This is a genomic window from Streptomyces sp. NPDC006997 (assembly GCF_040635175.1).
Classification (GTDB): Bacteria; Actinomycetota; Actinomycetes; order Streptomycetales; family Streptomycetaceae; genus Streptomyces.
Map to the genome: position 1 here is coordinate 1 of NZ_JBEYHH010000047.1, position 45,691 is coordinate 45,691.

General features: G+C 73.7%; 38 protein-coding genes and 1 pseudogene. 22 read left to right on the plus strand and 17 right to left on the minus strand.

What is annotated here, in order from left to right; all coding sequences use genetic code 11:
* Window positions 1-796: NmrA family transcriptional regulator (locus ABZ659_RS31925; RefSeq protein ID WP_360227064.1), on the plus strand; the 796-nt coding region annotated here is incomplete at its 5' end.
* Window positions 797-825: 29 nt separating this feature from the next.
* Here the strand turns inward: ABZ659_RS31925 and ABZ659_RS31930 are convergent.
* Window positions 826-1,941, minus strand: coding sequence for a YihY/virulence factor BrkB family protein (locus ABZ659_RS31930; protein ID WP_360227166.1), 1,116 nt, complete (start codon window positions 1,939-1,941; stop codon window positions 826-828).
* Between the two features lie 249 nt (window positions 1,942-2,190).
* Between ABZ659_RS31930 and ABZ659_RS31935 the strand changes: the two genes are divergently transcribed.
* From ABZ659_RS31935 to ABZ659_RS32005, 15 genes are all read left to right on the plus strand, one after another.
* Window positions 2,191-3,825: an acyl-CoA dehydrogenase family protein gene (locus ABZ659_RS31935; RefSeq protein ID WP_360227067.1), complete on the plus strand. Its 1,635-nt coding sequence runs from the start codon at window positions 2,191-2,193 to the stop codon at window positions 3,823-3,825.
* A 294-nt stretch (window positions 3,826-4,119) separates the two neighbouring features.
* Window positions 4,120-5,403 (plus strand): GAF domain-containing protein, encoded by a 1,284-nt coding sequence (locus tag ABZ659_RS31940; protein WP_360227070.1) that lies wholly within the window; start codon window positions 4,120-4,122, stop codon window positions 5,401-5,403.
* Between the two features lie 172 nt (window positions 5,404-5,575).
* A complete protein-coding gene (locus ABZ659_RS31945; protein ID WP_360227073.1) occupies window positions 5,576-6,877 on the plus strand; it encodes a hypothetical protein in 1,302 nt (433 codons plus the stop codon).
* A gap of 59 nt (window positions 6,878-6,936) precedes the next feature.
* Window positions 6,937-7,509 carry a GNAT family N-acetyltransferase gene (locus ABZ659_RS31950; protein WP_360227076.1) on the plus strand — a complete coding sequence of 191 codons (573 nt, stop codon included), beginning with the start codon at window positions 6,937-6,939 and terminating at the stop codon, window positions 7,507-7,509.
* 127 nt (window positions 7,510-7,636) lie between these two features.
* Window positions 7,637-7,720, plus strand: a complete 84-nt coding sequence (locus tag ABZ659_RS31955) for a putative leader peptide (protein ID WP_311318337.1) — start codon at window positions 7,637-7,639, stop codon at window positions 7,718-7,720.
* A gap of 129 nt (window positions 7,721-7,849) precedes the next feature.
* Window positions 7,850-9,547, plus strand: a complete 1,698-nt coding sequence (locus ABZ659_RS31960) for a nitrite/sulfite reductase (RefSeq protein WP_360227079.1) — start codon at window positions 7,850-7,852, stop codon at window positions 9,545-9,547.
* Window positions 9,544-9,726 carry a hypothetical protein gene (locus ABZ659_RS31965; protein ID WP_360227082.1) on the plus strand — a complete coding sequence of 61 codons (183 nt, stop codon included), beginning with the start codon at window positions 9,544-9,546 and terminating at the stop codon, window positions 9,724-9,726. Before ABZ659_RS31960 ends, ABZ659_RS31965 begins: the two co-directional genes overlap by 4 nt.
* On the plus strand, window positions 9,723-10,436 hold the full coding sequence (locus tag ABZ659_RS31970) for a phosphoadenylyl-sulfate reductase (RefSeq protein ID WP_360227085.1): 714 nt from the start codon (window positions 9,723-9,725) through the stop codon (window positions 10,434-10,436). The genes ABZ659_RS31965 and ABZ659_RS31970 overlap by 4 nt, the downstream gene beginning before the upstream one ends.
* 65 nt (window positions 10,437-10,501) lie before the next feature.
* On the plus strand, window positions 10,502-11,038 hold the full coding sequence (gene cysC / locus ABZ659_RS31975; RefSeq protein ID WP_360227088.1) for an adenylyl-sulfate kinase: 537 nt from the start codon (window positions 10,502-10,504) through the stop codon (window positions 11,036-11,038).
* Complete coding sequence (gene cysD, locus ABZ659_RS31980; protein ID WP_360227090.1) at window positions 11,035-11,976, plus strand: sulfate adenylyltransferase subunit CysD; 942 nt, start codon at window positions 11,035-11,037, stop codon at window positions 11,974-11,976. Before cysC ends, cysD begins: the two co-directional genes overlap by 4 nt.
* A gap of 11 nt (window positions 11,977-11,987) precedes the next feature.
* Window positions 11,988-13,322: a GTP-binding protein gene (locus tag ABZ659_RS31985; protein ID WP_360227171.1), complete on the plus strand. Its 1,335-nt coding sequence runs from the start codon at window positions 11,988-11,990 to the stop codon at window positions 13,320-13,322.
* Between the two features lie 211 nt (window positions 13,323-13,533).
* The gene (locus tag ABZ659_RS31990) at window positions 13,534-14,646 is read left to right on the plus strand and encodes an aliphatic sulfonate ABC transporter substrate-binding protein (RefSeq protein ID WP_360227093.1); all 1,113 of its coding nucleotides are present in this window, start codon (window positions 13,534-13,536) and stop codon (window positions 14,644-14,646) included.
* Window positions 14,647-14,682: 36 nt separating this feature from the next.
* The gene (locus ABZ659_RS31995; protein WP_360227096.1) at window positions 14,683-15,471 is read left to right on the plus strand and encodes an ABC transporter ATP-binding protein; all 789 of its coding nucleotides are present in this window, start codon (window positions 14,683-14,685) and stop codon (window positions 15,469-15,471) included.
* Entirely contained in the window at window positions 15,458-16,348 is an 891-nt protein-coding gene (locus ABZ659_RS32000; protein WP_360227099.1) for an ABC transporter permease, read from the plus strand. The genes ABZ659_RS31995 and ABZ659_RS32000 overlap by 14 nt, the downstream gene beginning before the upstream one ends.
* Before the next feature lie 8 nt (window positions 16,349-16,356).
* Complete coding sequence (locus ABZ659_RS32005; RefSeq protein WP_360227102.1) at window positions 16,357-17,106, plus strand: sirohydrochlorin chelatase; 750 nt, start codon at window positions 16,357-16,359, stop codon at window positions 17,104-17,106.
* 11 nt (window positions 17,107-17,117) lie between these two features.
* Here ABZ659_RS32005 and ABZ659_RS32010 read toward each other — a convergent pair whose 3' ends face one another.
* A complete protein-coding gene (locus ABZ659_RS32010) occupies window positions 17,118-17,666 on the minus strand; it encodes a DUF1697 domain-containing protein (RefSeq protein ID WP_360227105.1) in 549 nt (182 codons plus the stop codon).
* Between the two features lie 286 nt (window positions 17,667-17,952).
* On the opposite strand from ABZ659_RS32010, the gene ABZ659_RS32015 reads away from it, so the two are divergent.
* On the plus strand, window positions 17,953-20,229 hold the full coding sequence (locus ABZ659_RS32015) for an MMPL family transporter (RefSeq protein ID WP_360227108.1): 2,277 nt from the start codon (window positions 17,953-17,955) through the stop codon (window positions 20,227-20,229).
* 132 nt (window positions 20,230-20,361) lie between these two features.
* Here ABZ659_RS32015 and mgt read toward each other — a convergent pair whose 3' ends face one another.
* On the minus strand, window positions 20,362-21,576 hold the full coding sequence (gene mgt, locus ABZ659_RS32020; protein ID WP_360227111.1) for a macrolide-inactivating glycosyltransferase: 1,215 nt from the start codon (window positions 21,574-21,576) through the stop codon (window positions 20,362-20,364).
* Between the two features lie 119 nt (window positions 21,577-21,695).
* Here mgt and ABZ659_RS32025 point away from each other — a divergent pair, with 119 nt between their 5' ends.
* Window positions 21,696-22,571, plus strand: a complete 876-nt coding sequence (locus ABZ659_RS32025) for an aminoglycoside phosphotransferase family protein (protein ID WP_360227114.1) — start codon at window positions 21,696-21,698, stop codon at window positions 22,569-22,571.
* Between the two features lie 12 nt (window positions 22,572-22,583).
* Here the strand turns inward: ABZ659_RS32025 and ABZ659_RS32030 are convergent, their stop codons facing one another.
* The 4 genes from ABZ659_RS32030 to ABZ659_RS32045 form a co-directional block, all read right to left on the minus strand.
* Window positions 22,584-23,306: a 3'-5' exonuclease gene (locus ABZ659_RS32030; RefSeq protein WP_360227117.1), complete on the minus strand. Its 723-nt coding sequence runs from the start codon at window positions 23,304-23,306 to the stop codon at window positions 22,584-22,586.
* A 107-nt stretch (window positions 23,307-23,413) separates the two neighbouring features.
* Complete coding sequence (locus ABZ659_RS32035; RefSeq protein ID WP_360227120.1) at window positions 23,414-24,661, minus strand: SAV2148 family HEPN domain-containing protein; 1,248 nt, start codon at window positions 24,659-24,661, stop codon at window positions 23,414-23,416.
* A 104-nt stretch (window positions 24,662-24,765) separates the two neighbouring features.
* On the minus strand, window positions 24,766-26,112 hold the full coding sequence (locus ABZ659_RS32040) for a copper amine oxidase (RefSeq protein ID WP_360227123.1): 1,347 nt from the start codon (window positions 26,110-26,112) through the stop codon (window positions 24,766-24,768).
* A 59-nt stretch (window positions 26,113-26,171) separates the two neighbouring features.
* Complete coding sequence (locus ABZ659_RS32045; RefSeq protein ID WP_360227126.1) at window positions 26,172-26,990, minus strand: Tat pathway signal sequence domain protein; 819 nt, start codon at window positions 26,988-26,990, stop codon at window positions 26,172-26,174.
* Between the two features lie 182 nt (window positions 26,991-27,172).
* Between ABZ659_RS32045 and glgX the strand changes: the two genes are divergently transcribed.
* The 3 genes from glgX to ABZ659_RS32060 all read left to right on the plus strand — a co-directional run bounded on the left by glgX (window position 27,173) and on the right by ABZ659_RS32060 (window position 33,183).
* Window positions 27,173-29,311 (plus strand): glycogen debranching protein GlgX, encoded by a 2,139-nt coding sequence (gene glgX, locus ABZ659_RS32050; RefSeq protein WP_360227129.1) that lies wholly within the window; start codon window positions 27,173-27,175, stop codon window positions 29,309-29,311.
* Between the two features lie 116 nt (window positions 29,312-29,427).
* Window positions 29,428-31,779 carry a malto-oligosyltrehalose synthase gene (gene treY, locus ABZ659_RS32055; RefSeq protein WP_360227132.1) on the plus strand — a complete coding sequence of 784 codons (2,352 nt, stop codon included), beginning with the start codon at window positions 29,428-29,430 and terminating at the stop codon, window positions 31,777-31,779.
* 153 nt (window positions 31,780-31,932) lie between these two features.
* Entirely contained in the window at window positions 31,933-33,183 is a 1,251-nt protein-coding gene (locus ABZ659_RS32060; protein WP_360227136.1) for a M14 family zinc carboxypeptidase, read from the plus strand.
* 26 nt (window positions 33,184-33,209) lie between these two features.
* On the opposite strand, the gene ABZ659_RS32065 is transcribed toward ABZ659_RS32060, so the two are convergent.
* The 3 genes from ABZ659_RS32065 to ABZ659_RS32075 all read right to left on the minus strand — a co-directional run bounded on the left by ABZ659_RS32065 (window position 33,210) and on the right by ABZ659_RS32075 (window position 35,648).
* Complete coding sequence (locus tag ABZ659_RS32065; protein ID WP_360227139.1) at window positions 33,210-33,617, minus strand: SSI family serine proteinase inhibitor; 408 nt, start codon at window positions 33,615-33,617, stop codon at window positions 33,210-33,212.
* Window positions 33,614-34,963 carry a M14 family zinc carboxypeptidase gene (locus ABZ659_RS32070; RefSeq protein WP_360227174.1) on the minus strand — a complete coding sequence of 450 codons (1,350 nt, stop codon included), beginning with the start codon at window positions 34,961-34,963 and terminating at the stop codon, window positions 33,614-33,616. The genes ABZ659_RS32065 and ABZ659_RS32070 overlap by 4 nt, the downstream gene beginning before the upstream one ends.
* A gap of 130 nt (window positions 34,964-35,093) precedes the next feature.
* Window positions 35,094-35,648 (minus strand): DUF1707 and FHA domain-containing protein, encoded by a 555-nt coding sequence (locus tag ABZ659_RS32075; protein WP_360227142.1) that lies wholly within the window; start codon window positions 35,646-35,648, stop codon window positions 35,094-35,096.
* Between the two features lie 185 nt (window positions 35,649-35,833).
* On the opposite strand from ABZ659_RS32075, the gene treZ reads away from it, so the two are divergent.
* Window positions 35,834-37,579, plus strand: a complete 1,746-nt coding sequence (gene treZ, locus ABZ659_RS32080) for a malto-oligosyltrehalose trehalohydrolase (RefSeq protein ID WP_360227145.1) — start codon at window positions 35,834-35,836, stop codon at window positions 37,577-37,579.
* Between the two features lie 6 nt (window positions 37,580-37,585).
* On the opposite strand, the gene ABZ659_RS32085 is transcribed toward treZ, so the two are convergent.
* The 7 genes and pseudogenes from ABZ659_RS32085 to ABZ659_RS32115 form a co-directional block, all read right to left on the minus strand.
* Entirely contained in the window at window positions 37,586-38,545 is a 960-nt protein-coding gene (locus tag ABZ659_RS32085; RefSeq protein WP_360227148.1) for an aminoglycoside phosphotransferase family protein, read from the minus strand.
* Between the two features lie 48 nt (window positions 38,546-38,593).
* Window positions 38,594-39,721 (minus strand): aminopeptidase P family protein, encoded by a 1,128-nt coding sequence (locus tag ABZ659_RS32090; RefSeq protein WP_360227151.1) that lies wholly within the window; start codon window positions 39,719-39,721, stop codon window positions 38,594-38,596.
* Window positions 39,722-39,866: 145 nt separating this feature from the next.
* Window positions 39,867-40,520 carry a PDZ domain-containing protein gene (locus tag ABZ659_RS32095; protein ID WP_360227154.1) on the minus strand — a complete coding sequence of 218 codons (654 nt, stop codon included), beginning with the start codon at window positions 40,518-40,520 and terminating at the stop codon, window positions 39,867-39,869.
* A 132-nt stretch (window positions 40,521-40,652) separates the two neighbouring features.
* Window positions 40,653-41,082: pseudogene (locus ABZ659_RS32100) on the minus strand (LysR substrate-binding domain-containing protein); the annotation flags it as partial.
* A 135-nt stretch (window positions 41,083-41,217) separates the two neighbouring features.
* Window positions 41,218-43,395, minus strand: a complete 2,178-nt coding sequence (cyc2, locus tag ABZ659_RS32105) for a germacradienol/geosmin synthase Cyc2 (protein ID WP_360227157.1) — start codon at window positions 43,393-43,395, stop codon at window positions 41,218-41,220.
* A gap of 94 nt (window positions 43,396-43,489) precedes the next feature.
* Window positions 43,490-44,656: a damage-control phosphatase ARMT1 family protein gene (locus tag ABZ659_RS32110; protein ID WP_360227160.1), complete on the minus strand. Its 1,167-nt coding sequence runs from the start codon at window positions 44,654-44,656 to the stop codon at window positions 43,490-43,492.
* Between the two features lie 48 nt (window positions 44,657-44,704).
* Complete coding sequence (locus tag ABZ659_RS32115; RefSeq protein ID WP_360227163.1) at window positions 44,705-45,352, minus strand: ScbR family autoregulator-binding transcription factor; 648 nt, start codon at window positions 45,350-45,352, stop codon at window positions 44,705-44,707.
* Window positions 45,353-45,691: the final 339 nt, after the last annotated feature.

The following is a 45,691-nucleotide window of genomic DNA, read 5'->3' on the forward strand; positions in this document are numbered from 1 at the left end:
TGCCGATCGGGGGGGGGGGGTCGGCGCGGCCGCGGGGGCGCCGGGGGGGCGGGTGCGGGCGCCCCCCCGCACGCGGGGGTTCGACTGGGACGCCCCGGAGAGCTGGGCGGAGACCCTGCGCGGCGCCGACGCGGCGTACCTCGTGCACCCGGCGGACGTCGGTGCCCCGGCGGCCACCGAGGCGATGGGGGCGCTCGCGCGGGAGGCCGTCTCGCTGGGGGTGCGGCGGCTGGTGCTGCTGTCGGCGCGCGGCGAGCGGGAGGCGGTGGCCACGGAGGAGGCGGTACGGGCGTCAGGGGCCGTCGTGACCGTCGTACGGGCCGCGTGGTTCGCGCAGAACCTCAGCGAGGGTCCGCTGGCGGAGGAACTGCGGTCGAGCGGGGGGCTGGTGTTCCCCGGGGGCGGGGTGCCGGAGCCGTTCGTCGACGTGCGGGACATCGCGGAGGTGGCCGTGGCCGTCCTGGCGGACGAGGACGGCGGGCGGTACGGCGGTGAGGTGGTCGAGGTGTCCGGGCCGCGTCTGCTGACGTTCGGGGAGGCGGTGGCGGAGGTCGCCCGGGCGGCGGGGCGTGGGCTGACGTACCGGGAGGTGCCCGCGCGGGAGTACGGGGAGCGGCTCGCCGGGTTCGGGGTGCCGGAGGAGGAGGCCGCGTTCCTGGTGGGCGTCTTCGAGACCCTCCTCGACGGCCGCAACGCCCGCCTCTCGGACGGCGTACGCCGGGTCCTGGGCCGGGAGCCGCGCGACTTCGCCGCGTTCGCGGCCGAGGCGGCGGGGGCGGGCGCCTGGAAGGCGTGACGCGCCCCCGGGCGCTTCCCGCGCCCGCGTCAGTCCGTCGGACCCGGCTCCCCCTCCCCCTTGGGCGTGCTCTTCGCGTGGGTGCGGAAGCGGCCCGTGACGTCCTCCGGGGGGAGGAAGCGGGACCAGCGTTCCGGGAACTCGGACGGCATGTCGGGGTCGTCCGGGTCGTCGTCGGCGTCGGCGGCCTGGCGGGCGGCTGCCGCGCGGGCGACGTACTCGGCGACCTGCGCCTCGCGGACGCGTTCGTTGGCGGCGCGGGCCGCGGCCGTCGCGGCGGCGGGCCAGACCCGGTCGATGGCCGCGTTGACGGCCGCGCCGACGAGCACGGCGAACGCGGACACGCCGATCCACAGCAGCACGGCGACGGCGGCGGCGAGGGAGCCGTAGATCGTGGCGCCCTCGACGGTGTTGGTGAGGTAGATGCGCAGCAGGAAGCTGCCCAGCACCCACATGGCGAGGGCGACGAGGGCGCCCGGCACGTCCTCGATCCACGGTGAGCGCACCGGCACCGACACGTGGTAGAGGGTCGTGAGGAAGGCGACGGACAGGACGAGGACCACGGGCCAGTACAGGACCTGCACCAGCGTCGCCGACCAGGGCAGGATCCGTACGACGGCGTCCGGCCCGGCGACCATCAGCGGCAGCGCGATCGAGCCGATCAGCAGCGCGGCGACGAACAGCGCGAACGCCACCAGGCGGGTCTTGACGATGCCGCGGACGCCGTCGAGGCCGTACATGACGGTGATGGTGTCGATGAAGACGTTCACCGCGCGGGAGCCCGACCACAGGGCGAACAGGAAGCCGATGGAGATGACGTCGGGCCGTCCGCCCTGCATCACGTCGTCGAGGATGGGCTGCGCGATCTGTCGGACGCCCTTGTCGGACAGGACGGTGCGGGACGCCTCCAGGAGGTTGTTCTCCAGGCTGCTGATGCTGTCGGTGCCGGTCCAGTCGTCGACGTAGCCGAGCAGGCCGATCAGGCTGAGCAGCAGCGGCGGCACGGACAACAGGGTGAAGAACGCGGCCTCGGCGGCCAGGCCGAGGATGCGGTACTCGACGCCGGAGTTGACGGTGTCCTTCAGGAGCAGCCAGGCGGTGCGCCGCTTGGAGACGTTCCGGTAGAGCGCGCGGGCGCGGTGCAGACGCCCCGCGGGCTGCCCGCTGAGGGCGGTCGCTCCTCCGAGGGGGGCGGTGGGGCGGTCCGTGGGCCCCGTGGGCCGCCCGGGGGGTCCGGCGGGCCGCTCAGGGGGTTGTTCTCTTGCTGGCTGCACGACCCAAAGGTATCCGTCGCGCGGCCCCTCACTCACCCCTCACCCCCGCCGGACCGGCGGGAACGGCGGGCCGACCGGTCCACAGGTGCCTTCCGCGGGCCTCGGGGTAGGTTGCGGGACATGGCACGCACCACCCACACCGTGACCAACCAGCCCCCGCCGCTCCTCGGGTACGACGTCTACAGCGCCGACCGGGCGCTGGTGGCGGCGGTGGAGCGGCACCTCGACCCGGCCGTCCGGGAGGAGGCCCGCGCCGAGCTGTCCGCCCTCGGGCGGACGTCCGGGTCGGCGCAGGCGCAGGAGTGGGGGGTGCTGGCGAACGAGAACCCGCCGAGGCTGCGCACCCACGACCGGTACGGCGGGCGGATCGACGAGGTCGAGTACCACCCGTCCTGGCACCGGCTGCTCGGCAAGGGCGTCTCCGCGGGGCTGACGTCCGCCTGGGCGCGTCCCGGCGGGCACGTGCGGCGGGCCGCGGCGTTCGTCGTGTGGACGCAGGTCGAGGCGGGCAACGGCTGCCCCCTGTCGATGACCCACGCGGCGGTGCCCGCGCTGCGCGCCGACCCGGACCTCGCCGCCGAGTGGGAACCCCGGCTGACGTCCACGGTGTACGACCGTGAGCTGCGGCCCGCCCACCTGAAGGCGGGGGCGCTGTTCGGGATGGGCATGACGGAGAAGCAGGGCGGCAGCGACGTCCGCGCCAACACGACGGCCGCGCGGCCCCTCGCCGAGGACGGCGCCTACGAGCTGACCGGGCACAAGTGGTTCTGCTCGGCGCCGATGTCGGACGGCTTCCTGGTGCTGGCGCGGGCGCCGGAGGGCCTCACCTGCTTCCTGGTGCCGCGGGTGCTGCCGGACGGCTCTCGCAACACGTTCCTGCTCCAGCGGCTGAAGGACAAGCTGGGCAACCGGTCCAACGCCTCCGGCGAGGTCGAGTTCGACGGGACCTGGGCGCGCCGGGTGGGCGCGGAGGGGCGCGGGGTGCGGACCATCATCGGGATGGTCGCGGCGACCCGCCTGGACTGCGTGCTGGGCTCGGCGGGGCTGATGCGGCAGGCGGTGGCGCAGGCGGTGCACCACTGCTCGTACCGGGAGGCGTTCGGCGGGAAGCTGGCCGACAAGCCGCTGATGCGCAACGTGCTGGCCGACCTCGCGCTGGAGTCGGAGGCGGCGACCACGCTGGCGCTGCGGCTGGCGGCGGCGTACGACAGCGGCACCGCACAGGACCGGGCGCTGCTCAGGCTGGCGGTCCCGGCGGCCAAGTTCTGGGTGACCAAGCGGTGCGCGCCGGTGGCGGTGGAGGCCGCGGAGTGCCTGGGCGGCAACGGGTACGTCGAGGAGTCGGGGCTGCCGCGGCTGGTGCGGGAGTCGCCGCTGAACTCGGTGTGGGAGGGCGCGGGCAACATCCAGGCGCTGGACGTGCTGCGGGCGCTGCGGAGGGAGCCCGAGGCGCTGGACGCGTGCCTGCGGGAGATCGGTCTGGCGCGGGGCGCGGACCACAGGCTGGACGCGGCGATCAAGGACCTGCTGACCGGACTCGCCGACCTGGAGGGGGCGGAGGCGCGGGCGCGGCGGCTGGTGGAGCGGCTGGCGCTGGTGCTCCAGGGGGCGCTGCTGGTGCGGTGCGCGCCGCCGGAGGTCGCCGACGCGTTCTGCGCCTCCCGGCTGGGCGGCGACTGGGGCGCGTCGTTCGGGACGCTGCCGCACACGCTGGACCTGGCGGCGCTGGTGGAGCGGGCGCGCCCGGTGACGTGAGAGCGGGCCGCGGGCGGCGCGCGGGGGTGGTGCTGCGCCGACACGGCACCACCCCCGCCCCAGCAGGCCCTAGGAGGCCGCGGACGCCGCACGGGCGACGTTGCTCAAGTTTCAAGCACCGTTCGCCTGTTATCCAGGGTTGCAGGGGGTTGCAACTTGGTGGCGTCTGTGACCGGACTGTGCCCCTCCGCCGCGTCGGGCGGCCAGGATGAGACCGACCCTGTCCCGTCGGTCCGTAAAGCCCCTGTGCGGTCGGTCCGTACCGGGAGAACCACACACCGCCGGAGGATTGTCGTGGCGCACCCGCCGTTGTACGTCGAGCGAATCGCCGCCGCTGACACGGCGCGCGCGGCGCGGGTGCTCAGCGAGGTGCGGGAGGCCGCGCTGGCGGGGCGGCGCACCCGGCTGGTGCCCCGCCCGGTCATCGCGGAGTCCTGGGACCGGGCGCTGCGCGTCGGCCTCGACCCCGAGCACGACGTCCGGTCGGGTCTGCTGGACGCGACGGAGATACGGCGGCGGCGCGCCCGGTCGCCGTTGCGGCCTGCGCTGCCGGTGCTGCGGGAGGGGCTGGTGTCGGTCGCGGACGCCGCCCACCACATCATGGTGATCGCGGACGTGGACGGCCGGGTGCTGTGGCGCGAGGGCAGCCCGGCGGTGCTGCGGAAGGCGGACGCGCTGGGGTTCCTGCCCGGCGCGGACTGGCGGGAGAGCGTCGTCGGCACCAACGGCGTGGGCACCCCGGCGGTGGTGGGGCGGCCCGTGCAGGTGTTCGCCGCCGAGCACTTCGTACGGTCGCAGACGACGTGGACGTGCGCCGGGGCGCCGATCACCGATCCGCGGGACGGGCGGATGGTCGGGGTGGTGGACGTGAGCGGCCCGATGGAGACCATGCACCCGGCCACACTGGCCTGGGTGACGTCGGTGGCCAGGCTGGCCGAGGCGCGGCTGCGGGAGCTGCACCTGGCGTCCCTGGAGCGGCTACGGGCGGTGGGGGCGCCGGTGCTGGCGCGGCTCGCGGGGCGGGCGCTGGTGGTGGACCGGGACGGCTGGACGGCGGCGGTGACGGGGATGCCGTACCCGGACCGGGTGGCGCTGCCGCGGGAGTTGGCGCCCGGCCTGCGCGTGCTGCCCGCGCTCGGGGCGTGCGCGGTGGAGCCGTTGGCCGGGGGGTGGCTGCTGCGGCCGGTGGACGAACCGGAGCCGTCGCCGGCGGCGCGGGTGGTCCTCGACCTGTCCCGGCCGCGCCGCTGGTCGGTGACGGTGTCCGACGGCGCGGGCACCTGGACCCACGAACTGAGCCCCCGGCACGCCGAGTTGCTGTTCGTGCTGGCCGGGCACCCGGACGGGCGCAGCGCCGCGCAACTCGCCGCCGACCTGTTCGGCGACCCGGCCCGCACGGTGACGGCGCGCGCGGAGATGTCCCGGGTGCGTCGCTACCTGGGCGGCGTCCTGGAGCACCGGCCGTACCGCTTCTCCGACTCCGCCCACGTCGAACTGCGCCTGCCCGGCGACCCCGGCGGCCTGCTGCCGCACTCGACGGCACCGGCGGTGCTGTACGCGCGGACGGCACGCGCGTGAGCGCGCGGACGGGGTGTACCCGGTCCGGTGCCTCCCGCGCGTGGGTTCCGGGGATTTGCGAGGTCTTCCTCCGGCGCCGCCCTCCCCTGCCGTAGCATCCCTGAGGGTCACCCCATCAGCGCCTCGTACAACGCACGAACCGGCAGGCGCAGTTGGCACGGCGGGAGGACGGATGACGTATCGCGGACGACACCGCAGGCGCAGGCGGGGCCGGGCGCTGCGGGCTGCGCTGGCCGGAACCGCGTTCGCGCTGACCGCCGTGGCCACCCTGATCAGCACCTCGCAGGCCACGGTCGCCGGCGACCCGGGGGCCCTGGAGCCGCTCACCTCCGCCGCCGACACCGGCCCGCTGCGGCTCACCGAGGACCTGGTGCCGCGCCGCTCCCTGGACCGGCTCACCGCGTCGATGGGGGACCCGGTCGGGGTCGGCACGGTCCTCGCGGACGCCGACCACACCCTGGGGGACGCGGACGAGTGCGGCTCCGGGGAGCGCGCGGCGCTGCCCGTGGAACCGGAGGCCACGCGCGCCTACTGCTGGAGCGACGACGACCCCCGGGCGGTGCGGGCCGGTGCGGTCACCACCTCCGGGGACGCCGACGTGGACGGCCGCTGGGGCGCGAACCGGGTGATCCTCTCCGGCTGGAGCCGTCCGGCGGGCGGCACCGAGCGGGCCCGGGTCGCCTTCGTCGACGCGGGCGACCCGGACCGGCTGGCGTACACCTGGGCGCTGCTGGTCGTGCCGGTCGACGGCGGACGTGACTACCGGGCGCTCGGCTCCGACGTCTCCGGTCTGGTCTGGTACGAGGACAAGCTGCTGGTCACCGCGGACGACGGGCGTGCGCTGTACGTCTGCGACCTCGACCGCATCCAGCGCGCCGACGTGGACTCGGGCGCGGTCGGCCGGGTCCCCGGCGGGTTCGCGGCGGACGGCGACCGCTATGTGCTGCCCGCGGTGGGCTCGTACCGGCTGACCGGCGACGAGGACGCGGCGCGGTTCGCGGCCGTCTCCCTGGACCGCAGCACCGCGCCGGACAGCCTGGTCGCCAGCGGTCCGGTCGCGGCGGACGACGAGCGGCCCACCGGGCTGTGGCGCTACTCCTTCAGCGGCGACCCGGCCCGCGCCGGGCTGCTCGCCACCACGGCCGACGGCACGGCCGCCGTGGACGCCGCGTACGTGACCCGGATGACCGGGGTGCGGGGCGTGCTCGCCCACCGCGCGCCGGGGACCGTGCGGCCCCGCTGGTACCTGGCGCGGGCGAGTGACGGGCGCGCGGGGCACGGCTCCCTGTGGCGGCAGGACACCGACGGCACCCGTACCGCCCGGTGCGGCGCGGACGGGACGTACCTGTGCTGGAGCGGGTCGGCCGAGTCGCTGCCGCTGTCGCTGTGGGAGGAGACCGGCGAGGTGTGGTCGCAGTCGGGGCGGATGCTGTTCTCCCTGCCGCTGAGCACGATCGACGGCTCGCTGGAGTAGCCGGGCAGCGCGCCGGAGTGGATCGACAGCCCGCCGGAGGAGATGGTTCCCTTTCCGGCATGACCCACATCCCCGTGACCACCTGGTCCCTGGAGCAGACCGCCCCGGGCGACCTGCTGCCCGCCGCCGCGCCCGACGGCGAGGTGCGGATCGTCCGCGCCGAGGTGCCCTCCCCCGAGTTCAGCCGCTTCCTGTACGCGTCCGTGGGACAGGACATCCACTGGGTGGACCGGCTCGGCTGGAGCTACGCGCGCTGGCGCGCGTACCTGGCGCGGCCGGGCGTGGAGACCTGGGTGGCGTACGACCGGGGCACCCCGGCCGGGTACGTGGAGCTGGAGCCCCAGGACGGCGGGGTCGTGGAGATCGTCTATTTCGGGCTGGTTCCGGACTTCCGCGGACGGCGGATCGGCGGCCACCTGCTGTCGTACGCCACCGCCCGTGCCTGGGACCTCGCGGACCGCTGGCCGGGGCTGGCGCCGACCGGGCGGGTGTGGCTGCACACGTGCAGCAAGGACGGCGAGCACGCCATGGCCAACTACCAGCGCCGGGGCTTCACCCTCTTCGACACCAAGGTCGAGGAGGAGCCGCGGGTCGACTCCCCCGGCCCGTGGCCGGGCGCCTACCCCGTCTGACCTGCGTCGACAAGGGCGCGGACGCGCCATGTGACGAAGGACATACTTGTCTCGCCCAGTGAGACAAGTATGTCCACATCCCGGACGAAGCTGGACTGTGTCCAGATCGCCATGACACGCTGCCGTCATGTCTGGAACTGGAACCGCCTTGGTGAGTCGACGTCACGTCGACCTCGGCCGCATGTCCAGCGCCATCTGTCCGGCGAGCTGACCGCCCCGCGGTACCGCCGACACCCCCTCTCTTCCAGTCTCCCCGCGCAATGTCGCGCGGGTATGCGCCCACGCGCCCGTATGCGCAGGTCCGAGCCGATTTCCGCCCGCCTTGAAGGACGTATCCACCATGGCCGCCACCCCGCAGAACCCTGCCGCCGCGACTTCCCGCCGCAAGGTGAGCCGTCACCGCGGTGAGGGCCAGTGGGCCGCGGGGCACTTCACCCCGCTCAACGGCAACGAACAGTTCAAGAAGGACGACGACGGTCTCAATGTGCGGACACGCATTGAGACGATCTACTCCAAGCGTGGCTTCGGCTCGATCGACCCCAACGACCTGCGCGGCCGGATGCGCTGGTGGGGCCTCTACACCCAGCGCAAGCCCGGCATCGACGGCGGCAAGACGGCCGTCCTGGAGCCGGAGGAGCTGGACGACGAGTACTTCATGATGCGGGTCCGCGTCGACGGCGGCCGTCTCACGACCGAGCAGCTGCGCGTCATCGGCGAGATCTCCCAGGAGTTCGCCCGCGGCACCGCCGACATCACCGACCGGCAGAACATCCAGTACCACTGGATCCGGATCGAGGACGTCCCCGAGATCTGGAACCGCCTGGAGGCCGTCGGCCTGTCCACCACCGAGGCGTGCGGCGACACCCCGCGCGTCATCCTCGGCTCCCCGGTCGCCGGGATCGCCGAGGACGAGATCATCGACGGCTCCCCGGCCGTCGAGGAGATCCAGCGCCGGATCATCGGCGACAAGGCGTTCTCGAACCTGCCCCGCAAGTTCAAGTCCGCGATCTCCGGCTCGCCGCTGCTCGACGTGGCCCACGAGATCAACGACGTCGCCTTCGTCGGGGTCGTCCACCCCGAGCACGGCCCCGGCTTCGACCTGTGGGTGGGCGGCGGACTCTCCACCAACCCCAAGATCGGCGTCCGGCTCGGCGCCTGGGTGCCGCTGGACGAGGTCGCGGACGTCTTCGAGGGCGTCATCTCCATCTTCCGCGACTACGGCTACCGACGGCTGCGCAACCGCGCCCGGCTGAAGTTCCTGGTCGCCGACTGGGGCACGGAGAAGTTCCGGCAGGTCCTGGAGGACGAGTACCTGAAGCGCAAGCTCGTCGACGGACCCGCCCCCGCGCAGCCCGTGGCCCGCTGGCGCGACCACGTCGGCGTGCACCGGCAGCGGGACGGCCGCTACTACGTCGGCTTCGCGCCGCGCGTCGGCCGCGTCGACGGCGCCACCCTCACCAAGATCGCCGAGCTGGCGGAGGCGCACGGCTCGGGCCGGCTGCGCACCACCGTCGAGCAGAAGATGATCGTCCTCGACGTCGCCGAGGACCGGGTCGACTCCCTCGTGGAGGAGTTGGAGGCCCTCGACCTCACCGCCCGGCCGTCCGCGTTCCGGCGCGGCACGATGGCCTGCACCGGCATCGAGTACTGCAAGCTCGCCATCGTCGAGACCAAGGCGCGCGGCGCCCAGCTCATCGACGAACTGGAGCGCCGGATCCCCGACTTCGACGAGCCGATCACCATCAACCTCAACGGCTGCCCCAACGCCTGCGCCCGTATCCAGGTCGCGGACATCGGTCTCAAGGGCCAGCTGGTCCTCGACGACCGGGGCCGGCAGGTCGAGGGCTACCAGGTGCACCTGGGCGGCGCGCTGGGCCTGGAGGCCGGGTTCGGCCGCAAGGTGCGCGGTCTGAAGGTCACCTCCGAGGAGCTGCCCGACTACGTGGAGCGGGTCCTCAAGCGCTACCAGGCGGAGCGCGAGCAGGGCGAGCGGTTCGCCGCCTGGGTGGCCCGCGCGTCCGAGGAGGCCCTGTCATGAGCGAGCGGGCGGCCCCCTTCTACTGCCCCTACTGCGGCGAAGAGGACCTGCGGCCCAGTGAGGAGGGCCACGGCGCCTGGGAGTGCGCGGCGTGCAACCGCGCCTTCCGGCTGAAGTTCCTCGGCCTGCTGGCCCGGGGGCTGCGGCACGAGACCACACAGGGGGACGACGGGACATGACGACGACGGCTCAGGAAGACCGTACGACCGACGATCTGCGGGCGCTCGCCGAGCGGGCGGGCCGCGACCTGGAGGACGCCTCCGCGCTGGAGATCCTCCAGTGGGCCGCGGACACCTTCGGCAGGCGCTTCTGCGTGACGTCCTCCATGGAGGACGCCGTCGTCGCCCACCTCGCCTCCCGCGCCCTGCCCGGCGTCGACGTGGTGTTCCTGGACACCGGCTACCACTTCGAGGAGACCATCGGCACCCGCGACGCGGTCGAGGCCGTGATGGACGTCAACGTCATCACCCTCACCCCCCGCCAGACGGTCGCCGAACAGGACGCCGAGTACGGCCCGAGGCTGCACGACCGCGACCCCGACCTGTGCTGCTTCCTGCGCAAGGTCAAGCCGCTGGAGGAGGGTCTCAAGGGGTACCTCGCCTGGGCGACCGGGCTGCGCCGCGACGAGTCCGAGAGCCGGGCGAACACCCCGGTCGTCGGCTGGGACGAGAAGCGCGGGAAGGTGAAGATCTCCCCCATCGCCCGCTGGACCCAGGACGACGTGGACGCCTACGTCGCCGAGCACGGCGTCCTCACCAACCCGCTGCTGATGGACGGTTACGCGTCCGTCGGCTGCGCCCCCTGCACCCGCCGGACCCTCGCGGGCGAGGACGCGCGCGCGGGCCGCTGGGCCGGCCGGGCCAAGACCGAGTGCGGACTGCACGGATGACGGCGAGCGCGTCTCAGGTGAACAATGCCCCCCACCCGATCCCCGAGACCCCCCAGGAGAACCACGTGACCACCGGAGCCACCGTCTGGCTCACGGGTCTGCCGAGCGCGGGCAAGACCACCATCGCGCACGAGCTGGCGGCCCGACTGCGCGAGGAGGGCCACCTCGTCGAGGTGCTCGACGGCGACGAGATCCGCGAGTTCGTCTCGGCGGGCCTCGGCTTCAGCCGCGAGGACCGGCACACCAACGTGCAGCGCATCGGCTTCGTCGCCGAACTGCTCGCCCGCAACGGCGTCAAGGCCCTCGTCCCGGTGATCGCGCCGTACGCCGACAGCCGCGACGCCGTGCGCAAGCGGCACGACGTCAACGGCACACCGTACGTCGAGGTGCACGTCGCCACCCCGGTCGAGGTGTGCAGCGAGCGGGACGTGAAGGGCCTGTACGCCAAGCAGGCCGCGGGCGAACTGACCGGGCTGACGGGGGTAGACGACCCGTACGAGGAGCCCGAGACGCCCGACCTGCGCATCGAGTCGCAGCACCAGACCGTGCGGGAGTCCGCGGCGACCGTGTACGCCCTGCTCAGCGAAAGGGGACTGGCATGACGACCGCCGCCAAGCTCGACGAGGGCGAGGGGACGCGGACCCCGTACGCCCTGTCCCACCTGGACGCGCTGGAGTCCGAGGCCGTCCACATCTTCCGTGAGGTGGCGGGCGAGTTCGAGAAGCCGGTGATCCTGTTCTCCGGCGGCAAGGACTCCATCGTCATGCTGCACCTGGCGCTGAAGGCGTTCGCCCCGGCGCCCGTCCCCTTCTCCCTGCTGCACGTCGACACCGGGCACAACTTCCCCGAGGTCCTCGACTACCGGGACCGCACCGTCGAGCGGCACGGGCTGCGCCTGCACGTCGCCTCCGTGCAGGACTACATCGACCGGGGAGTGCTGAGAGAGCGCCCGGACGGCACCCGCAACCCGCTCCAGACGCTTCCCCTGACCGAGAAGATCCAGGCGGAGAAGTTCGACGCCGTCTTCGGCGGCGGGCGCCGCGACGAGGAGAAGGCGCGGGCGAAGGAGCGGGTGTTCTCGCTCCGGGACGAGTTCTCGCAGTGGGACCCGCGCCGTCAGCGGCCCGAGCTGTGGAACCTCTACAACGGCCGCCACGCCGCCGGCGAGCACGTCCGCGTCTTCCCGCTGTCCAACTGGACCGAGCTGGACGTCTGGCAGTACATCGCCCGCGAGGGCATCGCGCTGCCGGAGATCTACTACGCGCACGAGCGCGAGGTGTTCCAGCGCGACGGCATGTGGCTGACCGCGGGCGAGTGGGGCGGGCCGAAGGCGGCCGAGACCGTGGAGAAGCGGCAGGTCCGCTACCGCACGGTCGGGGACATGTCCTGCACCGGCGCCGTCGACTCCGACGCCGACACCATCGAGAAGGTGATCGCCGAGATCGCCGCCTCCCGCCTCACCGAGCGGGGCGCCACCCGGGCCGACGACAAGCTGTCCGAGGCCGCGATGGAAGACCGCAAGCGCGAGGGGTACTTCTAAGCATGACCACGATCACGTCCATCACCCCCGAGGAACTCGCGGCCACCACCCTGCTGCGGTTCGCCACCGCCGGTTCCGTCGACGACGGCAAGTCCACCCTCGTCGGGCGGCTGCTGCACGACTCCAAGTCGGTCCTGGTCGACCAGTTGGAGGCCGTGGAGCGGGCGTCCGCCTCGCGCGGGCAGGAGGCCCCCGACCTCGCGCTGCTGACCGACGGGCTGCGGGCCGAGCGCGAGCAGGGCATCACCATCGACGTCGCCTACCGGTACTTCGCCACGCCGAAGCGGCGGTTCATCCTCGCGGACACCCCCGGGCACGTGCAGTACACCCGGAACATGGTCACCGGCGCCTCCACCGCCGAGCTGACGGTCATCCTCGTCGACGCCCGCAACGGTGTCGTCGAGCAGACCCGCCGCCACGCCGCGATCGCCGCGCTGCTGCGGGTGCCGCACGTGGTGCTCGCCGTCAACAAGATGGACCTCGTCGGGTACGAGGAGTCCGTGTTCGCCGCGATCGCCGAGGAGTTCACGGCGTACGCGCTCGAACTGGGCGTCCCCGAGGTCACCGCGATCCCGATCTCGGCGCTGGCCGGGGACAACGTGGTGGAGCCCTCGTCGGTCATGGACTGGTACGCCGGTCCGACCGTCCTGGAGCACCTGGAGACCGTGCCGGTCGCCCACGACCTGGCGCACTGCCACGCCCGGCTGCCCGTGCAGTACGTGATCCGCCCGCAGACCGCCGAGCACCCCGACTACCGGGGCTACGCCGGTCAGATCGCGGCGGGCACCTTCCGGGTCGGCGACCCGGTGACGGTGCTGCCGTCCGGCCGGACGACGAAGGTCACGGGGATCGACCTGCTCGGCCAGCCCGTCGACACCGCCTGGACGCCGCAGTCGGTGACCCTCCTGCTGGAGGACGACATCGACATCTCCCGCGGCGACCTGATCGTGCCGACGAGGGACGCGCCCCCCACCACGCAGGACGTGGAGGCGACGGTGTGCCACGTGGCCGACCAGCCGCTGACGGTCGGGCACCGGGTGCTGATCAAGCACGGCACCCGCACGGTCAAGGCGATCGTCAAGGACATCCCGTCCCGGCTCACCCTGGACGACCTGTCGCTGCACCCGCACCCGGGGCACCTGGTCGCCAACGACATCGGCCGGGTGAAGATCCGTACCGCCGAGCCGCTGCCGGTCGACTCCTACGCCGACTCGCGGCGCACGGGCTCGTTCATCCTGATCGACCCCAGCGACGGCACCACCCTCACCGCCGGGATGGTCGGCGAGTCCTTCGCCTCCCCGGAGCCCGTCAAGGACGACGGCGAGGACGACGGGTGGGACTTCTGAGCGTGAACTCAACCGACTACTACGCCACGTTCGCGAAGGAGGGCGGCCGCGTCGGCAGCGGCGCCCTCGGAAGCGGACAGGGCGGAGTGGCGCGATGTGCGCGGTGACCCGCGCGCCGCGTCCGCGCGCCGCACCCCGTACCGCCGCCGACCCCCCGGCCACGACCCCCTGGTAAGGGCGTGACAGCCGGGCCACCGAGAGGAACCGTCCCGTGCCCGCCACCCCCGTCCCGCGTCGCGCCCTCGCGGTGCTGGCCGTCCTGCCGCTGCTGGCGCTCGCCACGGCCTGCGGCTACGGCTCCCAGGCCGTGGCGGACACCGAGGGCGCCGTCGCCGGGGCGGCCAAGGTCGACGGCCTGGACTCGGTCCGGATCGGCTACTTCGGGAACCTCACCCACGCGACCGCCCTGGTCGGCCGCCACCAGGGGCTGTTCCAGGAGGAGCTGGGCGGTACGGAGGCGAAGTACGCCACCTTCAACGCCGGTCCCTCCGAGATCGAGGCACTGAACTCGGGCTCGGTCGACATCGGCTGGATCGGCCCGTCCCCGGCGGTCAACGGCTACGTCAAGGCGGGCGGGAAGAACCTGCGGATCGTCTCCGGGTCGGCGTCGGGCGGGGTGAAGCTCGTCGTGGACCCGGAGAAGATCGGCTCCCTGAAGGACCTCAAGGGCAGGAAGATCGCCACCCCGCAGCTCGGCAACACCCAGGACGTGGCCTTCCTCAACTGGATCCGCGAGCAGGGCTGGACGGTCGACGCGCAGAGCGGCAAGGGCGACGTGTCCGTGGTCCGCTCCGACAACAAGGTCACGCCCGACCTGTACCGCTCCGGGTCCGTCGACGGCGCCTGGGTACCGGAGCCGACCGCGTCCAAGCTGGTCGCGGAGGGCGCGGAGGTACTGCTCGACGAGGCCGACCTGTGGCCGGACGGGAAGTTCGTGATCACCAACGTGATCGTGTCGCAGAGCTTCCTGGACGCGCACCCCGAGGCCGTGGAGGCCGTCCTGCGGGCGTCGGTCAGGGCCAACCGGTGGATCGGCGCCCACCCGGAGGAGGCGAAGGCCGCGGCCAACGCCCAGCTCGCCCGGGACACCGGCAAGGAGCTGCCCGCCGAGGTGGTCGACCCGGCGTGGGAGTCCGTCACCTTCCTCGACGATCCGCTGGCCGCCACCCTCGACGCCCAGGCCGACCACGCCGTCAGGGCCGGACTCCTCGAACAGCCCGACCTCGCCGGCATCTACGACCTCGCCCCGCTGAACAAGGTCCTCAGGCAGGCGGGCCGAGACGAGGTCGACGACGCCGGGCTCGGCGTCCAGCAGTCCCGCTAACCCCGTAGCTCTGTGAGATCCCAGGAGGTGACGACCATGGCAACCGTCCTCGCCAAGGCCGCCGACACGGACACGTCCGTGGGGCACGCCGCGCGCATCGACCACGTAACGAAGTCCTTCGCGGGACCGGCCGGGCGGCAGCTCGTCCTCGACGACATCTCCCTCGATGTCGCCCCCGGCGAGTTCGTCACCCTCCTCGGCGCCTCCGGCTGCGGCAAGTCCACCCTGCTCAACCTCGTCGCGGGCCTCGACCAACCCACCACCGGCACCATCACCACCGACGGCCGCCCCGCCCTGATGTTCCAGGAACACGCCCTGTTCCCCTGGCTCACCGCGGGCAAGAACATCGAACTCGCCCTCAGGCTGCGCGGCCTGCCCCGGACCGAACGCCGCGAACGCGCCGAGGAACTCCTCGAACTCGTCCGCCTCCAGGGCGCCCACGGCAAACGCGTCCACGAGCTCTCCGGCGGGATGCGCCAGCGCGTCGCCATGGCCCGCGCCCTCGCCCAGGACAGCAGACTCCTCCTCATGGACGAGCCGTTCGCCGCCCTGGACGCCATCACCCGCGACGTCCTGCACGACGAACTCACCCGCATCTGGAGCGAGACGGGACTGTCGGTCCTGTTCGTCACCCACAACGTCCGCGAGGCCGTCCGCCTCGCCCAACGCGTGGTCCTGCTCTCCTCCCGCCCGGGCCGCGTCGCCCGCCAGTGGACGGTCGGCATCCCGCACCCGCGCCGGATCGAGGACGCCGACGTCGCCGAACTGTCCGTCGCGATCACCGAAGAACTGCGTGGGGAGATCCGCCGCCATGGCCAGCACTGACACCGACGCCAAGGACGGCAACGACCTCGCCGGACTGGAGGCGGGCCTGGACGCCCTGGAATCCGTCCAGGTCCGGCGCACCCCGCTGCGGGACACCCTCGTCCAGAAGGTGCTGCCGCCGGTCGTCGCCGTCCTGCTGGTGCTGGCCCTCTGGCAGCTGCTGGTGAGCACCGGCGTCGCCGACGACCCCGGCAAGCTGCCCGCGCCCTCCGACGTGTGGGCCGAGCTGCGCGCCGCCTGGCTCCAGGGCACCCTCCACGCGTACGTGTGGACGTCCGTCTCGCGCGGGCTGCTCGGCTTCCTGATGGCGCTGGCCATCGGCACGCCGCTGGGCCTGCTGGTGGCCCGCGTCCGGTTCGTCCGGGCGGCCATCGGCCCGGTCCTGTCCGGGCTGCAGTCCCTGCCGTCGGTCGCCTGGGTGCCGCCCGCGGTGATCTGGCTCGGCCTGAACAACCAGATGATGTACGCCGTCATCCTGCTCGGCGCGGTCCCCTCCATCGCCAACGGGCTGGTCGCGGGCGTCGACCAGGTGCCGCCGCTGTTCCTGCGCGCCGGGCGCACCCTGGGCGCCACAGGGCTGAAGGGCACCTGGCACATCGTGATGCCCGCCGCGCTGCCCGGCTACGTCTCCGGTCTGAAGCAGGGCTGGGCGTTCGCCTGGCGCTCCCTGATGGCCGCCGAGATCATCGCCTCCTCCCCCGACCTGGGCGTGGGCCTCGGCCAGCTCCTGGAGAACGGCCGCAACAACAGCAGCATGTCCATGGTCTTCTTCGCCATCCTGCTGATCCTCGTCGTCGGCATCGCCATCGACCTGCTGATCTTCAGCCCGCTGGAGCGGCGGGTGCTGCGCGGCCGTGGTCTCCTGGTGAGGAGCTGAGACATCCCATGAACGCACCGGTCCTCCTCGTCATCGCCCACGGCAGCCGAGACCCCCGGCACGCCGCGACCGTGCACGCCCTGGTGCGGCGGGTGCGGTCGCTGCGGCCCGGTCTGCGGGTGGAGACCGGCTTCCTGGACTTCAACATCCCCTCCGCGCAGGGCGTGCTGGAGTCCCTGGCCGCCGAGGGCGTGCGGGACGTCGTCGCCCTGCCGCTGCTGCTCACGCGCGCCTTCCACGCCAAGGCCGACGTTCCAGCGGTCCTCCAGGGTGCGCCACGACACTTGCGGATCAGTCAGGCCGACGTCCTCGGCCCGTCACCGCTGCTCCTGGGCGCGCTGGAGCGGCGGCTGTACGAGGCCGGGCTGACGCCTGGCGACAAGTCCTCGACCGGGGTCGTGCTGGCCTCGGCGGGGTCCACCGACCCGGAGGCGATCGCAGTGATCGCGGCAATCGCGCGGGAGTGGCGGCACACCGGTTGGTGCGCCGTGCGGCCTGCGTTCGCCTCCGCTGGTAATCCCGCGGGGTTCTCCCGCACGGAGGACGCCGTGCGGGAGCTGCGGGCGCTCGGCTGCTCCCGCGTCGCCGTGGCGCCGTACGTCCTGGCCCCCGGCTTCCTGCCGGACCGCATCGCCCGCGGCGCCGCCGACGCGGACGTCCTCGCCGACGTGCTGGGCCCGGCGCCGGAGGTGGCGCGGGTGCTGCTGGAGCGGTACGAGGCGGCACGGCTCCCGGGGCTGCGGGCGATCGGCGCCTGAGGACCCGCCGCTCACCCGGCGGTCATCTCCACCAGCTTCCGTACGGTGTTCCAGTTGCGGCTGGTGGCGACGAGGCCCTTGGTGAGGCGGGGCCTGGCCAGTTGTTCGGCGAGCCTGGAGCGGCCGAGGCCGTCGGGGACGTGGAGGTAGAGGGCGCGGTCGCCGAGTCGGAACTCCTCGGGGAGGTAGGCGCTCTGGTCGATCTCCGCGAACCGGTCGGGGCCGACGGGCGCGGAGAAGTAGGTGACGTGGAGTTGTCTGGGCTCCAGGTCGGCGGCCGGGAAGGGGCAGGCGTCGGCGATCGCCGCGAGGTAGGCGTGGTCGCGGACGAGGACGTCGACGCCGAAGCCGAAGTGCTTCCCGATGGCCTCGGTGAGTTCCGCGGCGAGGGAGTCCTCGTCGCCGTGGTCGGCGGTGAAGACGGCCTGGCCGCTCTGGAGGTACGTGCGTACCGCGTCGTAGCCGTCGAGGCGTTCCATCAGGGTGCGCAGCTCGGCCATCGGGACCTTCTTGCCGCCGACGTTGATCCCGCGCAGCAGCGCCGCATAGGTGTGGGTCACCCCCACACCCTAGGACGGCCGCCGTGCCCCGTGGGGGCGGGCACGGCATCCGCCCTGGTGTGGGGGCTCACGGGAACCCTACCCCCGAGATCACTCCCCGAGACCTCGGATAGATGTAAGGGGCCGTTGTCCTCCCCAGAGGGGAGGGGCGGGGGGCCGTCGGGAGGACGGTGGGCCTCCGCGCTTTCACCAGGCAGTACGACGAGACGGCTTTGTCGGGCCCCTACCTTCAATAGCGGAAGGTGGCGGCAGGGGGCTGCCACCGCGCGACGAGGGGCATCCCGTGATGGGGAACGGAGAAACACGCGTGCGGGGGTTCGCCGCGCGGGCTGGCGGCTGGAGCGCCAGGCACCGGTGGGCGGCGGTGGGCATCTGGGTGCTCTTCGTCGTGCTGGCGATGGGGCTCGGCTCGGCGGCGGGCCGCGTCGACGTCAAGGACAGCGACCAGCTGCCCGGCGAGACCCACACCGCCGCGAAGATCATCGAGGACGCCGGGATCGAGGAACCGGCCAGTGAGACCGTACTGATCCAGGCCAAGGACGCCGGGGTCAAGGCCACCGACCCGGAGTTCCGCGCCGCGGTCGACGCGGTGATCGAGGCGGTCGGCGCCACGGACGCCGCCGCCGACATCCAGTCGCCGTACGACACCCGGACGATCTCCGCGGACGGGCGCAGCGCGCTGGTGCAGTTCGACATACGCGGGGAGTCGGACACCGCCGGTGAGCGGGTGGAGCCCGTGCTGAAGGCCGTCGAGGGCGTCCAGAAGGACCACGGGTCGCTGCGGATCGAGGAGATCGGCGGCGCCAGCATGATGAAGACGTTCGACGACGCCTTCGGGGACGACTTCCAGAAGGCCGAGTACTCCGCCGTCCCGGTGGCCCTCGGCATCCTCCTCATCGCGTTCGGCGCGCTGGTGGCGGCGCTGCTGCCGGTGCTGCTCGCCGTCACCGCGATCATGGCGACCATGGGCCTGATGGGCATCGTCAGCCACGTCATGCCGATGAGCGACACCGCCAACTCCGTGATGCTGCTGGTCGGTCTGGCCGTCGGTGTCGACTACTGCCTGTTCTACCTGCGCCGTGAGCGTGAGGAGCGCGAGGCGGGCCGGGACGCGCAGACCGCCCTGCGGATCGCCGCCGCGACCAGTGGCCGGGCCGTCGTGGTCTCCGGTGTCACGGTGTGCGTGGCGATGGCGGGCATGTTGTTCACCGGGCTCGCCGAGTTCGAGGCGATGGGCCTGGCCTCGCTGATGGTCGTCGCGGTCGCCATGGTCGGCTCGGTGACCGTGCTGCCCGCGCTGCTGTCGCTGCTGGGCGAGCGGGTGGAGAAGGGCCGTATCCCGTTCCTGCGCCGCCGCGGCCGCAAGAACGGCACGGGCCCCGGCAAGAGCAGTGGCGAGAGCCGGTTCTGGGGCGCCGTGCTGAAGGGCGTACTCGCCCGGCCGGTGCTCGCCGTGGTCGTCGCGGCCGGTGCGCTCCTGGCGATCGCCGCGCCCGCGGTCGGCATGAAGACGCAGAACCTCACCCTGGACCAGGAGTTCGGTGACTCGCTGTCCATCGTGCAGACCTACAACCGCGTCAACGACGCCTTCCCCGGCGGCTCCGACCCCGCCGAGGTGATCGTGAAGGCCGACGACATCAACGCCCCGGAGGTGCGCTCCGCGCTCGCCGACTTCCGGGAGCGGGCGATCAGTTCGGGTGCCTCCCGCGGCCCGGTCGAGATCAAGACCCACGACGAGCAGAACGTCGCCTTCGTCTACGTCCCGCTGGTCGGCGGCTCCGACCTGGACAAGGCGGGCGAGAGCCTGGACAAGCTGCGCGACGACGTGCGGCCCGCCACCCTCGGCCGGGTGGACGGCGTGGACGCCCCGATCACCGGACAGGTCGCCGGTTCCAAGGACTTCAACGACCAGCTCGTCGGCTCCGTCGTCCCGGTCTTCGTCTTCGTGGTCGTCTTCGCCTTCCTGCTGATGCTGCTGTCCTTCCGCTCCCTGACCGTCGCGATCACGTCCATCGTGCTGAACCTGCTCTCGGTGGGGGCGGCGTACGGCATCCTCGTCGCCGTCTTCCAGCACGGCTGGGGCGCGTCGCTGGTGGGCGCGGAGGGCGTGGGCGCGATCGTCAGCTGGCTGCCGCTGTTCCTCTTCGTGATCCTGTTCGGCCTGTCCATGGACTACCACGTGTTCGTGGTCTCCCGGATCCGCGAGGCGCGGCTGCGCGGCCGCACGACGAAGGACGCGATCGCCCACGGCGTGGTCACCACGGCGGGCGTCGTCACCAGCGCCGCCGTCATCATGGTCGCCGTCTTCGCGATCTTCGGCACCCTGTCCATGCAGTCCATGAAGCAGATGGGCGTCGGCCTCGCCGCGGCCGTCCTGATCGACGCGACGATCATCCGCGGCGTCCTGCTCCCGGCGGTCATGGCCCTCCTCGGCGAACGCAACTGGTACCTCCCGAAGTGGCTCCACCGCCTCCCGGACCTGACCCACGACGAGTCGGCGGACGCGGTCGCGGGCGAACAGCCCCCGGCGGTAGAGGAGGAAGGCGAACGGGTCGGAGTCTGACCCCGGGCCACCCCGACACGGCAGGCGCCCGCACCCGTTCCAGGGTGCGGGCGACTGTATGCCCCAGGGGCGCGGGGAACTGCGCGACCAGCCACCCCCCACCCGCGGACGGCGACGTACTCCACCGCCCCCTCAGCGACCGCCCCCACCGGACAACTCCGCCTCGATCAGGTCCGCCGCCCGCCGGGTACCCCCCTCCGCGGCCATCTCCGCCTGAATCGCCTTCAGCCGCCCCGCCACCTCCGGCGCGTCGACCAACGCCAGCGCGGCCTCACGCAGACGCTCCGCCGTGGCCTCCTCCTTCGGGAGATACCGGGCGACGCCCAACCCCTGGAGCATCTCCGCGTTGCCGAACTGGTCCACGGCCTGCGGTACGGCGATCATCGGCGTGGCCGTGGCCAGGCCCTCCTGGCTGCCCCCCGCCCCCGCGTGCGTGACGAACAGGTCGGCCTGCCGGAGCACGGCGAGCTGCGGCACCCACGACCGCACCTCCACGCTCGCGGGCAGGTCACCCAGCTCACTCGCGTCGACATATCGACCGACCTGGAGCACGGTGTGCCACCCCGGCAGCTCGCCGAAGGCCCGCACGAACTCCCGGTAGAAGCCGGGCTGCTTGGTGAACGCCGACCCCAGCGAGACCAGCACCACCTTCTCGGCGTCGCGGGGCCGCGCCCACTCCCCCTCGGCGGCGCGGTCGCCCTGGCAGGCGCCGACGAAGGTGTGGACCCGCTCGTCGACCCGGTCGGCGTTCGGCTGGAGCGCCCTGGGGATGAGCACCAGGGAACGGGCGGGGCGGCCCACGAAGGAGTCGGGGTGCTCGGTGATCCCGTTCTCCGCCAGCCAGCCCTCGAAGCGGGCGTAGTAGGCCCGGCCCCGTTCGGTCTTCTTCGGCTCCTCCCACATCGGCTCCCCGACCTCCTGCTCGTAGCCGTCCCAGGCGACCAGGTTGGGAGAGAGGGAGACCGCGGGCACGCCCCAGCGGTGGGCGAGGACCCGGGCCGGGTAGGAGGTGATGTCGTGCAGCACGAGATCGGGCTCGTCGCCTTCGTACGCGGCGACGAGCTGCGGCAGCGCCTGGATCGCGTCGTCGAGGAACGGCTCCACGTTGTCCAGCAGTGTGGAGCCCCACGCCTCCGGGTCGGCGTCGGGTCCGGGCAGGGTCGACCGCCAGGTCCTCACCTCGGCACCGGTCTCCGCGACCTTCTCGGCGAAGGCGGGCGGGATCGCGTACGTCACCCGGTGCCCGCGCGCCACCAGCTCACGGACGACCTCCAGGCTCGGGTTCACGTGCCCGTGGGCGGCGATGGAGAACATGGCGATATGCGCGGGATGCGCGGGAGTTGTCATGCCGAACACCCTAGACGAGACGACACGTCTCGTCTAGTGCAATCCTCGCTCCCCACCCCCACCTGCGCGAATGCGAAACTAGCCAGCGACCGCACGACCCGACCCCCCGGAGGCGCACGATGGACGAGGCACGCGCGCGGTACGCGCTGACCGCGGCGGAGGTGCTGCCCGCCGCGACGGCGCGGGAGGCCCGGCTGCTCGCCCTCGGCGAGAACGCGGTGTTCGCCGCCGGTGACCTGGTCGTCAAGGTGGGCCGGGACACCGAACTCCTGGCCCGGGCCCACCGCGAACTGCGCGTCGCCCACTGGCTCGCGGAAGCGGGCGTCCCCGCGGTCAGGGCGGCGGCCGACGAGGCGACGCTCGCCGAAGGCCACCCGGTCACCGTCTGGCACCGCCTGCCGGACGCCGTACGGACGGCGGAACCCCGGGACCTCGCGGAGCTGCTACGCCTGGTCCACGCCCTGCCGACCCCACCGGACCCCACCCTGGGACTGCCGCCCCGCGACCTGCTGAGCGGCGTCGAACGGTGGCTCCGCCTCGCCGGTGACGCCGTCGACGCGGCGGACGCCGCCTACCTGCGCGACCGCCGGGACGGCTTCGCGGCAGCCGCGGCGGCGCTGACCCCCCACCTCCCCCCGGGCCCGATCCACGGCGACGCGCTCCCCCGCAACGTCCACGTCGGGCCGGACGGCCCCGTCCTGGTCGACCTGGAGACCTTCTCCGCCGACCTGCGCGAACACGACCTGGTGGTGATGGCCCTCTCCCGCGACCGCTACGGCCTGCCGGCCGCGGCCTACGACTCCTTCACCACGACCTACGGCTGGGACGTCCGCGACTGGAACGGCTGGGACGTCCTACGCGGCGCCCGCGAAACGGCCAGCTGCGCCTGGGTCGCCCAGCACGCCCCCGACCACCCCAAGGCCCGGACGGAGTTCCGGCGCCGGGTGGCATCCCTACGGGACGGGGACGTGACGGTGCGGTGGTATCCGTTCTGAGGACGCCCGACCTCAGGCCCGCTCCCCCGCCAACTCCCGCAGCGGCCAGGTCCCGTCGACCACCGCCCCCGTCTCGCCCTTGCGGCGCAGGAAGCCCTGGAAGTCCGCCGCCCACCGCGCGGACCACTCGATCTGGCGGCGGTGCAGGTCCGCCGGGCCGAGGGAGGCGATCTTGGGGTGGCGGGCGGCTATCGCACCGGCCAGGCGGGCGGCGGCGAGGGCGTCCGCGGTGGCGTCGTGGGCGGTGTCGAGGGTGATGCCGTACTCGGCGCAGACCGCTTCGAGGTTGCGCTTGCCGCGGCGGTAGCGGTCCACCTGGCGGTCGATGGTGTACGGGTCGATGACGGGCGCGGGATCCAGGCCGCCCAGGCGGTCGCGCAGGGACGGCAGGGCGTGGCGGCGCAGTTCGGCGGCGAGCAGGGTCAGGTCGAAGGCCGCGTTGTAGGCGACGACCGGGACGCCCGTCTTCCAGTAGCCCACGAGGACGTCGGCGATGGCGTCGGCGACCTGGTCGGCGGGGCGGCCCTCGGTGGCCGCGCGCTCGTTGCTGATGCCGTGGACGGCGACCGCGTCGGCCGGGATCTCCACTCCGGGGTCGGCGAGCCATTCCCGGCGCCCCAGGGGCTGCCCGCCCCTGACCTCGATCACGGCTCCCGTGACGATGCGCGCCTCGTGCGGGTCGGTGCCCGTCGTCTCCAGGTCGAAGCCGATCAGTAGTTCCCGGTGCCAGCTCATGGTGGCCCCCCTTCTTGGTGGTGCTCTCCCCCAGTGATCTCCACCTTGCCATGGGCCACTGACAATCGGAGGATCGGCTTCCGATCAGGGGTGAGCAGCGCCGCGTTTCAGGACACAGGGCGTGAATCCGCCCACGTCACCTCGAACTCCTCCCGGTAGGTGGTGAACAGTCCCGTCTCTCCCATGGCGTGCTGGTCGCCCGGTCTGACCACCTTGGTGCCGCTCCGCAGGACCAGGACCGGGGCCTCCATCCCCCGGGAGCGGCGCAGGTAGGACTGGACGACCGCGATGCCGTCGGAGCCGTCGCCGTCGACCAGGTAGGCGGTGCAGCGCGGGGTCTCGTCGTAGACCTGGATCTGGAAGGCGTCCGGGTCGCGCAGCCGGGCGCGGACGCGGCGCATGTGGAGGATGTTCATCTCCACCGCGCGGCTCAGTTCGCCCCGCTTGATGCCGAGTTCGCGTTCCCGGCGCTTGACCGCGCTGGAGGCCGGGTTGAGGAACAGCAGGCGGGCCCGGCAGCCCGCCTCCGCGAGGCGGACCAGGCGGCGGCCGGAGAAGTTCTGCACGAGCAGGTTGAGGCCGATGCCGAAGGCGTCGATGCGGCGGGCGCCGTCGAAGATGTCCTCGGCGGGGAACTGCCGCAGCAGCCGCACCCGGTCCGGGTGGACGGCGACCACGTCGGCGTACCGGTCGCCCACCAGGTCCTCCACCGCGTCGACCGGCAGCCGGCGGGCGGAGGGCACGTCGCTGCCGGCGCCGAGGATCTCCAGGAGCCGGGCAGAGGCGCGTTCCGCCTGGGCGAGCACGGCCTCGGACAGGGCCCGGTTGCGGGAGACGACGTTGCGGGTGACCTCCAGCTCGTCCAGGGCGAGTTCGACGTCGCGGCGGTCGTCGACGTACGGCTCGAAGCACGGCCAGTGCTGCACCATCAGCTCGCGCAGCTGGGGCAGGGTGAGGAAGCTGAGGACGTTGTCGTCGGCCGGGTCGAGCAGATAGCCCTTGCGGCGGCTGACCTCGCGGACCGCGACCGCGCGCTGCACCCACTCCTGTCCGGCCGGTCCGGCCGCGGCGACCACCCACTCGTCGCCGTGGACGGGCTCGTAGATCGGGCGCAGTACGGCGGCCACGACCGCGCGGAGCCGTTGTTCGACGAGGTTCAGCCAGATGTAGGCCCGGCCCGCGCGCTGGGCGCGGGTGCGCACTTCGTGCCAGGCTTCGGCGTCCCAGTCCAGCTCCGGGCCGATGGAGTGGGTCTCCATCGGCCGGGCCAGCGACACCGTGCCGGGCGGGACGTCTGTGGAGTGCCCCTCGTGACCCTCGTCACCAGGGGGCAGCTCCAGCCCTCCCGAGCCCACCCGCGCACCGCCTTCCGCTCCCCCGGGCACTCCCCAGTCTCAACGATCAAGGAAGGGTACTCCGGGAGCGGTCGGCGGTGCAGCAGGATGCGCAGGGTCGTTGCTCAACTACCGTTTTCGGGGCCCCCGTTCTGGTCGGCCAGCTCCGCGGGAGTGAGCGGGTTCATAGCGGTGACGTCGCGCGGGGCGAGCGTGAAGCCCTGCCAGTGGACGGGCATGGGCTGCTGGTCCTCGTCGCGGGCGATGTGGTGGAAGCCGACGTTCACCCAGACCACGGGCCGCTTCAGCCGCTGTCCGTCGACCCACTTGTCCACGGACTTGCCGTGCCCGGCGGGGCAGGCGCCCAGGTTGTCGCTGGCGAACTGCTCGCACTTGTCGTACTCGGTGAAGTAGACGTCGTGCCGGGTGTAGGCGCGGCCGGGGTACTTGGCGGAGGGGCCGGGGACGATCTCGTACGACCGCTTGTGGCCGTCCTTGTTCTTGCCGGTGGCGCTGACCATGCGCCACCAGCGCATGTTCCTGGCGTCCCCGGCGAGTTCGTGGGTGACCCTGGTGCGGGTGGTGGTGTTGCGGGGGCCCTCGCCGCCGCGCGCGGGCGGGGTGACCTTGGAGTCGTACTGCTCGACGCGGCCCTTGGAGGAGCCGTCCAGGGCGAAGCCCAGCCGCCAGAAGACGTTGTGCGCGTGGCTGGTGGCGTAGTCCTTGGCGCCCTTGCCGAGGGGCCAGCCGCGGCCGTCCCCGGCGTCGTAGTCGAACGGGGAGAGGGAGCCGGTGGCGCCGACGTTCATGGAGATGGTGCCGTCGTCCTGGAAGCGCCACTCGGTGATGTACTCGTACCAGCCGGTCTGGTTGACGGTGTAGACCAGCAGGTCCTTGCCCTGCTTCTGGTAGACCTTGTTCGCGCTGTCGCCCTGCATCCGGTAGGCGTGCCCGCGCGAGCGGGTGGTGGTGCACAGGCCCTTGACCCGCTCACGGCTGGGGTCCCAGGCGTTGGGGACCTTCACCGTCTTCAGGGTGCCGCCGGGGCACTCGGAGGGCTTCAGGTCCATCAGGCCCTGGGCGAAGCCCGCCTGGGTGAGGTCCTGGTACTCGTTCTGGCCGTCGTCGTAGGGGACGTGGATCTGGCCGAGTCTCGCGCTGGAGAGGACCTTGATGGGGCTGGTCTCGCCGGGCGGCTGGTAGGAGACGTCCGCCAGGGTGAGCCCGGCGTCCTTGTGGTAGCGCCAGCACATGCGCCAGGTGGTGCCGGTGCTGAGCTTCTGCTCGATGCGGTGCGCGGCGCCGCAGTCGGCCGCCGCGGCGGGCGCCGCCGCCGGGTTCTGCGCGGGGCGGGCGGCGGCCGGTCCGGCGCCGGTGGCGGCACCGGCGGCGAGGGCGGCCAGGGCGACGGCCGCGCCGACGGTCCGGGTACGGCCGCGGGTGTCCTTCTTGGGTATGACGGACTGGGGCATGGTGAAGTGACTCCTACAAGGAGTGGGTGGGAGAAGTGGACCGGATCGCGAGGGCCGGGTCAGCCACGGTCGAGGCGGGCGACCCGGTGCGCGCTCAGGTCGATGACGAAGTCCCGGGCGTCGACCCACGGGCCGTTGCGCACCTTCGGGAACAGCCGTACGCAGCGGTGCGTGCCGCAGTCGTCGAGGACGGCGGGCCGGGCGCCCGGCGTGGCCTTGTAGACCATGGCGTTCAGCAGCAGCTGGTCCGGTGAGGTGAGTTCCTTCCCGGTGGCGTCCCGGTAGTCGGCCCGCAGGCCCGCGCCCAGCGGGTCGGCGATCAGCAGCCGGGCGGCCTCGGTGTTCTCCTCGCGGGTCGCCGGTGGCTGGACGCCCCGCTGGGTCGCGGTCCGCTCGACCTCGCCGGTGTCGAGGTTGACGGTCCGGGTGACGAGGGCGTCGTCGGCGTAGTCGTAGAACGTGACGTCGGCGCGCCGGGGCGCGTCCGGGGTGTCGAGTTCGCCCGGTTCCGGTTCGGCGAGTTCGACGCCGAGGCGCTGCGGACCGCGGTCCCCGTCGACGTCCTCCGCGGTGGCGCGGAGCTGGCGGTTCAGGGCGATGTCCACGACGCGTTCGGTCTCGTCGTCGGTCAGCGGGTCGCCGCCTGTGCCGGTCTCGCCCTCCGGTGGTGCCTCCTCGACGACGGCTGGAGGCGCCGTCGTCCGTCCCTGGCCGGGACCCGTCCCTTCGGCTGTCCGGCCGCCCGTGGCGGCTCTCGTGGTGTCGTCGGCGTCCGCCGTGCCCGGCAGCGTGACGGCGGCCATCACGGCGGTTCCCGCCACCGCGATGGCCGCTCCGGCCACTATCTTCCCGAGATGGCGGTGCACTGCTCTGCGCACATCTTCCCCCTACTCCGCGTTGGTCTGACGGGAGTACGTGTCCGCCCCGAGGTCGTGGCATACGGCGTATGCGCGGGGCGACCCGTAAGAGGGGCGCGGGACAGGGGTGGTTCCCTCACTTTGGGGGAGACTCGAAGCCAAGGCGCCACCCGGGGCGCGGGACACCTGGAAGAGTCGTATCCATGCAGGTCTGGCCTGGAGAGGCATATCCACTCGGCGCCACGTACGACGGCGCCGGTACCAACTTCGCGGTCTTCTCGGAGAGCGCGGACCGAGTAGAGCTGTGTCTGCTGCACGACGACGGCTCGGAGACGGCGGTGGAACTGCGGGAGAGTGACGCGTTCGTGCGGCACGCCTATCTGCCGGGCGTCATGCCCGGGCAGCGGTACGGCTACCGCGTGCACGGCCCGTACGCCCCCGAGCGCGGGCTGCGCTGCAACTCCGCGAAGCTGCTGCTCGATCCGTACGCGCGTGCGATCAGCGGGGAGGTCCAGTGGGGCGAGGAGGTCTACGGCTACCACTTCGGCGCCCCCGAGCGCCGTAACGACCTGGACTCGGCCCCGCACACCATGACGTCGGTCGTGGTGAACCCGTACTTCGACTGGGGCGACGACCGGCGGCCCCGTACCGAGTACCACGAGACGGTGATCTACGAGGCGCACGTCAAGGGGCTGACGATGCGCCACCCGGGGCTGCCGCAGGAGCTGCGCGGCACCTACGCGGCGCTCGCGCACCCGGCGGTCATCGAGCACCTCACCGGGCTCGGGGTGACCGCGCTGGAGCTGATGCCCGTACACCAGTTCGTCAACGACCACCGCCTGGTCGACATGGGCCTGGCCAACTACTGGGGCTACAACACCATCGGCTTCTTCGCGCCGCACAACGCCTACGCCTCCTGGGGCGACCGCGGGCAGCAGGTGCTGGAGTTCAAGTCGGCGGTGCGGGCGCTGCACGAGGCGGGCATCGAGGTCATCCTCGACGTGGTCTACAACCACACCGCCGAGGGCAACCACCTCGGTCCGACGCTGTCGTTCCGGGGCCTGGACAACCCGCAGTACTACCGGCTGGCGGACGACCCGCGCTACTACATGGACACCACCGGGACCGGCAACTCGCTGCTCATGCGGTCCCCGCACGTGCTCCAGCTGATCATGGACTCGCTGCGCTACTGGGTCACCGAGATGCACGTCGACGGGTTCCGCTTCGACCTCGCGGCCACCCTGGCCCGGCAGTTCCACGAGGTGGACCGGCTGTCGTCGTTCTTCGACCTGGTGCAGCAGGACCCGGTGGTCTCCCAGGTGAAGCTGATCGCCGAGCCGTGGGACGTGGGCGAGGGCGGCTACCAGGTGGGCAACTTCCCGCCGCTGTGGACCGAGTGGAACGGCAAGTACCGCGACACCGTACGGGACCTGTGGCGGGGCGAACCGCGCGCGCTCGCGGAGTTCGCCTCCCGGCTGACCGGCTCCTCCGACCTGTACCAGGACGACGGGCGACGACCGCTCGCCTCGATCAACTTCGTCACCTGCCACGACGGCTTCACCCTGCACGACCTGGTGTCGTACAACGACAAGCACAACCACGCCAACGGGGAGGACAACCGCGACGGCGAGAGCCACAACCGGTCCTGGAACTGCGGTGTGGAGGGCGACACCGACGACCCGGCCGTGCTGGAGCTGCGCGCCCGCCAGATGCGCAACTTCCTCGCCACGCTGATGCTGTCCCAGGGCGTGCCGATGATCAGCCACGGGGACGAGTTCGCGCGCACCCAGCACGGCAACAACAACGCCTACTGCCAGGACAGCGAGCTGGCGTGGGTGCGGTGGCCGTCCCCCGACGAGGTGGGGTTCCCGGACGGGGTCGACGTGCCGGGGCTGCGGGACTTCGTGCGGGCGATGGTGTGGCTGCGCAAGGACCACCCGGTCCTCAGGCGCCGCCGGTTCTTCCACGGGCGTCCCGTGGAGGGCACCCACGACGAGCTGTCCGACATCGCCTGGTTCACCCCCGAGGGGAAGGAGATGACCCAGCGGGACTGGGAGTCGGCGCGGGCGTCGGCGCTGTCGGTGTTCCTCAACGGCAACGCGATCTCCGAGCCCGGGGCGCGCGGGGAGCGCATCACCGACGACTCCTTCCTGATAATGTTCAACGCCGCGCCCCGGCCGCTGGAGTTCGTGGTGCCGGTCAACCACGGCCGCCAGTGGCAGGTCGTCGTCGACACCGCCCGCACGGACGGGGTACCGCCGGGCACCGGCCCGAAGGTGGCCGCCGGAGACCGGCTGACCCTGCTGGACCGGAGCCTGACGGTCCTCCAGCGGCCCGCCTGAGACGGCCGGGACGCCCCGCGCGGGACCGCCCGCGCGGGGCGCTCGCGTGGGCCAGTGGAGGGGGCGGGCGCCGGGGTGGTGACACGAAAGGCGGCGGGGCGGGTACGTGACACTCCATGACACCTGAGCGACGTGACCCCGCCGTGCCCACGGCCACCTACCGGCTCCAGCTCCAGCCGGAGTTCCCGTTCGCGGCCGCCGCGGCGGCCGTGCCCTACGTGGCCTCGCTCGGCGTGTCGCACCTGCACCTGTCGCCGGTCCTGGAGGCCGTGCCGGGGTCGGGGCACGGCTATGACGTCGTCGACCACGCGCGCGTGCGGGGCGAGCTGGGCGGCGAGGACGGGCTGCGGGCGCTGGCGGCCACCGCGCGGGAGCACGGCCTCGGTCTGGTGGTGGACATCGTGCCCAACCACATGGCGATGGCCCCGCGCCACAACCCGGCCCTGTGGGAGGTGCTGCGGGAGGGCCCGAAGTCGCCGTACGCGCGGTGGTTCGACATCGACTGGGAGGCGCGGGGCGGGCAGGTGCTGCTGCCGGTGCTCGGCGGGCCGCTCGGCCAGGAGACCGGCGCCCTGCGCGTCGACGGGGACGTCCTGCGCTACCACGACCACGCCTTCCCGCTGCGCGAGGGCACCGAGGACCTGCCGCTGCCGCAGCTGCTGGACGCGCAGTGGTACCGGCCGGTGTGGTGGCGGCTGGCGCGCACCGAGCTGAACTACCGGCGGTTCTTCAGCATCTCCGAGCTGATCGGGGTGCGGGTGGAGGACCCGGAGGTCTTCGACGCCACCCACGCCAAGATCCTCCAGCTGCTGCGCGAGGGCGTCGTCGACGGGCTGCGCGTCGACCACCCCGACGGGCTCGCCGACCCGGACGCGTACCTGCTGCGGCTGCACGAGGCGACCGGGGGCCGGTGGACGGTCGTGGAGAAGATCCTCGCCGACGGGGAGCGGCTGCCCGCCGCCTGGCCGGTCGCGGGCACCACGGGCTACGACGCCCTGCGGCACGTCGACGGGGTGTTCACGGACCCCGCGGGCGCCGGGGAACTCCTCGGCCAGTACCGGCGCTTCGCGGCGCCGCAGACGGACCGGGGCGGGCACTGGGAGGCGACGGTGCGGCGGGCGGCGTACCGGGTCCTGGAGCACGAGCTGGCCGCCGAGGTGGACCGGCTCACGCGGGTGGCGGACCGGCTCTGCGCCACCTCCCCCGACCCCGCCCTGCGCGACCGGGCGCCGTGGGCGCTGCACGCGGCGCTGCGCGAGCTGCTGGTCCGCCTGGAGGTGTACCGGCCGTACACCTCCGTCGACCCGGCGACCGTCCTGACGGAGGAGGCGGCTGCGGAGGCGCGGCTGGCGTTCACGGTGCCCGAGGAGGCGGGCGCGGTGGACGTCGTACGGGGGCTGCTGCTGGGGCGGTACGGGGAGGGGCCCGCGCAGACGGAGTTCCGCACCCGGTTCGCGCAGACCGCGTCGGCGCTGCGGGCGAAGTCCGTGGAGGACACGGCGTTCTACCGGTACGTGCCGCTGCTGTCGGCGACCGAGGTGGGCGGGAACCCGGGGCGGCCCGCCGTCCCGCCGGAGGAGTTCCACGCGTACTGCGCGCGCGTGCAGCGCGACTGGCCGCTGTCCGGGACGGTCGCCTCCACCCACGACACCAAGCGCAGCGCGGACGTCCGGGCCGCGCTGGCGGTGCTGACCGAGTGCCCCGCGCGGTGGGCCGACGTGCTCGCGGAGGTGACCCGCGCGGGTGACGGCGTACCCGACGCGCAGCTCGCGTGGGCGGCCTGGCAGACGGTGTTCGGGCTCGGCCCGGCGGCGCCGGAGCGGGTGGGGCAGGCGCTGCTGAAGCATGTGCGCGAGGCGGGGCTGTTCACCAGCTGGACCGAGCAGGAGCCGCCGTACGAGGACGCGGTGGCGGCGTTCGTCGCGGCGGGGCCGTGCGGGGCGGCGGGCGGCCACGTGACCGCGCTGCGGGAGGCGCTGGAGCCGCATGTCCGGGCCAACGTGCTGGGCACGGCCCTGGTCCAGCTGACGATGCCGGGCGTGCCGGACCTGTACCAGGGCACGGAGGGCGAGTACCGGGCGCTGGTCGACCCGGACAACCGGCGGCCGGTGTCCTTCCCGCCGGGCGACACGGGTGCGAAGGGTGCGGTGACGCGGGCCGCGCTGGGGCTGCGCGGGCGGCGGCCGGGCCTCTTCGGCGACGCGGCGACGTACACCCCCGTCACGGCCGAGGGTCCCGCCGCGGCGCACTGCCTCGCCTTCGTCCGCTCCGGGGCGGCCCTCACGGCGGTGACCCGGCTCTCCCTGCGGCTGGCGGAGGCGGGCGGCTGGGGCGACACCGTGCTGCCGCTGCCGCCGGGGCGCTGGGCGGACACGCTGGCGCCCGGCCGTGAGTTCACGGGGCACGCGCGCGTGGCGGAGCTGTTCGAGCGGCTGCCGGTGGCGTTGCTGGAGCGGGTGGGCGACTGAGGGCGGTCCTCCGGGGACCCGCGAGGGCGCGGGGTCGCTGGTGAAGCGCCGGATACGCCTCCGGGCGCCCCGGGGCGGCGCCCCGGCGTGTCATTGACAGCGCGCGGTGGGCGTGGGGTACTGCGGGTGCGAAGCCGGGTGGGCCGGACGGGGGTGAGTCTTCTGCTGGAGCCGCGCTATCCCTGCGTACCCCAACTCCTCGCGTGCGCCCGCACGTTGGCCGCTCAGCAGCCGAGCCTCTGCGCTCTCAGACAGGTCGGCGCGTCCCGCGCGGGCAGACCCCTGCACCTGCTGTCGGTGGGCCGCGCCCGGCGTGCCGTGCTGGTCGTCGCGGGGGCGCACGCGAACGAGCCGACCGGCGGTCCCACCCTCCTCGCCCTGGCCGAGCGGGTGCTGCACGAGCGGGTCCTGCGGACCGGGACGTCCTGGCACTTCCTGCTGTGCGCCGACCCCGACGGGGCGAGCCTGCACCGCACCCCGGCGCCCCGCAGCCTGCTCGACTACCACCTCGGCTTCTACCGCCCCGTCAGCGCCGAGCAGCCCGAGTGGTCCCCCTCCGTGCTCCCGCCCGACCGGCTGCCGCCCGAGACCCGCGCCCTGACCGGCGTCATCGACGAGCTGCGCCCCTACCTCCAGGTCACCCTGCACGGCACGGACCTGGGCGGCAGCTGGGTGCAGCTCACCAAGGACGTGCCCGGCCTCGCGGAACCCTTCGCCAGGTCGGCGGCCCGGCTGCGCATACCGGTGGAGACCGGCGCCTCGGACGCCGCGCACTGGCCGGTCTCCGGACCCGGCGTGCACGTCATGCCGGAGGCGGACCCGCGCGTGCCGTACCCGAGCCTGCCGGACGACGCCCGGCACAGCACCTGGTGCCACGTGCACCGGTACGGCGGTCTGACCGCGGTCGTCGAGGTGCCGATGTGGGCGAGCGACCTGGTCGACGACCCCGCCCCGCATCCGGCCCCGGCGCTCGCCCTGCGGCAGCTGGCGCGCCGACTTCGCGGGGACGCGCGGGAAGTGGAGCGGGCGCTCGCCGAGGCGGGCACCCGCCTCGACGCCCTGGACGGGCCGCTGCCGCGGGCCGCCCGCTGGGCGCTCGGCCTGGTGCCGGGGCTGGTCTCCGACTGGACGCACGCGCCGCCCACGGGGCGCTCCGTCGCCTACGTCGGCAGCGTGGACGCCTTCGCGCGGCGGCTGCCGCTGCGGGCGGCGGCGATGCTGCTGCGGGCGCTGCGCCGCACCGAGGACCGGGCGGCGCCGCGTCTCGAGCGGCTGGTGACCACGTGGAGCGACGCCTTCGCCGAGCGCTTCCAGGCCCGCTGGGTGCCGCTGGAGCACCAGGTGGAGCACCAGTCCCACACGGTCGTCGCGACCGCCCTACGCGCCCGCGAGCGGGCCGGGTAGGCGCACTCCCCCGGAGCCCGCCGCCCTCACCCCTCCCCCAACGCGAACACCGCCCCCGTACGCGCGCTCAGCTCGCACGGGTTGGCGAACGTCCCCCGGTACTCGACCGGGCGGCCGTGCCACCGCCCCCGCGCGTGCGCGGTCACCGGCGCGTAGACCATCGTGCAGTAGTCGTCCCGCGCCGGGATCCGGTCGATGTCGCCGTCCACCGCGGCGAGTTGCCCGCACGCCTCGGCGGCGCGCGCGTGGCCCTGCGGCGGGTCGCACAGCAGCAGGGTGCCGCGGGTGTCGCCGGACCGGTCGTCGCCCTGGGTGAGCGTCAGGTGGAGCCAGTCCCCCGCGTGGGGGGCGGGGGCCGCGCCGAGGGTGAGGAGGGCGGCGGCGGCCAGCAGACCGCCGCGTACCGCGCGCGCCGTGGTGGTGGTGTACGTCATTCCCCGTGCATCGGCACGACGGGCTCCGAACCCCACCCCGGCTCACCCGTTCGGGAGCTGTCGGAGGCGCCCCGTACGGCCAGTTCGAACGCGGCGAGGACCACCCGGCTCTGGTACTCCACCTGGTGCGGGAGGGGGATCCAGCGGGCGCCGCGGCCGTCGCGGAGGTCGGCGCACCACTGGTCGAGCAGCCGGTCCAGCTCGGGCCGGACGGCGGCGGCGTCGCGTCCGGTGTCCCTGGCGAGCTGGTGCAGCAGTCCCGCGGTGCGCAGCGCGAGCCGCCGTCCGGCGATGTGCAGGGCGGTCAGGTGGGCGGTGCTCAGCGGCGGCAGCGGATGGGCGCGGTCGGCGGTGTCGGGGTCCCAGGCGTCCGCGAGACCGGGGCAGACGAGCAGGTAGTCGCCGACGGGGGCGAGCAGCCGGGCGGCGTCCGCGGTGCCGGGGACATGAGGGCGAAGCCGCTTGAGGATTCGTTTCAGCAACCGGGTGTCATGACGGAGGGCGCCGCTGATGACCCGCAGCGCCGCGTCGGGGTCGGCGGGCGGCGCGGCGTCCTCCACGGCGGGCACGCCCCACATCGGTGCCTCGACGACGGCCGTGACGGTGCCGTAGCGGTGCGGGTGGTACCAGGTCGACTCGACGGCGGCCTCGGTGATGGCGGCGGCCAGGCCGCTCGGGCGCGGCGGCGGTATGCGGTAGACGGCGGGGCCCAGCGTGGGCCAGTACAGGGTGTCGTAGGCGCCCAGCTCGCGTGGGATGCCGAGGCGGGCCGCGGCGCGGGCGATCCGGGGCGCGAGGCCCGGCAGGTCGCGGGTCAGCTCGACGAAGCCGCCGCCGACGTCGACGCCGTGCAGGGAGCACTGGAAGAAGGGCCGCAGCTCGTCCTGGAGGGCGAGCAGCGCCCGGGTCTCCGGCAGCGCGGCGGCGTCCGCGCCGTGCGGCAGCCACTCGGGCTGTTCCAGGAAGGCGGGCCGGTAGAACTTCCGGAAGTAGTCGTCCAGGACGTACGGCCCCGCCAGCCAGCCCTCGTTGCGGCGCAGCCCGTCGGGGTCGAGGCACAGCAGCAGGTTCCAGGTGGTGTCGGCGCCCTCGGTGAGGCCGGGGTCGACGAGCGCCCGCTCGGCGAGGCGCAGCGCGGTCGCCCCGCCGACCGGCTCGTTGGCGTGCGGTCCGGCGACGACGAGGGTGTGGCGGCTGCCGTGTCCGACGCTCAGCAGCCACAGGGGCGCGCCCGCGCGGGAGGTGCCGACACGGCGCAGCCGGGCGTCACGCGGATGCCGGGTGACGAGTACGGCCGCTTGCTCGCCCAGCTCGTCGACGCTCGGGTAGCGGAGGAGTGGCGGCAGGGCACACCTCCACGAAGTGGTGCCGTCGGTTCACCTGGTGTGCGTGGTGTACGCACAGTCAGTCACGACTTGGGGTGTACGTCAACACCGCCACGAAAGGGCCCACTTGGGTCACGCGTACGGTTCCGCCTCAGTGCGCGGCGAGCCGGAACAGCATCTGGCCGAAGCCGATCTGGTCGCCCTCGCGGACGACGGCGGCGCCGATGACGCGCCGTCCGTTCACCGTCGTCCCGTTGGTGGAGCCCAGGTCGCGGAGCACCCACAGGCCGCCCTGGCGGCTGAGTTCGGCGTGCACGCGCGAGACCGTCTCGTGGGTGAGCCGGAGGCCGTTGACGGGGTCGCGGCCTATGCGCAGCGGGTGGCCGGTGCCGGGGTGCGGGAGCTGGAGCTTGGGCAGCCGCTCGGACTGCCAGGCCCGGCGCAGCCGCTCGGTGAACCCGGAGACGGCCTCCACGGTGCCGAACACCAGCCGGGAGACCCGGCCGCCCTCGCTGGGCAGGTCGGCGGTGAGCGCGGCCAGTTCGTCGGAGCGGCGGGCGGCGAGCGCGAGTTCCATCCGCCGGATGAAGGTGTCGTGCGACAGGCGGCCCATCGCGACGCCGTCACGCAGCACCTTCAGCGCTTTGTCGCGTTCCGCGTCGGACGGCCGCGCGAGGGGCGTGGGGAACTCGAAGGACGACGTCACGCTGGTGATTGTCGGTCAGCGAACCCCCGGTGTCCAGAAGACCGGGGACCGGCCCACCACGCGCGCGTGCGACGCCCGCACCTGACGACACCGGGTGCAAAAGAAACGATCCGCGGGCGGACTGATCTCGTTTCAAGCACCATGGACTGGCTACATCACGGTGAGCAGACGAAGGGGAACCGTCCGTGCAGTTCGAGGTGTGGGCACCGCAGGCCAGCCGGGTCACGCTCCAGTGCGAGGGGGTCCCGCGCGCGATGCGGCCGGACCCGGAGCGGGCGGGGTGGTGGACCGTCGAGGCCGAGGCGCGGGACGGCACCCGGTACGGCTTCGCGGTGGACGACGGCCCCGTGCGGCCCGACCCGCGCTCCCGGCGGCAGCCGGACGGCCCGGACGGGCTGAGCGCGGTCGTCGACCAGGAGCGGCACGCGTGGCGCGTCGAGTGGCCCGGCCGCCCGCTGCCGGGCGCGGTGCTGTACGAGCTGCACGTGGGCACGTACACGCGCGAGGGCACGTTCGACGCGGCGGCCGGGCGCCTCGACCACCTCGCGGAACTGGGCGTCACCCATGTCGAGTTGATGCCGGTGTGCCCGTTCCCGGGGCGGCACGGCTGGGGGTACGAGGGGGTGTCGCTGTGGGCCGTGCACGAGCCGTACGGCGGCCCCGAGGGACTGAAGCGGTTCGTGGACCGGGCGCACGAGCTGGGGCTCGGGGTGGTCCTGGACGTCGTACACAACCACCTGGGCCCGTCGGGGAACTACCTGCCGTACTTCGGGCCGTACTTCACGGACACCCACCACACGCCGTGGGGTTCGGCCGTCAACCTGGACGCGCCCGGCTCGGACGAGGTCCGCGCGTACCTCGTCGACAGCGCGCTGGCGTGGCTGCGGGACTTCCGGCTGGACGGGCTGCGCCTGGACGCGGTGCACACGCTGGTCGACACGCGCGCGTGCCACTTCCTGGAGGAGCTGTCGACGGCCGTGGACGCGCTCGCCGCGGAGACGGGCAGGCCGCTGTTCCTGGTCGCGGAGACCGAGCTGAACGACCCGCGGCTCATCGCGCCCCGCGAGGAGCACGGCGTGGGGCTGCACGCGCAGTGGAGCGACGACTTCCACCACGCCCTGCACGCGGCGCTGACGGGTGAGGGGCAGGGCTACTACGCCGACTTCGCCCGCGCCCCGCTCGCCGCCCTCGCCAAGACCCTCACCGGCGGCTACTTCCACGACGGAACCTACTCGTCGTTCCGCGGCAGGCACCACGGGCGCCCGCTGGACCGCTCCCGGGTGGCGGGGCACCGGCTGCTCGGCTACAGCCAGACCCACGACCAGGTCGGCAACCGCGCCCGGGGCGACCGGCTGGCCGCGCTGGTCTCCCCCGGGCTGCTGGCCTGCGCGGCGGCGGTGACGCTGACGGGGCCGTTCACGCCGATGCTGTTCATGGGCGAGGAGTGGGCGGCGGGCACGCCCTGGCAGTTCTTCACCGACCACACCGACCCGGAGCTGGCGGAGGCGGTACGGCGCGGCAGGCGGCGGGAGTTCGCGGCGCACGGCTGGGCCGAGGAGGACGTGCCCGACCCGCAGGACCCGGCCACCCGCGACCGGTCGTGCCTGGACTGGTCCGAGCCGGAGCGGGAGCCCCACGCGCGTGTGCTGGCCTGGTACCGCCAGCTGATCGCGCTCCGTCACGACCAGCCCGACCTGACCGACCCCGACCTCGGGGAGGTCAAGGTGGCCTACGACGAGGAGGCCCGCTGGCTGGCCTACCGGCGCGGGGACGTGTGCGTGGCCGTCAACCTCGGGAAGGAACCGGCGGTGATCCCGCTGGGCTCCCGCCCCGCGCGGGTGCTCGCGGCGTGGGAGCCGGTGGGGGCGACGGACGCGGAGGGCCGTCTGCACGTGCCCGGTGAGTCGTGCGTGGTGCTGGTCCAGCCGTAGGAGCCCTCACAGGGCGTCGTCCGCGCCGTCGCCCGGGAGGTCCGTGACCCGTTCCAGGAGGATCGCCTCCCAGGCCCGGCGCAGCCGCGTCCGCAGCAGCGGCAGCGGGGTGCCGCCGCCTTCGGCGAGCCGCTCGGCGAGGTGCAGCACCGCGTCGCAGCGGGCCAGCCACAGGCCGCGCAGGCAGGGCCGGGCGCCGTACCCGGCGAGGGTGGCCGCGCGGACCGCGGCGGGCGCGCCGACGGCGCGGGCGAGTCCGGCGATGTCCTCGGCGGGGTCGCCGACGACCGCGTCGGTCCAGCCGAGGACGCCGCGCACCCGGCCGTCGGCGCTGACCACGAGGTGGTCGTCGGCGAGGGCGTGGTGGACCAGGACGGCGGAGCCGGGCTGCGCGGCGAGCTGCACGGCGGCGGGCGGGGTGAGCTGGTGCAGCCGGGCGGCGTCGAACTCGTCGGCCTCGGCCAGCCGTCCCGCGGCCCGTGCGGCGGCCCGGCGCAGCCCCTCCAGGGAGCGCGGGGCGAGCCGGTCCACCCCGAGCTGCTCCGCCTGCCGCGTCGGCACCTCGCGCAGCCCGGTGAGCAGCCCGGCGAGGTCGGCCTCCCCGACCGCGGACACCTCGTGCCCCTCGGCGGAGCCGCCCGCGACCCTGCCGTCCAGGGTGTACGTCAGTCCGGGCGCCCACTCGCCGTGCGCGACGCTGGTCGGCACGGCGACCGGCAGGTGCGGCCGGACCAGTTCGCGCAGCCGCAGCTCCCGGCGCTGGCGGGCGGCGGCGTCCCGGTCGGGGGCGAGCCGCAGCACCTGGCGGCTGCCGACCCACCAGGTGGAGTACGCGCCGCCCGCGGCGACCGGCCGGACGTCCGGCCCGCTGGCCGCCGTACCGGACGGGGCCGTCCCGGGGTCCCTGAGCAGGGCGTGCAGCAGTCGGCGGACGGTGTCCGCGGTGGGGGCCGGTGTCTGGGTCATGGGTCGCGCCGTTGCCGTGTCGGGGAGGTGCGGGCCTGCGGGGGCGGGTCAGTCCACTACCACCATCTCGCGGGTGGTGTCGTTGAGGCGACGGCCGCCGTCCTCGGTCACGACGACGATGTCCTCGATGCGCACCCCGAAGCGGCCGGGCAGGTAGACGCCGGGTTCGACGGAGAAGCACATGCCGGGCACCAGCGGCAGTTCCTCGCCCTCGATCATGTACGGCGGTTCGTGGGTGGTGACGCCGATGCCGTGGCCGGTGCGGTGGATGAAGTACGCGCCGTACCCGGCGTCGGTGATGACCGCGCGGGCGGCCCGGTCGACCTCCTGGCAGGCGACGCCGGGCCGGACCGCCCGGAAGCCGGCCTCCTGCGCCTCGCGTACGAGGTCGTGGACCCGGCGTTCCTCGTCGCTGGGTTCGCCGACGTGGACGGTGCGGGAGGTGTCGGAGCCGTAGCCGTCGCGCAGGCCGCCGAAGTCCAGGACGACCATGTCGCCGTGGCGTATGACGCGGTCGGCGGCCTCGTGGTGCGGGTTGGCCCCGTTCGGTCCTGAGGCGACGATGGTGAAGTCCACCTGGGAGTGGCCGTGCCGGCGCAGCAGGTCGGCGAGGTCGGCGGCGACCTCGGACTCCCGTCGGCCGCTGAAGGGGACCTTCCGGATCTCCTCGAACGTCGCGTCGGCGGCCGCTCCGGCGGCCGCCATCAGGTCCAGTTCGGCGGCGTCCTTGACGGCGCGCAGCATGGGCAGCGCCGCGGTGAGGGCGGCGTAGGAGGTGCCCGGCATGGCCTGCTGGAGGCCCAGCAGGTGCATCGCCCAGGCGTTGTCGCTGATGCCGAACCGGCCGCCCGCGCCGAGCAGGTCCGCGGTGGCGGCGTAGGGGTCGACGCCGTCGGTCCAGTCCCGCAGGGCCAGCGCGGGCGCGCCCGCCGCCCGGGCCGCGTCGGGGGCCTCCAGGGTGGGCACGACGAGGGTGGGCGTCCGCCCGGCGGCGAGCACCAGCAGGGTGAGCCGCTCGGTGACGGCGGGCGGCGCGTACCCGGTGAGCCACACCAGGTCGGGGCCGGGCGCCACCAGCAGCCCCGCGAGGCCCACGTCGGCGGCGGCCCGCGCGGCACGCTCCATGCGGGCCCGGTAGGTGTCGGCGGTGAAGGGCGCGGGCGCGGTGCCGGTCATCCGGGCCTCCGTGGGTCGGGCGAGGGAACGCGGGGACGTGGGGACGTGGGGACTACGAGCAGCATCCTGCCCGCAGGCGGGAGGCGGCGCGAGCCGGTTTGCCGGATGGGGCGTGTCCGGTCGTGTCACGCCCCGGCCTCGGCCCTCACACGACGACGCCCGGCCGTACCGACAGCTGCTGGTAGCCGCCGCTCTCGTGCCGGACCGTGATCAGCGCGGCCTCCCCCGGCGGTGCCCCGGCGACGGCGCGGACGAGGTCGGCCGCCGTGTCGACGCGCTGGCCGCCGAAGGTGAGGAGGACGTCGCCGCGGACCAGGCCCGCCGCGTGGCCGGGGCCGGGGACGTGGACGCCGACGACCAGGGCGCCGGACTTCGCGGCGTCCAGGACCTCCAGGCCGAGGGTGGCGCGGGCGGGCGGGGACGCGGGGAGCGCCGGTGCGGACTGGGGGGAGGTGGCCGCGGGCGGCGCCGCGGGAGCGCTGGGGGCGGCCGGTGCCGTGGCCGTGCCCGGCGCACCCGGGTGCCCGGCCTGCCGCTGGACGTCGGCGAGCTTGCTCATGCCGATCACCGTGGCGCCGACGGTGCCGAGGCCGACCCCGGACAGGACCAGGACCGTGCCGGTCAACAGCCCGAAGAGCAGGGTGGTCAGCCGTCGGCCGCGGCGCCGCGCGGCATGGGGACGGCGGGCCCTGCCGAAGCGGGCGAAGCGGGTACCGGAGCGGGTGCCGGTGGCGGAGTCCGTCCCGGTGCCGGGCTCCTGACCGGGCATCGGCTTGGGACGCAGCGCAGTCTGTTCCATGGATCGCCTCCGGCTGATGCACTACCCCGCACACCGGCGCACGACGTGCCACGAAAGAGTGAGAATGCCCCCGGTCAGGAGCGGAAGGAAGGACCGGGACCGCGGCTCACCGGGGCGCCAGCAGGAGGTCCGTCAGCGCCCCGCCGCGCCTCTCGGCGCCCCCGCGCACACCAGTTCGGTCCGGTGCGCGACCCGCGGCTCCACGACCGGCACCGCCACCGCGCCCGGCACGCCGCTGGCCGCCGTCCGCGGCAGCACCGTCAGCCCGTGGCCCGCGGCGGCCAACGCGGTCAGGGCGCGCACGTCCACCCCCTCGTAGCGCAGCGCGGCCCGGAAGCGCCCGGCGTGCGCCGGCCTGAGCCGGGCCAGCGGCAGCCTGGCGTCGGGGGCGTCCAGCCAGCGCGCGTCGGCGAGGTCGCCCAGGCGCACCCCGGCACGCCGGGCCGGCGGGTGGGCGTCGGGCAGCGGCACGCACACCGGCTCCTCGGCCACCGTGCGCGGTGAGGGGCGCCACGTCGGGCAGCCGCAGCGGATCGCTGGGCGCGGCCGGACCCACCTGCCCGGCTGTCCCTTCTTCCTGGCGACGCTCTGCCCGCCGGAGCTGTCCGGGGACGGCGCGCGCCCGCATCCGGTGATCCGGGCGCTGGCGCGCGCCGCGGTCGCCCACGCCGGGCGGCGGGAGACCGTGTGACGTCGTTCAGCCCACGGTGAGCGGCGGGGCCGGGGGCCGGTCCGGGACGAAGCCGTGGGCGCGGCGGGCGAGGTAGTCGGCCCGGTAACGCGGCACGTTGCGGTGCCAGTTGAGGATGCCCGCCATCCAGTTCTCCAGGGCGGACACATAGCCGTCGAGCATCGCGCGGACCTCGGCGGACAGCCCGAAGTCCTCGCAGACGACCGGCAGTTCGGTGTGGACGACGTGCTGGAACTGCCGCATCCGCTGGTTCAGCAGGTCGCCCACGATGCCGAGCGCGGTCGGGTAGTCGCAGCCGAAGAAGTGCTGCACCACCAGGACGGAGTTGTGGATCTCGCCCTCGTACTGGATCTCCTTCTGGTACGAGAACACGTCGTTGACCAGGCAGGCGTAGTCCATGGCGGCGTTCTCCAGGGAGCGCACCGGCCCGCTGCGGTACACCTCCGGGGGGATCGCGGGGCCGTGGCCCATCCGGCACAGGCCCATGGTGAGGTCGGAGCCGAAGGTGGAGCGGCGCATCTCCAGGTAGTCGACCGGGTCGGGGACGCGGTTCTGGATCTGGTTCGACAGCTCCCACAGCCAGCTCTCCGTCATCACGTTCACCGCGGCCTTGAGGTTGCGGCGGGCGCCCTCGTCCATCTCGGCGGTGGTGCGCCGCCACAGGTCGCTCAGGGCGCGCTCCATGGCGTTGACGGGGACGAGGGTCTCCTCACCGGCCACCGGCATACAGGCGGCGAGGCGTTCGGTGGTGAGCCGGGCGGCGGCGAGGTCGCGGCGGTGGCCGTAGACGAGGGGGTAGTAGTCGTCGCCGTAGGTGCCGAAGGCCAGCCACCGGGCGCTGAGGTCGAGGGCCTCGGAGGTGCCGTCCGGGTCGAGCCCCGCGGAGCACAGCGGGAGGTCGCAGGAGTCGAGCTTGTCCTCGTCCCAGACGCCCTCGCTGAGCATCCCCATGCGCCCGGCCCAGGGCAGCAGTCGGCGCCGCGCCCCGTCCAGGTCGGGGTTGAGCCGGACCTGGAACGGCATGAGGATGTCCGGGATCCGGGAGGGCCCGACCGTCTCGAACGGCACGTGGGTGTAGGCGCGCAGCCGCTCGGCCCCGGCGTCGGCGAGCAGCGCGCGGATGTCGGTCCCCGAGACGCCGAGGCCGGTGGGGCCGGTGGGGCCGGTGTGGCCGCGGTTCCACGGGGTGGCGGCGGCCTTCTCGTTCATGTAGCGGCTGGAGCGCAGGTGCCACTCGTGGCCGCCGGACTGCCAGTCCTGGAGCCCCTTGGTGTACGCGGCGACCGCGGCGACCTCCGCCGGGCCGAGGCCCTTCTCGGCGGCGAGGGCGGGCACTTCGGTGAGCGCGGTGTGCTCGAACTGGTGCAGCCGGGAGGTGAGGATGTCGTTGACGGTGTCGGCGGCCTCCTGCGTCGTGCACCCGAAGAACGTCTCCACCACGAGCACGCCGTTGCTGTTCTCGCCCTCGTCCTCCACCTCCCGCTGGTAGGAGAACAGGTCGTTGCGCAGGTGCACACCGTCGGAGAACGTCTCCATCAGCACCCGGAGCGGCCTGGACTCGGCGACGGCGGCGGGGACCTCGGCGGTGGCGTACTCCACGAGCCCGGCCGACCAGGGCGCGCCACCCACCTTGCGGCGCATCTCGATGTACTCGACGGGGTTGGCGATCCGCCCCTCGTTGATGTTGGACAGCTCCCACAGGGACTCGTTCAGCAAGTGCTCGGTGGCGACGGTGAAACGGCGCCGCCAGTCGGTCGACATCGACGGCACGGTGCGCGCCCACAGGTCGGCGAGGCCCGCCTCGACCGGGTTCTCCGGCTCGGGCACGGGCGTGGCGAGGTCCAGCGGCATGAACAGCGGCAGCCGGTCCAGGTGGGCCTTGCCGCCCGGCCGGTCCTGGGTGCGCTTGAACAGCTCCAGGAAGTGGTCGTCGAAGAAGAAGACCCACACGTACCAGTCGGTGATGAGGGAGAGCGCCGGGCCGTCGCAGTCGGGGTGGGTGTAGGCGCAGAGCAGGCCGTAGTCGTGCGCTTCGAGGTCCGGCCGCTCCCAGACCCCGGAGCCTTCCAGCATCCCCATCTCGCGCGCCCACGCGGTGGAGTGGGCGCGGGCCTCCTCGACGTGCGGGTTGAGCCGCGTGGGGTACGGCATGTAGAAGTGCGGGAGTTCGAAGGGCTGCGTCATGGCCGGGGGCTACCCGGGGCCGTACGGCGCCATCCGCCCGCCGGGACATGATCACACCATCGCGTGAATCGCCCGGAAACCACGCGCCTCGGGCTCAGGTCCGTACCTGGATCAGGGCGTGGCTGCCCGCCGTCCGCCAGCGGTCGCCCTCGGCGGCGTCCAGCGCGGCCTCGGTACGGGCGTCGAGTCCGCAGACCACGTCGGACTTCAGGGTGCGCAGGGCGGCGACCGGGCCGGGGAAGTGGGCGGTGAGGTCGGCGAAGGGCGTGGTCGGCGGCCAGCGCCGGTCGCCCACCAGGCGGCGGTAGTTGAGGTCGCCCTTGACGACGGTCAGCGCGGCGGCGCCGAACTCGGCGCGCAGGTCGGCGGGGAGGTCCGTGAACGGCAGCGGGGCGGCGGCGAAGGGGTGGGCGCGCAGCACCAGCCGCCCGTCGCCCAGCGCGTCCCAGAGCCGCGTCCCGTACGCCGCCGCGGCACCCGGCGCCGCGCGGAGCCGCCGCAGGGCGTCGAGGACGTCGGCGGCGGTGGCGTCGGAGACGTAGTACGGGTACGGCTTGACGTACAGCACGGCCCGCTCGGCCAGCCGTCGGCCGAGGACGTGGGCGATCAGCAGCAGGTCGGGGACGAGTTCGCGGCCCGCGTTGTCGGCGATCAGGCAGAGCGTGCCGGTGCCGGTGAGCAGCGGCCACAGGGCGTCGCTGTCGTCGGCGACCAGCGCGGGCACCGGACCGGCCTGGTCGGCGCCCGCCGCGGAGAGCCGGAAGCCCAGGTCGGCGCGGTTGCCCCAGAGGGAGCCGTGCAGCAGCGCGGTGGCCTGTTCCGCGGCGGGACGGCCCTCCAGGTCGTCGAGCGCGGCGAGTTCCGCGTCGGTCTCCGGGGCGTCGAGTTCGGTGAGCTTGGCCGGGCGGAAGGGGTCGACGCCTTGCCAGGGGCCGGGGGTGAAGTAGCCGACGGCGTCGAGGAGTCGCCGGTAGAAGTAGCTCTCGGACCACAGCCAGGGCGCCTCGAACCAGGAGCGGCCGGTGTGGTCGCCGAGGCCCCAGGCCGCCCAGCGGTCCCGGTCGTGGGCGCCGTCGGGGAGCGGTTCGACCACGCCCCTGAGGCAGCTCGCCAGCAGCGCGTCCAGGGCGCGGCGCCGTTCGGGGTCGTACGGGAAGGCGTCCCGCACCTGCTGGATGATCGCGGGGTGCCGCTCGGCGAGGACGGAGTGCGGGAAGGAGCCGGGCGCGTCACCGAGGATCACGGGCGGTGTGTCGGACATGCGGCTCACCGTACCCGCGCGCCCGGGCCGGACCCCGGGCGTGACGCCTCAGACGGTCCTGGTCTCCCGTTCCAGTTGGGCGGCGAGGCTGAGGTAGCGGGGGCGGCGGGTCACCGGGACCAGGGCGCGGACGAGGAAGCGCCACATCTCGGCGACCCGGCGGGGCAGCCGGGCGTACGGTTCGAGGGTGCGGCCGGTGACCCGGGTGCCGACGAGGAAGCTCACCAGGGCGTGGGCGGCGGCCTCGACGTCGGTGTCCGGATGGATGTCGGCCTCCTTGGCCGCGCCGCGGAACCGGGCCGAGGCCAGGTCGAGCAGTTGCGTGAACGGGTGCGGCAGCGGCGGCCGTACGGCCATCCCCGAGGAGGCGAGCCGCAGTCCCGCGCGGGCGACCGGCAGGTCCACCGCGAGCCGGGTGAGCTGGAAGGTGATCCGCATCAGCGCCTCCAGCGAGGAGCAGCCGGTCTCCTCCACCTCGTGGGCCAGCCGCCGCAGGGTCCGGGACTGGAACTCCATGATCTCGTGCGCCAGGTCCTCCTTCGCGGCGAAGTGGAAGTACAGGGCTCCCTTGGTGACCCGGGCGTGCTCGACTATCTCGCTCAGACTGGTCGATTCGTAGCCGTGGCTGTCGAAGAGGTCGGCGGCGGCCTCGATGATCGTCGCGCGGGTCTGTTCGGCGCGTAACTGCCTCGCCATGGGCTGGACTCCCTGAAAAGTACGGGTCACACCGTATTTTTGTTACCGCGCGCATACGATAACTCACGGGGCCCCGCTACCCTAGAGGGCGGTCGTGAGTCTGACCAGCGTACGGGGGGACGGGTGGGGCGCGCTCCTATGATCCCGACCCGGGAACTATACGGGGTGGGCGGTTTCATAATGGGCGGGAAATGGCTGGTGAGTGACCGCATATGACAGAAGGGCGGGCCGACCGGTGCCCCTCCGCACCGGCTCCCGCCCTGCTGGAGCTGGCGGCCCGGGACGAGCGCGAACACGGCCTCGGCGACCTGCCGTACCCGCCCGAGTACCCCAAGATGC

Excerpts from the sequence above, each read along its gene's own strand:
- ABZ659_RS31935 (WP_360227067.1), top strand. The coding sequence starts at position 2,191 with ATGGCACGCACCACCCACACCGTGACCAACCAGCCCCCGCCGCTCCTC.
- ABZ659_RS31945 (WP_360227073.1), top strand. The coding sequence starts at position 5,576 with ATGACGTATCGCGGACGACACCGCAGGCGCAGGCGGGGCCGGGCGCTG.
- ABZ659_RS31950 (WP_360227076.1), top strand. The coding sequence starts at position 6,937 with ATGACCCACATCCCCGTGACCACCTGGTCCCTGGAGCAGACCGCCCCG.
- ABZ659_RS31955 (WP_311318337.1), top strand. The coding sequence starts at position 7,637 with ATGTCTGGAACTGGAACCGCCTTGGTGAGTCGACGTCACGTCGACCTC.
- ABZ659_RS31960 (WP_360227079.1), top strand. The coding sequence starts at position 7,850 with ATGGCCGCCACCCCGCAGAACCCTGCCGCCGCGACTTCCCGCCGCAAG.
- ABZ659_RS31965 (WP_360227082.1), top strand. The coding sequence starts at position 9,544 with ATGAGCGAGCGGGCGGCCCCCTTCTACTGCCCCTACTGCGGCGAAGAG.
- ABZ659_RS31970 (WP_360227085.1), top strand. The coding sequence starts at position 9,723 with ATGACGACGACGGCTCAGGAAGACCGTACGACCGACGATCTGCGGGCG.
- cysD (WP_360227090.1), top strand. The coding sequence starts at position 11,035 with ATGACGACCGCCGCCAAGCTCGACGAGGGCGAGGGGACGCGGACCCCG.
- ABZ659_RS31995 (WP_360227096.1), top strand. The coding sequence starts at position 14,683 with ATGGCAACCGTCCTCGCCAAGGCCGCCGACACGGACACGTCCGTGGGG.
- ABZ659_RS32000 (WP_360227099.1), top strand. The coding sequence starts at position 15,458 with ATGGCCAGCACTGACACCGACGCCAAGGACGGCAACGACCTCGCCGGA.
- ABZ659_RS32005 (WP_360227102.1), top strand. The coding sequence starts at position 16,357 with ATGAACGCACCGGTCCTCCTCGTCATCGCCCACGGCAGCCGAGACCCC.
- ABZ659_RS32015 (WP_360227108.1), top strand. The coding sequence starts at position 17,953 with ATGGGGAACGGAGAAACACGCGTGCGGGGGTTCGCCGCGCGGGCTGGC.
- mgt (WP_360227111.1), bottom strand. The coding sequence starts at position 21,576 with ATGACAACTCCCGCGCATCCCGCGCATATCGCCATGTTCTCCATCGCC.
- ABZ659_RS32025 (WP_360227114.1), top strand. The coding sequence starts at position 21,696 with ATGGACGAGGCACGCGCGCGGTACGCGCTGACCGCGGCGGAGGTGCTG.
- ABZ659_RS32030 (WP_360227117.1), bottom strand. The coding sequence starts at position 23,306 with ATGAGCTGGCACCGGGAACTACTGATCGGCTTCGACCTGGAGACGACG.
- ABZ659_RS32040 (WP_360227123.1), bottom strand. The coding sequence starts at position 26,112 with ATGCCCCAGTCCGTCATACCCAAGAAGGACACCCGCGGCCGTACCCGG.
- glgX (WP_360227129.1), top strand. The coding sequence starts at position 27,173 with ATGCAGGTCTGGCCTGGAGAGGCATATCCACTCGGCGCCACGTACGAC.
- treY (WP_360227132.1), top strand. The coding sequence starts at position 29,428 with ATGACACCTGAGCGACGTGACCCCGCCGTGCCCACGGCCACCTACCGG.
- ABZ659_RS32065 (WP_360227139.1), bottom strand. The coding sequence starts at position 33,617 with ATGACGTACACCACCACCACGGCGCGCGCGGTACGCGGCGGTCTGCTG.
- ABZ659_RS32085 (WP_360227148.1), bottom strand. The coding sequence starts at position 38,545 with ATGACCCAGACACCGGCCCCCACCGCGGACACCGTCCGCCGACTGCTG.
- ABZ659_RS32090 (WP_360227151.1), bottom strand. The coding sequence starts at position 39,721 with ATGACCGGCACCGCGCCCGCGCCCTTCACCGCCGACACCTACCGGGCC.
- ABZ659_RS32095 (WP_360227154.1), bottom strand. The coding sequence starts at position 40,520 with ATGGAACAGACTGCGCTGCGTCCCAAGCCGATGCCCGGTCAGGAGCCC.
- cyc2 (WP_360227157.1), bottom strand. The coding sequence starts at position 43,395 with ATGACGCAGCCCTTCGAACTCCCGCACTTCTACATGCCGTACCCCACG.
- ABZ659_RS32110 (WP_360227160.1), bottom strand. The coding sequence starts at position 44,656 with ATGTCCGACACACCGCCCGTGATCCTCGGTGACGCGCCCGGCTCCTTC.
- ABZ659_RS32115 (WP_360227163.1), bottom strand. The coding sequence starts at position 45,352 with ATGGCGAGGCAGTTACGCGCCGAACAGACCCGCGCGACGATCATCGAG.